Annotated in this window: 54 protein-coding genes and 1 riboswitch (2 of these 55 running past the window's edge); all 54 genes read left to right on the top strand. The window is 52.4% G+C overall.

Annotated features, from left to right (window positions below; genetic code table 11):
- Positions 1-755 carry the final stretch of a phytoene desaturase family protein gene (gene crtI / locus NYE24_RS17405; protein WP_076159429.1) on the top strand. Its footprint begins 802 nt before the window's first position, so the window shows 755 of its 1557 coding nt (coding positions 803-1557); its start codon lies beyond the left edge, outside the window; its stop codon occupies positions 753-755.
- A complete protein-coding gene (gene crtI, locus NYE24_RS17400) occupies positions 752-2272 on the top strand; it encodes a phytoene desaturase family protein (protein ID WP_036690375.1) in 1521 nt (506 codons plus the stop codon). The genes crtI (NYE24_RS17405) and crtI (NYE24_RS17400) overlap by 4 nt, the downstream gene beginning before the upstream one ends.
- Entirely contained in the window at positions 2265-3122 is an 858-nt protein-coding gene (locus NYE24_RS17395; protein ID WP_036690373.1) for a phytoene/squalene synthase family protein, read from the top strand. Before crtI (NYE24_RS17400) ends, NYE24_RS17395 begins: the two co-directional genes overlap by 8 nt.
- A 2-nt stretch (positions 3123-3124) precedes the next feature.
- Positions 3125-3910: a carotenoid biosynthesis protein gene (locus NYE24_RS17390; RefSeq protein WP_036690371.1), complete on the top strand. Its 786-nt coding sequence runs from the start codon at positions 3125-3127 to the stop codon at positions 3908-3910.
- A complete protein-coding gene (locus tag NYE24_RS17385) occupies positions 3879-4619 on the top strand; it encodes a lysophospholipid acyltransferase family protein (protein ID WP_342476282.1) in 741 nt (246 codons plus the stop codon). Before NYE24_RS17390 ends, NYE24_RS17385 begins: the two co-directional genes overlap by 32 nt.
- On the top strand, positions 4616-5773 hold the full coding sequence (locus NYE24_RS17380) for a glycosyltransferase family 2 protein (RefSeq protein WP_342476281.1): 1158 nt from the start codon (positions 4616-4618) through the stop codon (positions 5771-5773). Before NYE24_RS17385 ends, NYE24_RS17380 begins: the two co-directional genes overlap by 4 nt.
- Complete coding sequence (gene crtI, locus NYE24_RS17375) at positions 5770-7245, top strand: phytoene desaturase family protein (RefSeq protein WP_341027381.1); 1476 nt, start codon at positions 5770-5772, stop codon at positions 7243-7245. Before NYE24_RS17380 ends, crtI (NYE24_RS17375) begins: the two co-directional genes overlap by 4 nt.
- 303 nt (positions 7246-7548) lie before the next feature.
- Entirely contained in the window at positions 7549-8694 is a 1146-nt protein-coding gene (gene fni, locus NYE24_RS17370) for a type 2 isopentenyl-diphosphate Delta-isomerase (protein WP_342476280.1), read from the top strand.
- A 43-nt stretch (positions 8695-8737) separates the two neighbouring features.
- Entirely contained in the window at positions 8738-9211 is a 474-nt protein-coding gene (locus NYE24_RS17365) for a GNAT family N-acetyltransferase (RefSeq protein ID WP_256707119.1), read from the top strand.
- Positions 9212-9356: 145 nt separating this feature from the next.
- Positions 9357-10457 carry a redox-regulated ATPase YchF gene (gene ychF / locus NYE24_RS17360; protein ID WP_036690364.1) on the top strand — a complete coding sequence of 367 codons (1101 nt, stop codon included), beginning with the start codon at positions 9357-9359 and terminating at the stop codon, positions 10455-10457.
- A gap of 230 nt (positions 10458-10687) precedes the next feature.
- Positions 10688-11755: a peptide chain release factor 1 gene (prfA, locus tag NYE24_RS17355; RefSeq protein ID WP_036690363.1), complete on the top strand. Its 1068-nt coding sequence runs from the start codon at positions 10688-10690 to the stop codon at positions 11753-11755.
- 4 nt (positions 11756-11759) lie between these two features.
- Positions 11760-12773: a HemK/PrmC family methyltransferase gene (locus NYE24_RS17350; protein ID WP_076159443.1), complete on the top strand. Its 1014-nt coding sequence runs from the start codon at positions 11760-11762 to the stop codon at positions 12771-12773.
- Positions 12774-13114: 341 nt separating this feature from the next.
- Entirely contained in the window at positions 13115-14308 is a 1194-nt protein-coding gene (locus NYE24_RS17345) for an FtsW/RodA/SpoVE family cell cycle protein (protein ID WP_036699229.1), read from the top strand.
- Positions 14309-14597: 289 nt separating this feature from the next.
- Entirely contained in the window at positions 14598-15794 is a 1197-nt protein-coding gene (locus NYE24_RS17340) for an FtsW/RodA/SpoVE family cell cycle protein (RefSeq protein WP_036699228.1), read from the top strand.
- A 107-nt stretch (positions 15795-15901) separates the two neighbouring features.
- A complete protein-coding gene (gene spoIIR, locus NYE24_RS17335) occupies positions 15902-16693 on the top strand; it encodes a stage II sporulation protein R (protein WP_342476279.1) in 792 nt (263 codons plus the stop codon).
- 304 nt (positions 16694-16997) lie between these two features.
- Positions 16998-18017, top strand: coding sequence for an L-threonylcarbamoyladenylate synthase (locus NYE24_RS17330; RefSeq protein WP_342476278.1), 1020 nt, complete (start codon positions 16998-17000; stop codon positions 18015-18017).
- Between the two features lie 61 nt (positions 18018-18078).
- The gene (locus tag NYE24_RS17325; RefSeq protein WP_143804353.1) at positions 18079-18249 is read left to right on the top strand and encodes a V-type ATPase 116kDa subunit family protein; all 171 of its coding nucleotides are present in this window, start codon (positions 18079-18081) and stop codon (positions 18247-18249) included.
- A gap of 147 nt (positions 18250-18396) precedes the next feature.
- Positions 18397-18972 carry a manganese efflux pump MntP family protein gene (locus NYE24_RS17320; RefSeq protein WP_341027370.1) on the top strand — a complete coding sequence of 192 codons (576 nt, stop codon included), beginning with the start codon at positions 18397-18399 and terminating at the stop codon, positions 18970-18972.
- 71 nt (positions 18973-19043) lie between these two features.
- Positions 19044-19631, top strand: coding sequence for a low molecular weight protein arginine phosphatase (locus NYE24_RS17315; protein ID WP_036699224.1), 588 nt, complete (start codon positions 19044-19046; stop codon positions 19629-19631).
- 49 nt (positions 19632-19680) lie between these two features.
- Positions 19681-19764: riboswitch (ZMP/ZTP riboswitch) on the top strand.
- Between the two features lie 89 nt (positions 19765-19853).
- The gene (locus tag NYE24_RS17310; protein WP_342476277.1) at positions 19854-20507 is read left to right on the top strand and encodes a TIGR01440 family protein; all 654 of its coding nucleotides are present in this window, start codon (positions 19854-19856) and stop codon (positions 20505-20507) included.
- 59 nt (positions 20508-20566) lie between these two features.
- The gene (gene glyA, locus NYE24_RS17305; RefSeq protein WP_036699223.1) at positions 20567-21814 is read left to right on the top strand and encodes a serine hydroxymethyltransferase; all 1248 of its coding nucleotides are present in this window, start codon (positions 20567-20569) and stop codon (positions 21812-21814) included.
- 509 nt (positions 21815-22323) lie between these two features.
- Complete coding sequence (upp, locus tag NYE24_RS17300) at positions 22324-22953, top strand: uracil phosphoribosyltransferase (protein WP_036699222.1); 630 nt, start codon at positions 22324-22326, stop codon at positions 22951-22953.
- A gap of 64 nt (positions 22954-23017) precedes the next feature.
- Complete coding sequence (wecB, locus tag NYE24_RS17295; protein WP_036699220.1) at positions 23018-24193, top strand: UDP-N-acetylglucosamine 2-epimerase (non-hydrolyzing); 1176 nt, start codon at positions 23018-23020, stop codon at positions 24191-24193.
- 164 nt (positions 24194-24357) lie between these two features.
- Positions 24358-24591: an ATPase F0F1 gene (locus NYE24_RS17290; RefSeq protein WP_342476276.1), complete on the top strand. Its 234-nt coding sequence runs from the start codon at positions 24358-24360 to the stop codon at positions 24589-24591.
- Positions 24584-24961 carry an ATP synthase subunit I gene (locus tag NYE24_RS17285; protein ID WP_036699219.1) on the top strand — a complete coding sequence of 126 codons (378 nt, stop codon included), beginning with the start codon at positions 24584-24586 and terminating at the stop codon, positions 24959-24961. The genes NYE24_RS17290 and NYE24_RS17285 overlap by 8 nt, the downstream gene beginning before the upstream one ends.
- Before the next feature lie 29 nt (positions 24962-24990).
- Positions 24991-25758: a F0F1 ATP synthase subunit A gene (gene atpB / locus NYE24_RS17280; protein WP_036699217.1), complete on the top strand. Its 768-nt coding sequence runs from the start codon at positions 24991-24993 to the stop codon at positions 25756-25758.
- Between the two features lie 104 nt (positions 25759-25862).
- On the top strand, positions 25863-26075 hold the full coding sequence (gene atpE, locus NYE24_RS17275; RefSeq protein ID WP_036699216.1) for a F0F1 ATP synthase subunit C: 213 nt from the start codon (positions 25863-25865) through the stop codon (positions 26073-26075).
- A 97-nt stretch (positions 26076-26172) separates the two neighbouring features.
- Positions 26173-26661: a F0F1 ATP synthase subunit B gene (gene atpF / locus NYE24_RS17270; RefSeq protein WP_036699213.1), complete on the top strand. Its 489-nt coding sequence runs from the start codon at positions 26173-26175 to the stop codon at positions 26659-26661.
- Positions 26658-27209, top strand: coding sequence for a F0F1 ATP synthase subunit delta (locus tag NYE24_RS17265; RefSeq protein ID WP_036699212.1), 552 nt, complete (start codon positions 26658-26660; stop codon positions 27207-27209). Before atpF ends, NYE24_RS17265 begins: the two co-directional genes overlap by 4 nt.
- 11 nt (positions 27210-27220) lie before the next feature.
- Positions 27221-28732, top strand: coding sequence for a F0F1 ATP synthase subunit alpha (gene atpA / locus NYE24_RS17260; RefSeq protein ID WP_036699211.1), 1512 nt, complete (start codon positions 27221-27223; stop codon positions 28730-28732).
- 110 nt (positions 28733-28842) lie between these two features.
- Complete coding sequence (atpG, locus tag NYE24_RS17255) at positions 28843-29712, top strand: ATP synthase F1 subunit gamma (protein ID WP_342479179.1); 870 nt, start codon at positions 28843-28845, stop codon at positions 29710-29712.
- Positions 29713-29764: 52 nt separating this feature from the next.
- Positions 29765-31162, top strand: coding sequence for a F0F1 ATP synthase subunit beta (gene atpD, locus NYE24_RS17250; RefSeq protein WP_036699208.1), 1398 nt, complete (start codon positions 29765-29767; stop codon positions 31160-31162).
- Between the two features lie 63 nt (positions 31163-31225).
- Positions 31226-31642, top strand: coding sequence for a F0F1 ATP synthase subunit epsilon (locus tag NYE24_RS17245; RefSeq protein ID WP_036699230.1), 417 nt, complete (start codon positions 31226-31228; stop codon positions 31640-31642).
- 276 nt (positions 31643-31918) lie between these two features.
- A complete protein-coding gene (locus tag NYE24_RS17240; protein ID WP_036699207.1) occupies positions 31919-32176 on the top strand; it encodes a DUF1146 family protein in 258 nt (85 codons plus the stop codon).
- 197 nt (positions 32177-32373) lie between these two features.
- Positions 32374-33750, top strand: a complete 1377-nt coding sequence (murA, locus tag NYE24_RS17235; RefSeq protein ID WP_036699206.1) for a UDP-N-acetylglucosamine 1-carboxyvinyltransferase — start codon at positions 32374-32376, stop codon at positions 33748-33750.
- Between the two features lie 267 nt (positions 33751-34017).
- A complete protein-coding gene (gene spoIID / locus NYE24_RS17230) occupies positions 34018-35181 on the top strand; it encodes a stage II sporulation protein D (RefSeq protein WP_342479178.1) in 1164 nt (387 codons plus the stop codon).
- Positions 35182-35242: 61 nt separating this feature from the next.
- Positions 35243-35980 (top strand): M23 family metallopeptidase, encoded by a 738-nt coding sequence (locus NYE24_RS17225; protein ID WP_036699267.1) that lies wholly within the window; start codon positions 35243-35245, stop codon positions 35978-35980.
- A gap of 253 nt (positions 35981-36233) precedes the next feature.
- Complete coding sequence (gene spoIIID, locus NYE24_RS17220) at positions 36234-36521, top strand: sporulation transcriptional regulator SpoIIID (protein ID WP_019915029.1); 288 nt, start codon at positions 36234-36236, stop codon at positions 36519-36521.
- A 127-nt stretch (positions 36522-36648) separates the two neighbouring features.
- On the top strand, positions 36649-37647 hold the full coding sequence (mreB, locus tag NYE24_RS17215) for a rod shape-determining protein MreB (protein WP_036699265.1): 999 nt from the start codon (positions 36649-36651) through the stop codon (positions 37645-37647).
- 48 nt (positions 37648-37695) lie between these two features.
- Positions 37696-38574 (top strand): flagellar hook-basal body protein, encoded by an 879-nt coding sequence (locus NYE24_RS17210; RefSeq protein WP_076159463.1) that lies wholly within the window; start codon positions 37696-37698, stop codon positions 38572-38574.
- Positions 38575-38644: 70 nt separating this feature from the next.
- A complete protein-coding gene (locus tag NYE24_RS17205; RefSeq protein WP_036699261.1) occupies positions 38645-39466 on the top strand; it encodes a flagellar hook-basal body protein in 822 nt (273 codons plus the stop codon).
- 9 nt (positions 39467-39475) lie between these two features.
- Positions 39476-39715 (top strand): DNA-directed RNA polymerase subunit beta, encoded by a 240-nt coding sequence (locus tag NYE24_RS17200; protein ID WP_036699259.1) that lies wholly within the window; start codon positions 39476-39478, stop codon positions 39713-39715.
- 303 nt (positions 39716-40018) lie between these two features.
- Positions 40019-40441, top strand: a complete 423-nt coding sequence (gene fabZ, locus NYE24_RS17195; protein WP_036699258.1) for a 3-hydroxyacyl-ACP dehydratase FabZ — start codon at positions 40019-40021, stop codon at positions 40439-40441.
- Positions 40442-40488: 47 nt separating this feature from the next.
- Positions 40489-42207 carry a phospho-sugar mutase gene (locus tag NYE24_RS17190; RefSeq protein ID WP_036699256.1) on the top strand — a complete coding sequence of 573 codons (1719 nt, stop codon included), beginning with the start codon at positions 40489-40491 and terminating at the stop codon, positions 42205-42207.
- A 142-nt stretch (positions 42208-42349) separates the two neighbouring features.
- Entirely contained in the window at positions 42350-44389 is a 2040-nt protein-coding gene (locus NYE24_RS17185; RefSeq protein ID WP_342479177.1) for a DUF5693 family protein, read from the top strand.
- Positions 44362-45528, top strand: coding sequence for a polysaccharide pyruvyl transferase CsaB (gene csaB, locus NYE24_RS17180; protein WP_341027355.1), 1167 nt, complete (start codon positions 44362-44364; stop codon positions 45526-45528). The genes NYE24_RS17185 and csaB overlap by 28 nt, the downstream gene beginning before the upstream one ends.
- A 7-nt stretch (positions 45529-45535) precedes the next feature.
- Positions 45536-46294 carry a WecB/TagA/CpsF family glycosyltransferase gene (locus NYE24_RS17175; protein ID WP_036699251.1) on the top strand — a complete coding sequence of 253 codons (759 nt, stop codon included), beginning with the start codon at positions 45536-45538 and terminating at the stop codon, positions 46292-46294.
- A gap of 113 nt (positions 46295-46407) precedes the next feature.
- A complete protein-coding gene (locus tag NYE24_RS17170; protein ID WP_036699250.1) occupies positions 46408-47535 on the top strand; it encodes an MraY family glycosyltransferase in 1128 nt (375 codons plus the stop codon).
- Positions 47536-47770: 235 nt separating this feature from the next.
- A complete protein-coding gene (locus tag NYE24_RS17165; protein ID WP_342479176.1) occupies positions 47771-51685 on the top strand; it encodes an S-layer homology domain-containing protein in 3915 nt (1304 codons plus the stop codon).
- Between the two features lie 126 nt (positions 51686-51811).
- The gene (locus NYE24_RS17160) at positions 51812-52153 is read left to right on the top strand and encodes a hypothetical protein (RefSeq protein WP_036699246.1); all 342 of its coding nucleotides are present in this window, start codon (positions 51812-51814) and stop codon (positions 52151-52153) included.
- Between the two features lie 587 nt (positions 52154-52740).
- On the top strand, positions 52741-55629 hold the full coding sequence (locus tag NYE24_RS17155; RefSeq protein WP_342479175.1) for a DUF4469 domain-containing protein: 2889 nt from the start codon (positions 52741-52743) through the stop codon (positions 55627-55629).
- An 86-nt stretch (positions 55630-55715) separates the two neighbouring features.
- Positions 55716-56300, top strand: coding sequence for a hypothetical protein (locus NYE24_RS17150; RefSeq protein WP_342479174.1), 585 nt, complete (start codon positions 55716-55718; stop codon positions 56298-56300).
- A 188-nt stretch (positions 56301-56488) separates the two neighbouring features.
- On the top strand, positions 56489-56761 hold the full coding sequence (locus NYE24_RS17145; RefSeq protein ID WP_342479173.1) for an alpha/beta-type small acid-soluble spore protein: 273 nt from the start codon (positions 56489-56491) through the stop codon (positions 56759-56761).
- 203 nt (positions 56762-56964) lie between these two features.
- Positions 56965-57671: the 5' portion of a methionine adenosyltransferase gene (gene metK, locus NYE24_RS17140; RefSeq protein WP_036699242.1), read on the top strand. It continues 496 nt past the right edge of the window; the window shows 707 of its 1203 coding nt (coding positions 1-707); the start codon lies at positions 56965-56967; its stop codon lies off the right edge, out of view.

Genomic DNA, 57671 nt, shown 5'->3' with positions numbered 1-57671 from the left:
GGGAGAAGGTGGATGCGGACTATATTGTGATTGGTGCAGATTTTGGTTCTGCAATGACACAATTGTTCGAGCCCGGACTTCTGAAGAAATATGCCCCTGACAAGATTGCCCGCAAAAGATATTCCTGCTCCACCGCCATGCTCTACCTCGGTGTGGATGGAGAGGTGGACCTGGGGCATCATTCGGTTCATTTCGCGGACGACTACCGGCGTAATGTCAAAGAGATCACGGAACTGGGCGTTCTGTCGGAGGATGCCTCTATTTATATCCATAATCCGTCGGTCATTGATAAGACACTGGCGCCTCCCGGCAAATCCTCGCTCTACGTGCTGATGCCGGTGCCTAATCTGAGTGCCGATATTAACTGGGAGCAGGAGCATGCTGAGGTAGAGGACTGGATGATGCAGCGGCTGCAGCAGATTCCGCAGCTGGCCGGAATCGCCGGACGGGTGGAAGAGAGCCTGTTCTTCTCCCCGCTGGACTGGCAGAACCAGCAGAATGTATATAACGGGGCCACCTTCAATCTAGCCCATAATCTTGGGCAGATGATGCATCTGCGGCCGCATAATACCTTCGAGGAGGTACGCGGCATCTGGCTGGTCGGCGGGGGAACCCATCCGGGTAGCGGCCTGCCGACGATCTTCGAGTCGGCCAAGATCAGCGCGCGGCTGCTGCGGGAGCATGACCAGGCTGTGCGGGGGCGGTTCACCGTACAGGCAGGCGCGCCAGGCGCAGGTGCGGGGGTTCCGCTATGAGCCGCATTGCCATCGTAGGCAGCGGAATCGGCGGGCTGACGGCGGCGCTGCTGCTTACCCGTCAGGGGCATGAGGTAGTGATCTATGAACGGGCGGCCCAAGCGGGCGGGCGTGTGGCCTTTGAAGAGCAGGACGGCTACCGGATTGACCGCGGGCCTACGATCGTGCTGCTGCCGGAGATGCTTCTGGGTATTCTGGAAGAAGGAGGCCTTCCGCGATCCAGCCTGGAGCTGCTGCACTGTGACCCGCTCTACCGGGTTCACTTCAGAAGCGGGCGGGTACTGACCAAATTCGCGGATGCATCGGCGCAGGCGGAGGAGATTGACCGGCTCTATCCCGGAGAGGGCAAGGGCTTCACCCGGTTCATGAAGGACATGTCGGTGCTGTATCCGCAGGGGCGGACCTCGTTTCTGGAGCGGGGGTATGCAAGCGGGCGGGAATTTTTCAGTCTGGCTAACCTGTCGCTGATGGTCCGCCTGCACGCTTACCGGAACCTGCGATCTGCTATCGGCCAGTATTTCAGGAATGAAGAGCTTAAGGATGCGTTCTCCCTGCAGAGCCTCTATATTGGAGGAGCGCCCTTCCGCACACCGGGCATCTACACCATGCTTCCTTACGCTGAGCATGCCTTCGGCATCTGGATGCTGAAGGGCGGATACGGGACGCTGCCGCAGATCATGGCCCGGGAGCTGGAAGACCGCGGGGTACAGATTCATACGGGCACCGAGGTGGAGTCCTTGCTTGTTGAAGGGAGCCGCTGCTGCGGAGTGGTTGTTCATGGGCAGTCGATTGCTTATGATGCCGTTCTGTACAATGGAGATTTCCCGAATGTAGAGAAGCTGCTGCCGCCTGGTGTGTTCAAGCAGGAACAGGCGCTGGGTGTAACGGAGAATAAGGGCAGACCCGTATCGGCCAAGGGCATAAAACGCGGCACCTGGAAGCCCTCCTCGGGCTGTTTGCTGATCTATGCAGCCACGGATAAGCGCTGGCCGGATTCGCTGGTGCACCAGTTCTTCCTGCCGGACAGTCTGAATAGCAGCCTTCACGAGCTGTTTGACCGGGGACAAATTCCCCAGGATTCATCTTATTATATATTTAATCCGGTAGCACTGGACGATAGTGCAGCTCCTCCCGGACAGAGCGTGCTGTATTTCCTTGTTCCCGTCCCGGCGGCGCCGGATAAGAACTGGGAGGAAATAGCCGGAGCACTAGCCGATACAGTCATGGCGGATGCTGAGAAGCGGGGCTTCCCCGGGCTTGCCGCGAGTGTGATCTGGCGCAGACTGAGAACGCCTGCCGATGCGGAACAGGAAGGCATGTACGGCGGGGGCAGCTTCGGTATTGCACCGCTGCTGAGCCAGTCGGGGGTATTCCGGCCCCAGCCGAAGCCTTATCCTCTTAAGGGGTTGTATGCCGCTGGTGCTTCCGTCCATCCGGGCGGCGGTGTGCCGATTGTGATGCAGGGAGCGAAGCTTGCCGTTCAGGAAATGATAAAGGAGATGAGCGTACATGGATGAAAGGATACTGCAGCAATGTGAGGAACTGATGAAGAAAGGGTCCACTTCGTTCCATAAGGCGTTTGATGTTCTGCCAAGTCCCAGGCGTGAAGCGGTGCATGTTATTTATGCCTTCTGCCGGATTATAGACGATAGTGTGGATGAGCCGGAAGGCGCGCCGTACAGCATCCATGAGCTGCGGGAGCGTTTCATGAATCTGGAGCAGGCGGATGGGCATTTCATCTGGCCGGCGCTGCGCTGGCTGTTCAGCAGCTTCCCGCAGCTTCAGCGTGAGCCGTTTCTTTTGCAGATGGAGGGACAGCTTAGAGATCTTACCTTCACAGCCTATGACACGATGGAGCAGCTTAAGGATTATTGTTATCTTGTAGCGGGAACGGTAGGGGAGATGCTGCTGCCTGTTCTGCGGGATGATCAGAGTGAAGCGGCACGGACCTCGGGAATTGCGCTGGGGATAGGAATGCAGCTGGTGAATATCATCCGCGATGTGGGTGAGGATCTCCGGAGAGGACGCAGATACGTGCCGCTTGAGGTGATGGACAGACATGGCTACAGCCAGCGGGAGCTTGAGGGCGGAGAGGTCAATCACCGTTTCACCGCTGTTATTCAGGAGCTGCGGACAGAAGCGCTTGACTGGTTCCGGCAAGGACTTATGCATGTGCATACGTATCCTTTGGAGAGCGGTCTTGCCATTGAGCTTGCCGCATCCTTCTATGCTGCTATTCTGGATGCAGTGGAGGCGGACGGATATGATGTTTTCCGCAAAAGATCCTATGTCAGCGATGAAGCCAAGCTTCAGCTGTTCCAGCGTACAGTCGTGCGTTATGCCGGTGTAAGAACTGCGGTGGTCTAACGATGGTCCGAACGCTTTTTTGGATCTGGTATACCATCGGTGCGCTGCTCTTAATCGTGTTCGGAATTCCGGATAGTCTGAAGTTCTCTAACGGATTGTTTCTCGTATTCTATGGTGCCTACGGTTTGGACTTAGCAATCAAGGGGCAATGCAAACCCTTCATGTCTGACTGGTCAGTCAATTCTTCGGGAGGCCGGATGACCAAGCGGTTCTGGTATGCTGCAGCTCTTATCTGGTTAGGTGGAATGGCCGTCGAATGGGTAGGCGTGCATTCCGGCCGGTTGTTTGGGGATTATAATTATTCTACTATTCTTGGGCCTTTATTATTTGGTGTGCCGGTTACCCTGGGCTTCGCCTGGATTGCTGTGGTATGCAATGCTGTGCTGATCAGCCATGATTTCGGACAGCGCGGCCTCCGGCTCCTGCTGCTGCGGGCCATGCAGGTTGGCTTCTGGACAGTCCTGATGGATCTGGTGCTCGATCCTGTTGCCCATGCCAGGAACTTCTGGCACTGGGAGGGCGGCGGGGGCTTCTATCAGGTGCCCTGGAGCAATTTCGGCGGCTGGCTGATTGCAGGCGCTGCCTTGTCCATGCTGCTCCCGGCCGTGCCGTTCACCCGCCTGGCTGCCCGCCGGGGCACCCGCCTGTATCAGGCAATCCTGATCCTGTTCGGCCTGATCAGCCTGACAGAGGGACTGCCTGCCTGCACGGTGATCGCTGTGGCAGGCGCCGCACTGGCTGAAGGGAGTCTACGCTATGCTGGAAGCCGTTCCATCGGGAAGGTTTGACTGGTTATTCTACCGCTATAATTCCATGTATCTGCTGCGCAGACATTTCCACTTCATCGGAATCAGCGGAGAGCTTCAGCCCGCTGCCGCTGCCGGGCGGGGGATTCTCTACCTCATGAATCACAGCTCGTGGTGGGACGGCCTGCTGGCCTATCACGCCGTGGGGAAGCTGCCGGGGAAGCGTCATTATTTCATGATGGAAGAGGAGCAGCTACGTAAGTATGCCTTCTTCAGAAAGCTTGGCGCGTACTCCATTAACCCCGGAAGTCCAGCGGATGCGCGGGCTTCCCTGCGCTATACAGCCGGGCTGCTGGAGGCGGGGGAGAGTGTCTGGATGTACCCTGAAGGAGAAATCCGGCCGCTGGAGCACCGGCCGCTGAGTCTGAAGGAAGGGGCTTCCTTGGCGCTGCGGCTCAGTCCGCAGACGGTGGTAGTCCCAGTGACGCTATACCACGGCCTGTTCCGGCATACCAAGCCGGAAGCTACGCTGCTGGCCGGTGCGCCGCTGCTGCTCCCTTGGGCGGAGATGGACCGTTCAGCGATAGCCTGGCGGCTGGAGACTGTTCTTGGCGGACAACTGGAGTCACACCGCTGCAAAGTTCTTAACCATCAAGGCCATATGCCGGACGAATTCCAGCCGCTCCTCCGCCGGGGGAGATCAACCAATGAATGGCTTGATCTGCTGCGGCCGGGCGGAGGGAGAGGATGAATGTGTTCTTTCAGGCTGTAACCGGTATTCTGTTGCTCCAGCTTTTGTTCGCAATGTGGAATGCAGCGCAGCTCCCTAAGCTGGGGGCAGCGCCAGGAGCAAGAGCGGCGCAGGTGCTTCGAGCACCGGCTTCCTCCCGGTCCTTGCGTTTGTCGGTGCTGATCCCCGCCCGGAATGAAGCGGATAATATTGGGGATTGCCTCTCCTCCGTACTGGCCTCAAGCACCGGCGGGATAGGGGCGGAGATTATTGTGCTGGATGATTCATCGACTGACGGAACGGGGCGGATTGCCGAAGCAACGGGCGGCGGCAGAATACGCGTTCTGAAGGGAAGGCGGCTGCCGGAGGGTTGGCTGGGCAAGTCCCATGCCTGCGCTCAGCTTGCAGAAGCGGCAAGCGGGGAGTGGCTGCTGTTCCTGGACGCAGATGTCCGTCTTCAGCAGGGGGCGCTTCAAGAGGTGCTCTCTGCTGCTGAAGCAGCGGGCGGCGGCATGATTACCGGCTTCCCCCGGCAGATGACTGGAACTTGGCTGGAGCGGCTGGTGGTTCCCCTGATGGTCTTCACCATCATCTGCCACCTGCCCATTCCGCTGGTCCGCGGCTCCAGAGATCCGCGCTTTGTTGCGGCGCATGGGGGCTTCATCCTGATTCACCGGGACAGTTACAATAGCTGCGGCGGGCATGAGGCCATCCGCAGCGAGCTGGTGGATGACATGGCGCTGGCCCGCGCTGTGAAGCGTTCGGGCGGGACAGTGACGCTTATGGATGTTACGGAGCAGGTGTTCATGCGGATGTACCACAATGCACGGCAAGTATGGAACGGCTACCGGAAGAATATCTATGCCGGTATCGGCCGTAGCCCGGTGCTGCTGCTGGGTGTGCTTATTGCATATCTGTCGCTGTATGCGGTGCCCGCCGCCGCCGTTCTGTACTATGGCCTAAGCGGACAGCCAGGCGCGGCGCTCTGGCCTGCTGCTGCACTGCTTGCGGGTCTGGCCGTGAAACGGACCAGTGATGCTGCCGGACGGCAGCCGTTCTGGTTCTGTCTCCTACTCCCGGCGGGTATACTCTGCCTGTTGCTGATTGCTGTGGCATCCTGGCGCGGAAGCCGCACGCGCGCAGGCTATGAATGGAAAGGAAGGCGTTATGGATGAAACCGAAGGCAGTAATCATAGGCGCCGGATTTGGGGGGCTGTCCTGTGCGGTCACGCTTGCCGCACAGGGCTGGGAAGTGACTGTGCTGGAACGCCAGCAGCAGCCCGGCGGCAAGCTGCAGCGTATTCAGGCGGGGGGCTACACCTTCGACCGCGGCCCAAGTACGATTACGATGCCCCATGTCTTCCGCTCGCTCTATGAGCTTGCGGGAGCCCGCATGGAGGATTATGTCCGGCTCTATGAGCTGGAGCCGCGCACCCGCAATGTATTCGCAGACGGCAAGGTGGTTGATTTCTCAAGGGATACGGGGCGAATGCGTGAGCAAATGGCCTCCTACAGCCCGGCAGATGCTGCGAAATTCCCGGAGTTTCTGGAGGAAGCTTCGCGGCTGTATCAGCTTAGCGAGAAGCAGTTCCTTAACAGGCTGCTGCTATCCTGGAGGGATAAGCTCTCCCCTTCACTTGTACGGGATCTGGTGCGGGTCCGGCCTTTTCTCTGCCTGCATGACCTGCTGCTCCGCTACTTCAGCCATCCGAATACGCTGGCTATGCTGGGCCGCTATGCCACCTATGTCGGATCTTCACCGTATCGTTCCCCCTCCATCTTCGCCATGCTTGGTCATCTGGAGATTCAGGAAGGCGTATACGGGGTGAAGGGCGGCACCTATGAATTAATTAGCGGTCTGTCTACACTCGCCCGGAATCTGGGCGTGCAGCTGATTACAGGCATGGAGGTAACAGGGATTTCCGTAGTCTCCGGTGCGGTAGAAGGTGTGGATACGGCGCAGGGCTTCTACCCGGCCAAGACTGTGATAGCCGGTGGAGATGTCCTCAGCATCAACAAGATGCTGCTGCCTGAAGCGGTTCGTCCGGGAATGACAGACCGCAGGATTGAAGCGTACGAACCCTCTCTGTCCGGGCTGGTAACGCTAGCGGGCGTGCCGCGTACGTATGATGCGCTGCTGCATCATACGGTGTTTTTCCCGGAGGACTATGAGCAGGAATTCAAGGATATCTTCGAGCATAAACGTCCGCCGCAGCAGCCGACAGTGTATGTATGTCACTCCGGTTATTCCGAGCCTGAGATGGCGCCTGAGGGCGGCAGCAACCTGTTCATTCTGGCTAATGCGCCTTATCTAAGCCCGGCCTGCGATTGGAGTGAGGAGAGGGATGCGTACGGGGAGCGGGTGATGTCTGTACTGGAGAGCCACGGGGTGAGCGGGCTGTCGTCCGCAGATGTGCTGGAGCGGTATACCCCGCAGGATATCGCCCGCGATACGCTGGCGCATCAGGGGGCCATTTACGGGATATCCTCCAATACGGTGAAGCAGACCTTCTCCCGCCCGGGCAACCGATCCAGTGATGTTAAGGGACTGTGGTATGTAGGCGGAACCACGCATCCTGGCGGGGGAACACCTGTAGTTTCCTTGTCCGGCAGGCTGGTGGGCGAATATATTGCAAGCCATGTATGAAGTGTGAGCACCCCGCCAGCGTTCAACGGCCGAGCGGGGTTGTGCTATAGTTGTGCTATAATGGAAGGTAATTGTGGAGCGGGATATATGGCAAGTGGAGACAGTTGGGCCGCCCTTAGGGCGGCAATGGTTCTTGAATAACTCATAGAGTGACGTTGTTGCTGAATGTATGCTAAAAACAGCATACATAGTGCTCGCAGGCAGGCGTAAGGCCGAATGTATGTGGAAAACAGCATACATAGTACTCACAGGCAGGCGTTGTTATAGTTTGAGAATAGTGCAGCAGAAACGGAGGAAGACAGCATGAATGATATGCCGCGAAATGGTGTGCCGCAGAGTGCTGGGGAGCAGCCAGGAACAGGGCCCCAGCCACGGCAGGAGGCAGCAGGCTCAGGCCTTGCCGGACATAAATCTCTGCTGCCCGACTCCAGAACCGGAGAACGGAAGATTGAGCATGTACGGCTCTGCCTGAATGAAGATGTGGCCGGCAACGGAATTACAACCGGGTTCGAGCAGTACCGGTTCCGCCATAACGCGCTGCCAGAGCTGGATTACGATACCATCTCACTGGGCACTGAATTCTTAGGCCGTACGCTGCGTACCCCGCTGCTGATCAGCTCCATGACCGGGGGGAGTGCGGCTACAGGGAAGATTAATGAGCGGCTGGCCGAAGCGGCGGAGCGCAGGGGCTGGGCGCTGGGAGTCGGCTCGGTGCGCGCGGCTGTAGAACGCGCGGAGCTGGCGGCTACCTTCCATGTCCGGGCCAACGCACCCACGATTCCGGTCATTGCCAATGTCGGAGCGGTCCAGCTCGCCTACGGCTTCGGGGTAGAAGAATGCCGCAGGGCAGTTGAGATTGCCGGAGCGGACTGGCTGGTTCTCCATCTGAACGGGCTGCAGGAGGTATTCCAGCCCGAGGGTGACACTGGCTTCGGTTCCCTGTTGAAGAGGATAGAGGCATTATGCCGGACCCTTGAGATTCCAGTGGGGATCAAGGAGGTCGGGTGGGGGATTGACGGCGATACGGCCGCCCGGCTGTATCAGGCTGGCGCTGCCTTCATTGATGTCGCCGGAGCAGGCGGCACTTCCTGGAGCCAGGTGGAGAAGTTCCGCAGCATCGACCCGGTACGGCGTGCGGCAGCAGAGACCTTCGCCGACTGGGGCATTCCCACGGCGGAGTGCATTGCCGAGGTCCGCGCGGTCTCCCCGCGCGGGGCATTGATTGGCAGCGGCGGACTGAAGCACGGCGTCGATGCCGCTAAGGCGCTGGCCCTTGGCGCTGATCTGGCGGGCTTCGGACGGGGGCTGCTGGGTCCGGCCGTCAGCTCCGAGGAGGCGCTGGATCAGGCGCTGGCCCAGGTAGAGCTGGAGCTGCGGACGGTGATGTTCGGCATCGGTGCGCCGGATCTTGCCGCGCTGCGCGGAACGCCGCGTATGGTCCGGCGTTGACGCCAGGCTTGCTTTTATAATCAGACCGAAGGAAGGTATCCAAATGACGATTACATTGGTCCCGATGGACGAATCAGCGTTTCAGTCGTTCTTGAAGCAATCTACCCAAGATTATGCAGAAGAGAAAATACAAGCCGGAGCCTGGGATGCAGATACGGCGTTGACGCAGGCCCAAGAAGCAATGAATCGCTACCTGCCGCAAGGCCTCAATACGGCGGGAGCTTATTTCTATTCGGTAGTAGAGGACGCTTCGGGGACTCAAGCCGGTTATATCTGGTTCAACGTGACCGAGAACCGCGGGGTGCGGGAGGCGTTCATTTATGACATTTATATCTTTGAGCCGTTCCAGGGCCGGGGCTATGGTAAACAGACACTGCTGCTGCTGGATGAAGAAGCTAAGAAGCTGAAGGCGGCCAAGATCGGCCTGCATGTCTTCGGGCATAACGAACGCGCCTTCGGGCTATATAAGAAAATGGGCTTCCAGGTTACAGACATCACAATGTCCAAAACACTATAGGTAAGGCAGACCCCTTTGCGGGGTATTTTGCTGTCCGCTTGACTTCTGCTGTTGCTGGAGAATTTGTTCTAATATATAATGGTTTGAGATCAGTTCGGTATTCATGCGGTGATCAAACCAACCGAAAATAGGAGTTGTCATATAAATGGCTTTGAAAGCAGGTATCGTTGGACTTCCCAACGTAGGCAAATCGACATTATTCAATGCAATCACACAAGCGGGCGCAGAATCCGCCAACTATCCGTTCTGCACCATCGACCCGAACGTCGGGGTTGTAGAAGTACCGGACGAACGTCTGGATAAGCTGGTGGAGCTGGTACAGCCGAACAAGACGGTTCCGACCGCTTTTGAATTCGTCGATATTGCCGGACTGGTGCGCGGCGCGAGCAAGGGCGAAGGCCTGGGCAACAAGTTCCTGGCCCATATCCGCGAGGTGGATGCCATTGTTCATGTGGTGCGCTGCTTCGTCGATGAGAACGTGACCCACGTAGACGGCAAGGTAAATCCGATCAGCGACATCCAGACGATTAACCTGGAGCTGATTCTGGCTGACCTGGAGAGCGTGGAGAAGCGGATTGAGCGTTCCCGCAAAAATATTAAGGGCGGCGACAAGAAATACGCCCAGGAAGTAGAAGTACTGGAGCGTGTGAAGGAAGCTTTGTATCTGGACCAGCCTGCCCGCAGTCTGGAGCTGTCCGACGATGAGCGCTCGATCGTGCGTGATCTTCACCTGCTCACCCTGAAGCCGGTGCTGTATGCGGCGAATGTGGGCGAGGACGAGGTGGCGACTGCCGAGGAGAATCCTTATGTGCAGCAGGTCCGTGAATTCGCAGCAGCCGAGAATGCTGAAGTCGTGCCGATCAGCGCGAAGGTGGAAGCGGAGATTGCAGAGCTGGAAGGTGAAGACAAGGAGATGTTCCTGGAGGAGCTGGGTCTGCAGGAATCCGGGCTTAACCGTCTGATCAAAGCGGCATACAAGCTGCTGGGCTTGTACACTTATTTCACTGCGGGCGTTCAAGAGGTTCGTGCCTGGACCATCCGCAAGGGCACCAAGGCCCCTGGAGCAGCAGGCGTCATTCATACGGACTTCGAGCGCGGTTTTATCCGGGCGGAGGTTGTAGCTTACACCGATCTGGTGGCGGCAGGTTCAATGAACGGTGCCAAGGAACGCGGGCAGCTGCGTCTGGAAGGTAAGGAATATCTGGTGCAGGACGGCGACGTTATGCATTTCCGGTTCAACGTATAGATACTTTTCGCTTGTTATAGAGAGGCCATTCAGGAGTAGAGGTTTGCTTGCTGGATGGTCTCTTTGCGTCATCTGAATCTTTTTCAAAAGATTTCCCCATCCCCCCCGCTTGTAGTGTAGCCAATTGAGGCTTGTGGTGGTATAATATAAAGTCGTATATCTACTTCAGTTGTAGCAACAATTTAAAGTAATATTGAACGAAGAATTTGAATCAGGAGAGGTGAATTCCCTTGTTGGACCGATTGCAATCCCTGGCGGACCGCTATGAGAAACTCAGTGAACTGCTATGTGACCCGGATGTTGCAAGCGACAGTAAGAAACTGAGGGACTATTCCAAAGAACAATCCGACTTGCAGCCCGCCTTCGAGGCGTATAGCGAATATAAGAACGTAATGGAAGAGCTCGAAGCTGCGAAGATGATGCAGGCCGAGAAGCTTGATGATGAAATGAAAGAAATGGTCAAGATGGAGATCGAGGAGCTGTCCGAGCGTCAGACCGTTCTTGAGGAGAAGATTCGTCTGCTCCTGCTGCCTAAGGACCCTAATGACGACAAGAACGTAATCGTGGAAATCCGCGGCGCAGCCGGCGGGGATGAAGCGGCCTTGTTCGCCTCTGACCTCTACCGGATGTATACCCGTTATGCCGATACCCAGGGATGGCGCGTAGAGCTGATGGATGTGAACACGAATGATCTCGGCGGCTTCAAGGAAGTGATCTTCCAAATTACCGGGCGCGGCGCTTACAGCAAAATGAAATTCGAAAGCGGCGCACACCGTGTGCAGCGCATCCCTACCACAGAATCCGGCGGACGTATCCATACCTCTACCTCTACGGTTGCTGTAATGCCGGAAGCGGAAGATTTCGAAATCGAAATTCATGACAAGGATATCCGTGTCGATACCTTCTGTTCGAGCGGCGCGGGCGGACAGTCCGTTAACACGACCAAATCAGCAGTACGTGTAACCCATGTACCTACGGGGATCGTGGCTACCTGTCAGGACGGCAAGTCCCAGAACTCCAACAAGGATAAGGCGCTGAAGGTGCTGCGTACCCGGATCTCGGATCTGAAGCGTCAGGAAGAGGAAGCGAAGTATTCCGGAGAACGTAAAAGCAAGGTGGGAACCGGTGACCGCAGTGAGCGTATCCGTACCTACAACTTCCCGCAGAGCCGTGTGACGGATCACCGGATCGGCTTAACCCTCCACCGTCTGGACCAGGTGATGAACGGGGATATTACCGAGATTATCTCGGCATTGTCGATTGCGGAACAAGCAGAATTGATGGAAAAAGGAGAATAATGCTTTGAAACACGACCCTTACGTCATGTCGGAAGTGCAAAGCATCCGGGAAGCCTTTGCGGAGGCTTCTTCTTTTTTGGCCGGGCACGGCCTAACGGAGCCGCAGCGCAGCAGCCAGCTCCTGCTGGAGCATGTGCTGGGCTTGTCCGGGGCGGCTTATTATATGGCGCTGGCTGATCCGTTCCCGCCGGCATGCAAGGCCGAATGGGAAGCAATGGTGACCCGCCGGGCGGCGGGAGAACCGGTGCAATACATCATCGGCGAGCAGGAATTCTACGGCCGGGCCTTCGAGGTCACGCCCGATGTGCTGATCCCCCGCCCGGAGACGGAGCTGCTCGTCGAGGCGATTCTGAAGTACGGCGCGGAGCTGTGGCCGGACGGGCTGGCGGGGGTGCGGGGCGAAGCCGCACCGGAAGCTATGGCGGCTGCGGATGAAGCAGCCGCCCACAGCGGGGCGGGCCGCAGCCCAGCCCGCCGGGAGAGCGGCGCGGGCGCAGCCGGCGCCGCACGGCCGCTGACCGCCGTCGATATCGGCGCCGGCAGCGGAGCCATCTCCGTCACGCTGGCGGCAGAAGCGCCGGTGTGGCGGGTCTGCGCCGGCGATATCTCGCCCGGCGCACTGGCCGTGGCCCGGCGCAATGCGCAGCGGCACGGCACGGCGGTGGACCTGCGGCTCGGCGATCTGCTCGAGCCGTTCGCGGGGCTGGAGACGGATATCCTCGTCTCCAACCCGCCGTACATCCCCGGCGGCGACATCGCCGGGCTGCAGCGCGAGGTGCGCGATCATGAGCCGCGCACGGCACTGGACGGCGGCGGGGACGGGCTGGACCCGTACCGCCGCATGATGGAGCAGCTGCCGCTGCTCCCGGCTCCGCCGCGCCTGGTCGGCTTTGAGCTCGGCCAGGGGCAGGCCGAGCAGGTGGCCGGACTGCTGCGGGCAGCCGGACATTGGGACGAGATCATCACCATCGATGATCTCGCCGGGATTCCCCGGCATGTGCTCGGGATAGCTCGGTGAGGACGGGGAACGGACTGAGAAGACGCTATTTGCTCAAATAACGCGAAAAGATCAACACTTGTGGACTGAGAAGACCTTATTGCCTGTAAACAGGCCTGTGTGAGCAACCAACTGAACGAATAGCGTCCTCTCTGTCCGCATTACTTCCGGGAAGGTGCTTTTGCAGCGAATAAGGTCCGCTCAGTCCGCTGCATTGGAGGTGGCCCGGCTGTTCACCTAACAGAGTACCCCCAAACGATGGAAATTGTATTTAGGCGGCCCCTTCCTTTACAATAGACAAGACGGAACTTCTGCCTGCAGACATGAACGGGAAGAACCAGTACTGAGTAAGGAGACAGAATATGCTTCAGAAGATTAAAAAGATTGACGGTGTCATCCTGGTGATTCTTGTGCTGCTGATGGTGGTCAGCATTTTCTCCATATATAGTGTGACCCACGGGCGTGAGAGGCTGGACGGGTCGCATATTAAGATGATCAAATTCTATATCGTGGGCTTCGTTGCCTTTATCGGGCTGACGTTTGTGGATTATCGCCTGTTTGTAAAATACGCGTTGTATGTGTACATCACGGGCATTGGCATTCTGGTCCTGGTCAGCTTCGTCGGTACAGAGCAGAACGGCGCACAAGGCTGGATCAAGTTCGGTACAAGCTTCAGTCTTCAGCCAGCGGAGCTGTTCAAGCTGATTCTTATTCTGTTCCTGGCGGCTGTGCTGGTCCGCAAGAATAAGAATAAGCTGCTGTTCTGGCGCGATGTAGTCCCGCTGGGATTATTCAGTTTCGTGCCGTTTGTCATCGTAATCAGCCAGAATGACCTGGGGAATGCGCTCTCGTACATCGTTATTCTGATCGGTCTCCTGTGGATCGGCAATATTAAATTCACCCATGCGCTGATCGGGCTGCTGGTTATAGGCGGCTCGGCGGCTGCCGGAATTATGAGTTATATTCATTATCACGATGAAATTAAGGATTTTCTGGTAGATATCAAACGCTCGCACTGGATCGAGCGCTTCGACCCGTGGCTGGTGCCGGATAAGGCGACGGCCAAAGCGATTTATCATACGAAGAACGCCAAAATGGCCATCGCTTCCGGCGGCATGAGCGGTGAAGGCTATATGACGGGCAGCTCGGTGCAGACCGACCGTGTACCGTACACCTACTCGGACTCCATTTTTGTACAAATTGCGGAGGAATACGGCTTTGTCGGGTCGGCATTGGTGCTGCTGCTGTACTTTATCCTCATTCACCGGATGATTCTAATAGCACTGGAGTGCAAGGATAGGGGCGGGCCATTCCTGATCGTCGGGGTGGTGGCGATGCTGCTGTACCAGATTTTTGAGAATATCGGGGCCTTCCTGGGCCTAATGCCGCTGACAGGGATTACGCTGCCGTTCATCAGCTTCGGGGGAACCTCACTGCTGATCAATATGGCGAGCATAGGACTTGTCATGAGCGTACGTCTGCATGGGCAAGAGGTGGAAGAGGATCTGCCGAGTCCTGCGCTGTATTCTTCCCCGGCTCCCGCCAAGAGAAGCTAACTCATTAAGAATAGTAAAGCCCGCGCATATGGGGAAGCTGGATGCTTCATCTATACCGGAATTCTTCGTATACGAAGGGTTCCGGTATTTTAGTTTTGAAATGTAAGAATTCATGTGTCTGGGCGTCTACGGTAACTAAGGCCGTTCGGATGAAGTGGATCAGCTATGCAGAAATAGAAAAATTGAATAGATGCTCCCAATTGAATTACAATGGAAATTAGTGGGTTGAAGCCTGGGCTGGGTGTAACGGGCGGATTCCTAATCCGGAGAGGTTGAGGGGTATATCCTTATGTTGCAGAGAATCAAAAGAATAGACGGCAGCATTGTGCTTATTTTGATTGTGCTGATGGGGATCTGTATCTTCTCCATTTATAGCGTGACTCACGGAAGAGACGATCTGGACGGAATGCATATCAGGATGCTTAAGTATTATGCTGTGGGCTTTGTCGCTTTTATCCTGATCACCCTGTTCGATTACCGCCTGCTGGTACGGTATGGGCTCTATATTTATATTGCCGGGATTGGGATTCTGCTGTCGGTCAGCTTTTTCGGCAAGGTGAAGAACGGTGCCCAAGGCTGGATCGGTATTGGAGATTTAAGCATTCAGCCGGCGGAACTGTTCAAGCTGATTCTAATTATTTTTCTGACGACCATGCTTGTCCGCAAAAATAAAACCCGGCTCCAGTTCTGGCGCGATGTCGTGCCGCTGGGTCTGATTGCATTCATGCCGTGCGCGCTGGTCATCATCCAGAATGATCTGGGCAATGCGCTCAGCTATATCGTAATCCTGCTTGGCCTGCTATGGATCGGGCGTATCAAATTCTCCCATGCGCTGATCGGGCTGATTATCGCGGGCGGGGCAATTCTGGGCTTCATCCTGTGCTATATCAACTATCACGAGCAGACGGTTAATTTCATTGAAAAAACGCTGGGCCGGGATCATTTCGTCAGCCGGTTTGACCCTTGGCTCGTGCCTGATCTAGCCAGCAGCAAAGCGAGCTATCAGACGAAAAATGCCCAGACGGCGATTGGCTCCGGGGGCCTCAAGGGAGAAGGCTATTTGCAAGGCAGCTCCGTACAGAGCAACCGTGTGCCGTATCTGTATTCGGAATCGATTTTTGTGCAGATTGGGGAGGAATTCGGCTTCCTGGGCGCAGCGGCGCTGCTGATGCTCTTTTTTATCCTGATCCACAGATTAATACTGATTGCCTTGGAATGCAGGGACCGCGGCGGGCCGCTGCTGATTGTCGGGATCGTGGCGATGCTGCTGTATCAGATTCTGGAGAATATTGGGGCGATGACCGGACTGATGCCGCTGACCGGCATTACCCTGCCTTTCATCAGCTACGGCGGGACCTCGCTGCTGATTAATATGGCCTGCATGGGGATAGCGATGAGCGTAAGGCTCTACGGACAGGATGTGGAGGACGATCTCCCGCTGCCGCAGCCGGACGCGAAGGGCAAATCCCTTTTGTCCAAAAACTAGGCAACTGCCGTCTCTACTTCATAAATAATAGATTACTAGGTTTGCAGTCTCTCATTCCTGGACATACTGGGAACATAAGAGGTTCAGAGGGAGAGGGGCTGCGGAAGATGGAGGATGTTAAGCTGGAGCGAGGGGATTCCCTGCGGATTACCTTTAAGTATACTGCCATTTTAATTTGTTTTTTTATGATTCTGATGATGGCCTGGGAAGGGCAAAAAAGTGATGCTGCTGTTGCAGAGGTATCCATCCCGCAGGAGTCAATCCGCTTGCGTATTCTGGCGAATTCGGACGGCACCGGGGATCAGCTGGTGAAGCGCCAGATTCGTGACCGGATCGTGGAGCAGATTAATCAGTGGGTGGCCGGACTGGAAGATCCGCAGAGTCTGGAGCAGGCCCGTGCCCTGATCCGTAATCACCTGCCGGAGCTGAATGAGCTGGTGGGCAGAGAGCTGGCGCTGCGCGGGATTGAATACGGCTATCAGGTGGAGCTGGGCACGGTTCCTTTTCCGACCAAAATGTATGGCGGCCGGGTCTACCCTGCCGGAGAATACGAGGCTGTCCGGGTTACGCTTGGAGCAGGTAAGGGACAGAACTGGTGGTGCGTGCTGTTTCCGCCGCTTTGCTTCATCGATGCGGGAACCGGGGATGCTGCGGCTGCGGAACCGGCTGCTGCGAAGGCTGGAGCTAAGGATGTTACTAAGGTCTCAGCCAAGGCTTCGGGAGACGGCGCGAAGGTGAAGGGTGCGGATGGAACAGCGCAAGGGGCAGTATCCAGTCTCTCGGATTCTGCTAACAAGGAAGGAATCTCGGGTGATGCTGCTGAGACACCGAAGGTGAAGTTCTTCGTGTGGGAGCTGCTGAAGAATATCTGGAGCTGGATCTGCGGGCTGTTCGCCTGAATGTCCTGAGAAGGATGGTGTAGACGCATATTGGATTCTACAGTTTTTGCGCCGGATATGGTACGATGATTGCAGCACTTGAGCAGAAGCGGCTCCGCCTGAGGGGGCCGTTTTTGGCGTAATAATTCAATTAGAAAGCTAGTGATGATAGATGACAGAAGATAAGCATTCACCGTTCGCGGCCCAGCGCCGCAGCGGTCATATAGAGTCTACTCTGTACTGGAGCCTTGCTTCCGGTAAGGAGGGAACAGATGGCGGATTGGGGAGTTCTGCCAGTTGGAAGCCGGGCGGGAGTGACCTGGGCATGATCTCAGAAGCGGCAACGCTGCTGCGGAACGGGGAGACGGTGGCCTTTCCGACGGAGACGGTGTACGGACTGGGTGCAGATGCGCGGAATACAGCAGCGGTTGAAGCGGTATTCGCAGCCAAAGGTCGTCCCTCGGACAACCCGCTGATCGTGCATATTGCCCGGCGGGAGGATCTTGAACGTCTGGTGACGGAGGTGCATCCGGTGGCCTCGGCGCTGATCGATGCCTTCTGGCCCGGCCCGCTGACGCTGGTACTGCCGGTGCGGCCCGGCGTCCTTTCGCCGCTGGTGACGGCAGGCCTGGATACGGTTGGCGTGCGCATGCCGGATCATCCGGTGGCGCTTGCGCTGCTGCGCGCGGCGGATTGTCCGGTTGCTGCGCCCAGCGCCAACCGCTCCGGGCGGCCAAGTCCTACGCTGGCCGCCCATGTGCTGGAAGACCTCGCCGGATATATCGGCGGGGTTCTGGACGGTGGCGCGGCCGGGGTCGGCCTGGAGTCGACCGTAGTGCAGGTGCAGCCCGACGGGACGGTAGCCGTGCTCCGTCCCGGGGGCATCACCGCCGAGCAGCTCGCGGCGGTGACCGGCACTGAAGCGGCCGCCGCGAAGCCGGCCGCCGGCAGCAGCCCGGCGCCGCGCGCGCCGGGCATGAAGTACACGCACTATGCCCCGCGCGGCGCGCTTGGCATCGTACGCGGCTCCTCCGCGCAGCGCGTGGCGGAGACCACCGCAGGGCTGCTGCAGGCGGCGCAGCGGGCGGGCGAGATCACGGGCCTGCTCCTCTTCGAGGAGCATAGGGCCCTGTATCCCGCCGACCCGGCTGCCTGCACGGTGTCTCTCGGCTCGCTGTCCTCGCCGGAGGAGGCGGCCCGCTTCCTGTATGCCGCCTTGCGGCGTTTTGATGAAGCGGGGGCCACGTACATTCTGGCCGAGGCCTGCCCGGTCACGGGCCTCGGCGCAGCCATCATGAACCGGCTGATGAAAGCCGCCGGTGATACGGTAATCGACGCCGGTTAGCAGGCTGCTCTGTTAGCATGAACCGTGTCCGCCTGTTAAGCCGCTGGAAGGAGGTGCTTCTATGAGTGGAAAGGATCAGGAAGCCGATCAGGACAAAGTCAGAGAGCTTGAACGTCAACTGAAGGAACACGGTCAGCAGTTGGCGGAGATGGAGGGGCAGTTGGCCGAGATGGAGGAGGAGCTGGACATCCTCAAAAAGTCAAAGGAATATTTCGATAAACCCGAAAAATGAATTTTCAGATAAGCTGATACACCTGATTTCACGCAGGCTCTGGCTCCCTCCAGCCCCACCTGCCATCCACCTCACAGTCATGAATACCATCTTGTCCGCATATCGTTGTTGTACAAGAACTTACGGACTCAGGGTGGAGGGTTATTCATGGGCTGGGACGGAATATATGGGGGCTGGGGCCAGTTAGTAACAATAGCTATTATGGCAGTTGCGCTGGGGATGGATGCGTTCTCGCTGGGCGTAGGCATCGGGATGAGGGGCATCCGTCTGCTGCATGTGCTGCAGCTTAGCCTGCTGATTGCTTTTTTTCATGTACTGATGCCGCTGCTGGGCCTGTTCACGGGCAGCTATGTCGGCCATTTGCTGGGACAGGTTACCACGTATGCCGCCGGAGCCCTGCTGGTTCTGCTGGGCGGACATATGGTGTTCAATTCCTTCCGCCAGGACGACGGCGGCAGCAGCCGGCAGATGGATCACCGGACGATCTGGGGGATGCTGCTGATCTCGCTCAGTGTAAGTGTGGATTCTTTCTCGGTCGGGGTTTCACTCGGGATGTTTGTGAATAGTATTATACTAACCGTGCTGGCCTTCGGTGCCTGCGGCGGTGTCATGTCGATTACGGGGCTGCTGCTGGGCCGTCGGGTAAGCCGCGGACTCGGAGAATACGGGGAAGCGCTGGGCGGAGCCATCCTGCTGGCGTTTGGTTTGATGTTCATCTTCTGATACAATAACGGCAATACCCACGATTTTTTAGCTTTATACCGAAATTATAATGTTTACCGGAGGTGGAAAGGTTGCTGCATATTTTATTTGTCTGCACAGGTAATACCTGCCGTAGTCCCATGGCCGAAGGGCTTCTGCGGAAGCTTGCGAAGGAGCGGGGCATTCATGTGGAGGTGCGGTCTGCCGGAGTTTCTGCTGTCCCGGGTACTTCCATATCCAGACATGCTGGCGGCATTCTGCAGGATGAAGGGATTCAGGACCGCATCGTATCCTCACAGCTGGACGGGGAGGCGGTGGCCTGGGCTGATCTGATCCTTACCCTGACAGGAGCACATAAACGGCACTTGCTGCAGTATTTTCCTGACGCCGTTACCAAGACCCATACCCTTAAGGAGTATGTCCAGACGCAGGAATCCGTGAATGCCGATATCCGGGAGCTGGACAGCCTGTATGCGGAGGCAGAGCTGAATCTGGCCCTGGGCACCGAGCCGGATGCTGCGGCTATGCAGCGGATGATTGAGATCCGCCAGCGTATCCCCAGCTTCGATATCAGTGATCCGTTCGGCGGCTCGCGTGAAGATTACGAGCTGGCGGCGGCTGAGATCCGTACGGCGTTGTACGGTCTGCTCGATAAGCTTGAATCGCTAAGACGGCTTTGAAGTGGTTGATTTTTTGCTGACTATCCCTTAAGATGTAATAAATATGATCCGGTTCCGGTGTAACTGGCGACAAGTGTGGATGAAACCACGATGGAGCACCTGGAATAAACGGCCGGTCGCCTGGGCAAAAGAGCACATCCGCAGTTCAACCTGCGGACTGCTCTTTTTTGTTTAAAAGTTGCATCTCCATGGAAATCAGAAACGGTTGAAGGGGGCGGTAAGATGGAGAAAGTCCTGAAGCAGAATTCAGGGGATGACCGCTTATCCGGTAAGGCGGCTGCAGAGCAGCAGCTAACGGGCGGCGGGGAACTTTCTTTGGCCGCAGCCACTGCTGCGGTAACGCGTGAACTTGCAGTAGCGGGCAAGCTCGGTCCGGGGAAGATCCTGGTCGTCGGAGCCAGCACAAGCGAAGTGGCAGGGAAGCGGATTGGGACAGGCGGAGCGCTGGAGGTTGCACGTCAGCTGCTGGAGGGGATTACGCAGATTGCGGATGAATTTGGTTTTCACCCGGTCTACCAGTGCTGCGAGCATTTGAACCGTTCGCTGGTGATGGAACGCGCCCTGCTGGAAGCCCTTGGCCTTAGAGAGGTGTCGGCTGTACCCATTCCGGGAGCCGGAGGCTCCATGGCTGCTGCGGCCTACAAGTCCATGACAGACCCGGTACTGGCAGAGACCATTGAAGCTCATGCCGGTATAGATATCGGGGAGACCCTGATTGGCATGCATCTGCGTAGGATTGCCGTACCTTACCGGCCAAGCCTGCGGGTTATCGGGGCTGCCCGGGTAAATGCCGCGTGGAGCAGACCGCCGCTGATCGGCGGGGAACGGGCTGTGTACCGCACGCCTGAGACTAGCGGTTCCGCGAATTGTGACTGAAGTGAGAGGGTTTAACTAACACCACATAAAATCAGAGTTACAGGGAGGAAATTAGAAACATGGAACAATTGCGTAAAAGTGACCCGGCAGTACTGGAAGCGATGGGCCTCGAACTGAGCCGCCAGCGTGCGAACATTGAACTTATTGCCTCAGAGAATATTGTAAGTGAAGCCGTCATGGAGGCCATGGGCTCCGTGCTTACGAACAAATACGCCGAAGGTTATCCCGGCAAGCGTTACTATGGCGGCTGTGAAGATGTCGATATCGTAGAGAACCTGGCCCGCGACCGTGCCAAGGAGCTGTTCGGTGCCGAGCATGCCAACGTGCAGCCGCATTCCGGCGCACAGGCCAATATGGCTGTATACCTGGCTGCGCTTAAGCCGGGCGATACCGTTCTCGGTATGAATCTGGCGCATGGCGGCCATTTAACTCACGGCAGCCCGGTGAATGCTTCCGGAATTCTGTATAACTTCGTGGCTTATGGCGTACAGGAGGATTCCTTCCTGATCGATTATGATGAAGTGCGCAAAGCCGCCTTCAAGCACCGTCCCAAAATGATCGTTGCCGGTGCGAGCGCATATCCGCGTACGATTGATTTTGCCGCACTTGGTTCGATTGCGAATGATGTAGGTGCCCTGTTCATGGTCGATATGGCCCATATTGCCGGTCTGGTGGCTGCCGGTCTTCACCCGAGCCCGGTTCCTCATGCCCACTTCGTCACTACAACTACGCACAAAACCTTGCGCGGTCCGCGCGGCGGGATGATTCTGTGCAGACAGCCATGGGCTGCTGCGATTGATAAAGCAGTCTTCCCTGGTTCTCAGGGCGGACCTCTGATGCATGTGATTGCGTCCAAGGCTGTCTCGTTCGGTGAGGCGCTGCAGCCTTCATTCAAGACTTACGCCGAGAACGTAGTTAAGAACGCTAAGGTGCTGGCGGAGACCCTGGTCGGCGAAGGCATTAATATTGTATCCGGCGGAACCGATAACCATCTGATCCTGCTCGATACCCGCAACCTGAACATTACCGGCAAGGACGCCGAGAAGGTGCTGGATTCCATCGGAATTACAGTCAACAAGAACGCGATTCCGTTTGACCCGACCAGCCCGTTTGTCACCAGCGGTATCCGCATCGGCACACCGGCTGTTACGTCGCGCGGAATGGATGAGCAGGCTATGGTAACGATCGGTCAGATTATTGCACAGGTCCTGAAGAATCCGCAGGATGAAGCTAACTTGACCCAGGCAGCAAGCGGGGTAGCGAAGCTGACTGAACAATATCCGATTTACCCTGGATTGCAGTACTAATCCCCATCCCTTTAACATCGCCTTTGCGTGTCCGGTTCCGCCGGATTTACGCAAGGGCTTTTTTAAATATATTGTATATATTTCACACTATAAATTATCCTTCTATTTCTCGCTGAAACGGTACCGTCCTTTAAAAGGACAGCAAAGTGTTTCCACTTGTTTGCTGTTACATAATGTTCACAAATAGCTGCTGAGAAAACGCCATGAATTATGTTGAAAACGTTATGAAAGTTCATGGAATTTTCATAAAAACTAGTGAAAGAAATGTGAATAGTATTAAAAGCGCTTAATCGTACAAACTAAGCTTTGTTTTATATCCAGAGAGGTGGCTATATTGCCTTAAGCTTCCATGGGCTGGTAATCCCCAGTAAGCGGGGGGACCTGCAGATTTGTCTATCTGTAGGTGAAAAGCAGTCAGGGTGATGATATAATAGATAGGATTTAGCCACCTGAGAAGCAGAACGCTTACTTTGGCTATAAATAAGACTTACAATTACCGGAGGGACAACATGGGAAAATTGGTGATTTGCGATCATCCATTGATTCAGCACAAATTGACATTCATTCGCGATGTGCGGACCAACACAAAAGAATTCAGGGAGCATGTCGACGAAGTAGCAACACTTATGGCTTATGAGATTACACGTGACATTCCGCTGGAGACCATTACGGTGCAGACGCCGGTGGCTGAAACACAAAGCAAGGTAATTTCGGGGAGAATGCTGGGATTGATCCCGATTCTGCGCGCCGGTCTGGGGATGCTCGAAGGTGTGCTTAAGCTGCTTCCTGCAGCCAAGGTAGGCCATGTGGGCCTGTTCCGTGATCCGGACACCCTGCAGCCGGTAGAATACTACATCAAGCTTCCTACGGATGTCCAAGAACGTGAGTTAATCGTAATTGATCCTATGCTGGCTACAGGCGGCTCTGCCATTGCAGCGATTACCTCGCTCAAGAACCGCGGCTGCACCCAGATCAAGATGATGAACCTGATTGCTGCCCCGGAAGGCGTTGCGGCTGTACAAGCTGCTCATCCGGATGTGGATATCTATGTTGCAGCACTTGACGATCATTTGAATGATCATGGCTATATCGTTCCAGGCCTCGGAGATGCCGGGGACAGACTGTACGGTACCAAGTAAGAAGCACAGATAATAATAGTATCAACCCAATAGACCACGGTTTTCAGAAGAGAGGGAAGGGCTTATGTCCAAAATTAAAGTAATGACGATTTTCGGAGTGCGCCCCGAAGCGATCAAGATGGCGCCTCTGGTTCTGGAGCTGAACAGACATCCTGAGCAGATTGAGTCCATTGTCTGTGTAACTGCGCAGCACAGAGAGCTGCTGGATCAGGTACTCGAGGTATTCAAGATTACCCCGGATTATGATCTGGACGTAATGAAGGACCGCCAGACGCTTAACGAGATCACGATTCGGGTGCTCGAAGGCCTGGAGCCCGTGCTCCGCGAAGTGAAGCCGGACCTCGTGCTTGTGCATGGCGATACCCTGACCACCTTCCTGGCCAGCTATGCGTCTTTCCTGCAGCAGATTCAGGTTGGGCATGTGGAAGCAGGTCTTCGGACATGGAACAAGCTTTCGCCTTATCCGGAAGAAATGAACCGTCAGCTGACAGGCGTGCTTGCTGATCTGCATTTTGCTCCGACTCACTGGTCAGCGGGCAACCTGAGACACGAGAACAAAAAAGAATCAAGTATTTATATCACAGGCAATACCGTAACTGATGTGTTTCAATATACCGTACAGCCGGACTACCGGCATCCGGTCCTTGATTTTGCTTCAGGAAAAAGACTTATTTTGATGACGGCGCACCGCAGAGAATCCCAAGGCGAACCGCACCGTCATATTTTCCGTGCAGTCAAAAGAATCGCTGATGAATTTGAAGATGTAGCCATTGTGTATCCCGTGCACCCGAGTCCGGCAGTGAAGGAACCGGCGCATGAGATCCTCGGCGGACACCCTAGAATCAAGCTGATTGATCCGCTGGATGTCGTTGATCTGCATAACTTTTATCCGCATACCCACCTGATATTGACCGATTCCGGCGGCCTGCAGGAGGAAGCTCCCTCCTTTGGAGTTCCTGTGCTTGTGCTGCGTGATACAACCGAGCGCCCGGAAGGGATCGAGGCCGGAACACTGGAGCTTGTGGGGACGGACGAGGAGAAGGTGTATCAACGGACACATGCTCTTTTGACCGATCAGAACCTGTATCAGTCGATGAGCCGGGCCGCCAACCCGTATGGAGACGGCAAAGCCTCCGAAAGAATTGTCAATGCGATTTTGCACCATTTCGGAGCTGTTCCAGAGCGCCCGGAAGAATTTCACACAATGTTCACAAATGATAAAACAGGGCAAGACAACTAATATACTAACGTTAATAAAAGCAGCATACAGTTAAACTGTACGGTTTATATGGTTTTGGTGTTTTTTGCTGTGATTATTTTCATATTTTCATGCGATTTTGGGCAATTTTCTGTGAATTGACAAAGAGTCTGGATATTCAGTAAAATTAGTTGGGATTGTAGCCTATGAAGGAACCAAAGGATGAGCCTGGACTGGGGCGAACTGCTCTAGTACTCGGGGGTGCGGGCAGCTTGCTCGCCGCTTACATTGTAATAGGCTTTTTTGTGGCAAAGTGGCTGCGCAATCTGATGGACGGACCTGCCTTTTGGCTGGCTATCGGAACGATTGCCGGGTTGATTCTCGGCGTTGTGAATGTTGCTTTGCTAATCAAAAAATTTTTGGGGGAGCAAAATGGATAATATGACTCCCGTAATCAATATCGTCACCAGGGTGACAGTAATCATTATGGCAGGATTGGTAATGGGGTGGGCTCTCCATCATGAGACCCGTGCAGTTACTCTGGGAATGACACTCGGCTTGCTGGCAGGACTGGTTAATTTCCGTTATCTAGCCCTCAAGGTCAGAAGAGTGACAGCAGCGGTGGCGAAGCAAGGGAAGAGCTCCTTCAGCCTTGGTTTTGCTACAAGAATCAGTTTTGGAATTCTGGTTACCATGTTTTCAGTCAAATATGAGCATTTTTCGCTGGAGGCAACGATTATCGGCCTGTTCATCCCCCAGCTTCTGGCTATTCCCGTGGGGATATATCTAGGAATCAAGAATAAGCTGTAGCCATATTAACGAGAAAGGGGGATGATACTATGCACGAAATGCCTTTAATCTATGTTGGCGGAATACCAATCGACCTGTCTGCTGTGCTGATGCTGGTAATCAGCTCGGTGATTGTATTCGTACTGGTCATGCTGTCCGTCCGCAACCTGTCGGTTGAGAATCCATCCAAGCTCCAGAATTTCATGGAATGGGTGGTCGAATTTGTACAGGGGCTGATCAGCAGCGCCATGGATCTGAAGAAAGGAAAGCCTTACATATCACTGGGATTGACGCTGATACTGTTTATCTTCGTCTCCAATCTCCTTGGTCTGCCGTTTTCCGTTATTACAGAGGCCGATGGTCCAGTTACAGTCTTCGGACATGTTATCGAAGCAACCAAGAACCTGGCTGATGGCGCGCATGCTGAGATTCTGTGGTACAAATCGCCGACCGCAGACATCAACGTAACCGCAGGACTTGCGATCGTTGTGTTTGTACTCATGAACTACTTAGGGATCAAGCTGAACGGCAAGCATTATTTCAAACATTATATTGAGCCGTTTCCAATTTTCTTGCCGCTGAACATCATTGAGAACCTGGCGAAGCCAGTGGCGCTTGCCATTCGTCTATTCGCTAACATTTTCGCCGGCGAAGTTCTGATTACTGTCATTCTGAAGCTGGGACTGTTCAGTATTCCGTTCCTGGCCATCTGGCAAGGCTTCAGTATCTTTGTCGGGGCGCTTCAGGCCTTTATCTTTACGATTCTGACGATGGTCTACATCGCACAGATGACGATCCACGAGGAAGAAGCGCATTAATAAGCTGCCGTGAGGATAGCGGCAGGTGCCGGAAACCTTCGCGGGAGATTTTATATTATTAAGACATTACACAAAGAACCGAAATTAAAGGAGGATATTTACAAATGGAATTTTTAGCAGCAGCAATCGCGGTTGGTTTGGGCGCACTTGGCGCAGGTCTGGGTAACGGTATGATCGTCAGCAAGACGGTGGAATCTATCGCCCGTCAGCCGGAAGCACGTAACGCACTGCAGACAACAATGTTTATCGGTGTAGGTATCGTGGAAGTTATTCCTTTGGCCGCTACAGTTATCGCGTTCCTGATCATGTTTACTTAATAAACCGTTTTTACGGTTTGGCGGGGAGGGCAAGTGCCATCCGCGCCTTACTTTTGTATATGTCCGCAAGCCGCGGTAACGGAAGGGAGTGACCTCAGTGAATATCGTTTGGACCAATATAGTATTTTCCATTGTTGCATTTGGAGTTCTGTACTTCCTGCTCAGCAAATTTGCCTTCAGCAAGCTGTTCGGAATTATGGAGAAGCGCCGCGAAATGGTGCTGCAGCAAATGGATGAAGCAGCCAAGACCCGAGAGCAGGCGGTCGCTTATGTAGAAGAGCAGAAGCAGGCCCTGCAGCAGGCGCGCCAAGAGGCACAGGCTATCATTCAGCAGTCCCAGGCTACCAGCAACAACCAGGTTGACAAGATTCTCGAGCAGGCTCATGTGGAAGCAAGCCGTCTGAAAGATGAAGCGGTACGTGACATTGCGAACGAGAAGAATAAAGCGGTCGAAGCGCTGCGCAGCGAGCTGGGTACAGCCTCGGTCCGCATTGCCTCGAAGCTGCTTGAGAAGGAAGTTGCAGCTGACGGCGAGCAGGAACAGCTTGTTGATCAATACCTCAAAGAGGTAGGAGGCCGATCATGAGCCGCGATACGGTAGTTGCCGGGCGCTATGCCAAAGCCTTGTACAGTGCAGCAGTCGATGAAGGCATTACACTTCAAGTGGAGGAACAGCTCAAATTAGTCGTCGAAGTGCTTTATAACGATGCAGAGGTGAAACGGTTTATCCTGGCGCCCCGCATCTCGCAATCCGACAAACTGAATGTGCTGCGCGGGACACTTCAAGGTAAAGTCTCAGAAGCGGTCATGAACACGGTACAATTATTGGTAGAGCGGGGCAGAACCGATATTTTCGAAGAGTTGCTTGCCAAGTATATCAAGATTGAAGGGGATGCTCTTGGCATTGGCTACGCTACTGTCTATTCCGCTTATTCCCTGAATCAAGCTGAACAGGATAGTGTTGCGGCTGAATTCAGCCAGCTTACTGGCCGTAAGATTCGTGTAACCAATGTAGTGGATAGAAGCCTTCTGGGCGGACTGAAGGTCCTAATCGGCGATACGCTATATGATGGAAGTCTGGCTGGTAAGCTTACGCGTCTTGAGAAATCCTTTAATGATAAGCAAAGAAGATAGGGGTGAGGATATTGGGCATCAGACCTGAAGAGATCAGCACTTTGATCAAAAGTCAAATTGAGCAATATAAAGCCGATATCGAAGTGGCCGAAATTGGCACCGTCATTCAAGTCGGCGACGGTATCGCCCGTGTCTACGGTCTGGAAAACGCAATGGCAGGGGAACTGCTGGAGTTCTCCAACGGTGTAGTGGGCATGGCGCTTAACCTGGAAGAAAGCAACGTCGGTGTTGTTATTCTAGGTGAATACAAAGAGATCCGCGAAGGCGATCAGGTCAAACGTACCGGCCAGATCATGCAGGTTCCGGTCGGCGAAGCCATGCTGGGCCGCGTAGTCAATGCACTGGGTCAGCCGCTTGACGGCAAGGGTCCAATCGCTACTACGGAATTCCGTCCGGTTGAACATAACGCGCCGGGGGTTATCGACCGTAAGTCGGTACACGAACCAATGCAGACGGGTCTAAAGGCAATCGATGCCATGGTTCCAATCGGCCGTGGACAACGCGAGCTGATCATTGGTGACCGTCAGACAGGTAAGACAGCAATCGCAATTGATGCGATTATCAACCAGAAGGGCAACGGCATGAAGTGTATCTATGTTGCTATCGGACAAAAACAATCTACTGTAGCACAGGTAGTAGAAACCCTCCGCCGCCATGGCGCGCTGGATTACACTATCGTTGTAACCGCGTCGGCTTCCGAGCCTTCTCCGCTACTCTATATTGCTCCGTACGCAGGCTGTGCTATGGGCGAATACTTCATGTATAAGGGCGAGCATGTGCTTGTCATTTATGATGACCTTTCCAAGCAAGCTTCGGCTTACCGCGAATTGTCCTTGCTGCTCCGCCGTCCACCGGGCCGGGAAGCTTTCCCTGGTGACGTATTCTACCTGCACTCCCGTCTGCTGGAACGTGCGGCCAAGCTTAGCGATGCGCTTGGTGGAGGTTCATTAACCGCCCTGCCATTCATCGAAACACAGGCTTCTGACGTATCGGCTTACATTCCAACGAACGTAATTTCGATCACAGACGGCCAAATCTTCCTTGAATCTGATCTGTTCAACTCCGGGCAGCGTCCGGCGATCAACGTTGGTATCTCCGTTTCCCGTGTAGGGGGTTCCGCACAGATCAAAGCCATGAAGAAGGTCGCCGGTTCCCTGCGTCTGGATCTGGCTCAATACCGTGAGCTTCAGGCTTTCTCCCAGTTCGGCTCTGATCTGGACAAATCAACACAGGCCCGTCTGAACCGCGGTGCGCGTATGATGGAGATTCTGAAGCAGGGCGTGAATCAGCCGCTTGGCGTTGAGCATCAAGTGGTTAGTCTGTACACCGCTGTCAAAGGACATTTGGATGATATTCCTGTCAAGGACGTTAAGCGTTTCGAGAAGGAATTCCTGGCCTTTATCGACAGCAGCGGAGCCGCCATCCTCAAATCCATCACGGATACCAAGGATCTGACAGCAGACAACGAAGCTGCTCTTAAGGAAGCCATCGACAAATTCAAAAGAGGCTTTGCTACAAGCTAATATATAGAGATTACCGTTTATACTTATGAAGTTAGCTTTGGTACGTCAAAGCTCAGCTTATGCTTACGAAGTTAGCTTTGGCTACGCCAAAGCTCAGAGGTGGTGAAATCATGGCAAGAAGCATGCGCGATATTAAACGTCAAATTAAGAGCGTTCAGAACACCAGACAGATCACCAAAGCGATGGAAATGGTCGCTGCGTCCAAGCTGCGCAAGGCACAGGAGAAGGCAGAAGCAGCCCGTCCGTATTCAGAGAAGCTGAAGGAGGTTGTCTCGAGTATTGCTGCCGGTACGCAGGATCTCCAGCACCCGATGCTGGTCAGCCGGCCTGTCAAAAAAACAGGTTATTTGATCATCACCTCGGACAGAGGTCTTGCCGGCGGCTACAATGCGAACATTCTGCGTAAAGTAACGATACTGATCGCAGAACGCCATAAGTCCAAGGATGAGTATGCGCTGTTTGTGATCGGGCGCAAAGGCCGTGACTTTTTGCGGCGCCGTGAATATCCCATTGTAGAAGAAATCACCGAGCTGTCCGATACCCCGAAATTTGCCGACATCAAGTCGATTGCTTATTCGGCGGTTAACCAGTTCGAGACAGGTGTCTATGATGAGATCTACATTTGCTACAACCAGTTTGTCAATGCGATCAGCCAGATTCCGACTGTAGACAGACTTCTGCCTATGGAAGGTGTTGGGGAAGGCGGGCATCACGGAGCAGCTGCAGCTTATGAGTACGAGCCTTCACCTGAAGGCGTACTGGAGGTTCTGCTACCTAAATACGCCGAAACTTTAATCTATGCTGCTCTTCTGAACGGCAAGGCCAGTGAGCTGGGAGCCAAAATGACAGCCATGGGCAGTGCAACGAAGAACGCGTCAAAAATGATCGGAGAACTTAGACTTACGTATAACCGTGCCCGTCAGGCGGCTATCACGCAAGAAATTACCGAGATCGTGGCTGGTGCAAACGCGCAGTCTTAATAGGAGTGGGCTTAAGGTCCATATGTAACAGCTTTCGAGGAGGGAAATGAAGATGAACAAAGGACGCGTTGTGAGCATTATGGGTCCGGTTGTCGATATTGAATTTGAACGCGGCCAGTTGCCCCAGATATTCAACGCCATCAAAATTGTTGCGAGCCTCAGCGATGGCCGCAACATGGATCTGACTCTTGAAGTTTCCAATCATCTTGGAGATAACTTGGTGCGCTGTATCGCCATGTCGTCTACAGATGGACTGGTACGCGGTATTGATGCGATTGACCAGGGAGCGCCGATCTCGGTTCCTGTTGGTGAAGCAACACTTGGCCGCGTATTTAACGTACTTGGTAATCCAATTGATAACGGTGCTGAAGTGGTAGCTGCAAGAAACCCGATTCACCGTTTGGCTCCTACCTTTGATGAGTTGTCTACTCAGGCAGAGGTACTGGAGACCGGAATCAAGGTAATCGACTTGCTGGCCCCGTATGCCAAGGGCGGTAAAATCGGCCTGTTCGGCGGTGCCGGCGTTGGTAAAACAGTAACTATTCAGGAATTGATCAACAACATTGCACAGGAACACGGCGGGATTTCCGTATTCGCAGGCGTTGGCGAGCGGACACGTGAAGGGAACGACCTCTATCACGAAATGACCGATTCCGGCGTTATCAAGAAAACAGCGATGGTCTTCGGACAAATGAATGAGCCTCCGGGCGCGCGTCTGCGCGTAGCACTGACTGGTCTGACCATGGCGGAATATTTCCGTGATGTGGAAGGCCGCGACACGCTGCTCTTTATCGATAACATCTTCCGGTTCACCCAGGCGGGTTCCGAAGTATCAGCCCTGCTCGGCCGGATGCCTTCTGCGGTAGGTTACCAGCCTACACTGGCTACAGAAATGGGCCAATTGCAGGAGCGGATTACGTCCACGAAGAAAGGCTCCGTTACTTCCATTCAGGCGATCTACGTACCTGCGGATGACTATACTGACCCTGCACCGGCTACGGCGTTTGCCCACTTGGATGCAACGACCAACCTGGAGCGTAAAATTTCCGAAAAAGGGATCTTCCCTGCGGTTGACCCGCTCGCTTCCAGCTCGCGGATGCTGGCACCGGAAATCGTCGGCGAAGAGCACTATAACGTGGCACAAGGCGTTAAGCAGCTGCTGCAGCGTTATACCGAGCTTCAGGATATCATTGCCATCCTGGGTATGGATGAGCTGAGTGAAGAGGATAAGGTGATTGTATCCCGCGCCCGTAAGGTTGAGCGCTTCCTGTCCCAGCCGTTCCACGTAGCAGAGCAGTTCACTGGCTTCAAAGGTAAATACGTGCCGATCAAAGAAACCGTACGCAGCTTCAAGGAGATCCTCGAAGGCAAGCATGATGATCTTCCGGAAGTAGCGTTCCTGTTCGTAGGCACAATTGAAGAAGCAGTGGAAAAAGCGAAAACGTTGTAACCCTAAGCATGCTTATGCTGGGGGATCGGGCTTTATTCTGTAAAGCTTTGAGGAGGAATGGAAGTGAATACCTTTTTGCTCGAAATAGTTACTCCGGAGCATTTGGTCTACTCCAAGCAAGTGAACAGTCTGACGGTACGCGGCGTGAATGGTGAGCTGGGGATTCTCCCGGGGCATATTCCGCTCGTCACCCCGCTTCAGGTTGCTCCGCTTAGCGTTAAGGCGGACGGTGTTACAGTCTCCATCGCTGTGCATGGCGGTTTCGTTGAAGTGCACAAAGATAAGGTAACGGTGCTGGCTGAAAGTGCTGAGCTGCCCCGGGATATTGATGTGGAGCGCGCTGAAGCGGCTAAGGAGCGGGCTGAGCGCCGCCTTAAGCTGCAAAGCAAGCAGGATGAGATCGATCACCGCCGTGCGGAGCTGGCATTGCAGCGTGCTGTAACGCGGATCAAAGTTTCGACCGGTAAAGGACAACAGTAGCAGATAAGCGGTCAAGCCCTGGGCTTGACTGCTTTTTTTGAAAGAATTTATATGTTTTGGGGCCCCCCGCAAAGTACCTGAGTCATCTTCGAAGCTAAAGTCCACTTTGTGGGGGAATTTTGCTGTGCGCGAATCTAGCAGATTATGAACATATCGTCATCAGATCTGCATATAAAGACCCAATTGTTTAAAATTTCGTAAAAGTACTGGATTCTTTTCCCCTGCACAAGTATGATATAAGAGTCGATTTCCGAGTACCTAACACAGGGGGCTAATATGAACACACGCTTATCCGCTGAGTTGTCGGGTGCGATCGGCACCAGCAATATGATATCGATGGTTATCTCTTTGATCTGCGTTGCATTATCCTGGTGGTCACTTCAGAACCTTAAGCTGGATTTGGTCATAAGATATCCCAAGAGCCCTCAGGGCAGACTGCTGCACCTGTTGTTGGCGATTGTTCTGGGTCACTTCGTGGCCGGGTTCCTGCTTGATTATCTGGGCTGGAGCGGACTTATAGGACGGATGTTTTAACAGAAGCAGCTTTGGTTATATCTGTATAGGCTGATGCAGTGAAAAAAGTGTCGAATAATAAGGTTTTATTATGTGAACACTGAAGTTAAGCAAGGAATCTGCACCTAAGACGCAATGACGGAATATTCAATATCTTAACAGACGAATTTTAACCTCAAAATTAATTTCAGAAATAATGGACGCGGAGGGAAACCGAAATGAGCAAATTTATCGTCCGCGGTGGCAACAGATTGACCGGGAGCGTGAAAGTTAGCGGCGCAAAAAATTCCGTACTACCGATCATAGCCGCCTCTCTATTGGCAGAAGAAGGAGTTAGCGTCATTGTGGACGCACCTCCGTTAGACGATGTAATGACGATTAACAAGGTATTGGAATCTCTGGGTGCAGGTATTACATACCAGAACGATGTGATTGAAGTAGATGCTACTAATATTACTTCCTGTGAAGCACCATATGAATGGGTACGCAAAATGAGGGCTTCTTTCCTGGTTATGGGCCCACTCCTGTCCCGTATGGGGCATACTCGTATTTCTCTGCCTGGCGGTTGTGCCATTGGAACTAGGCCAATTGACCAGCACTTAAAGGGTTTTGAAGCGCTTGGAGCCGAGATCAGTCTGGGCCAGGGCTACATCGATGCGAAAAGTAACGGAAGACTGCGCGGAGCGAAGATCTATCTGGATGTTGCCAGCGTAGGTGCGACCGAAAATATAATGATGGCTGCCGCGCTTGCCGAAGGCACCACAGTGATTGAGAATGCGGCTAAAGAGCCGGAGATTGTCGACCTTGCCAATTACCTGAACGGGATGGGCGGCATTGTACGCGGAGCCGGTACCGGAGTAATCCGGATTGAAGGCGTCGAGCGTATGCACGGCGTAAGACATCATGTCATTCCTGACAGGATCGAAGCTGGAACCTATATGGCGGCAGCGGCGATTACAGGCGGTGATGTGTATGTTGAGGGAGCTATTGCCGACCATCTGGGTCCGGTGATTGCCAAGATGGAGGAAATGGGCGTTACGATTATCCCGGATGAGAACGGAGTCCGTGTCATCAGCGACAAGCCGCTGAAGGCTGTCGATCTCAAGACTTTACCTTACCCGGGATTCCCGACAGATATGCAGTCACAGATGATGGCGCTGCTGCTCCGCTCGGAAGGAACGAGCGTAGTGACAGAGACCGTCTTCGAGAACCGGTTCATGCATGTGGATGAATTCCACAACATGAACGCGGAGATCAAGATTGAGGGCCGTTCTGCGATCGTGACCGGCAATGCCAGTCTGGTCGGCGCTAAGGTATGTGCTACGGACCTGCGTGCAGGGGCTGCGCTAATTTTGGCAGGACTTGTGGCGGAAGGCACTACAGAGGTTAGCGGAACGCATCACATTGACCGCGGGTATGTGCACCTGGCTGAGAAGCTGTCAGGACTTGGTGCGGACATATGGCGTATTTCCATGGAAGAGTCGGCTGTTCCTGCTGCGAAGGAAGAAGCGCTTAAGCCTGAACCGGCAAGAAGCGAATCCTCCAAAGCCGAAGAGATCAGACCACGTTTCCAGATTCAGCCTTCTTGGGTATAATAGTTATTCTTAAAAATATTAGGACCAGCCGCTTAGCGGCTGGTCCTTTTTTTATAGAAAGATAAGAATTTATATGTTTTGGGGTCCCCGCAAAGTACCTGAGTCATCATCGAAGCTAAAGCCCCACTTTGTGGGGTTATTTTGAGAGTATAACTTATATATTCCGGGGGGATTCCGCAACTCTCTTTCTCTCAAAATCCCGTTCTAGCAGGTGCCGCAAATTCATATCTATAAGAATCACCGGTGCTTACGGAAGGAGCCATAGAGATGAAAGAGTTAATCAACCTGCGGCGCATCCTGAAGCGTCCGCGCAGCGTAGCGCGCGCGCGGCGCGGCGCACACCCGCTGCGGCGGCTGGCCCCCGCCGCCTGGCTGGCAGCGCCCCTGCTGGCGGCGCTGCTGCTGCCGCTGGCTGTTGTCCCGCAGCGCGGGGGACAACAGCCGCCGGCGCCCCCGGCCGTGCCGCAGGCCACGGCCTCTCCGGCGCCGCCGGCACCGGCTGCCGCAGAGGCGCCGCAGCCGGAGGTCTCCGTCTATTTGTCGCGGAGCGGACAAATCGAGACCTTGCCGCTGGAGGAATACGTCAGCGGCGTACTGGCGGCCGAGATGCCGGCCGAATTTGAGCTCGAAGCGCTCAAGGCGCAGGCCGTAGCGGCCCGCACGTTCATTGCCCGCCGTCTGGCCGCCGGCGACCATAGCGGGGTACCCGTTCCCGAAGCAGATGTGAGCGATACGGTAAGCCATCAGGCTTACGTATCGAAGGCCGTGCTGGAACGGGACTGGGCGTCCGGCAGCAAGCGCGCCGGACTGGCGAAGATCCGCCGCGCGGCCCTGGAGACGCGCGGGACGATCATGACCTATCAGGGGCAGCCGATCACGGCTTCCTTCTTCGCCTCCAGCGGAGGGTATACCGAGAACTCCGAGGAGTACTGGAACGCTGCGGTCCCCTACCTGCGCAGTGTAGCCAGCCCGTGGGAGCTGCGGATCACCCCGAACCTGGCGGTAACCTACACCTTCAGTAATTCGGAGCTGCGCAGCAAGCTGGGCCTTGGGACCAAGGACCTTTCGGTGTCTGCCAGTCTGGGAGCTTCGGGCAAGGCAATGCCGGTCTCCTCTCAATCCTCCACCAGCTTGCCAGCGGAGGTACTGTCGCTTACAGCCGGCCACCGGATCAAACAGATCTCTATCGGAGGAAAGGTGTTTACCGGGCGGGAAGTGAGAGAGAAGCTGGGGCTGCGCTCGAGCCAGTTCACTTGGAAGCGCCAAGCGGGGAAGGTACTGATCACCACGTATGGTAACGGGCATGGTGTCGGCATGAGCCAGTGGGGGGCGAACGGAATGGCGAAGCAGGGAAAGACGGCCACACAGATTCTCAAACACTACTACAGCGGGGTCTCTTTTACCGGAATCTCAACTCTCCTGAAAAAATAATCTGCAAGATACGTATAAAAGCGAAGCGCCCGGTAACACTGGTTACTGAGGTGATAACCATATGAATGAACAAGACAAAATCAAATCAACCCATGATGAATCTCTCAAAAACAAGCAGGGAGATTCAGGCGCCAAGCCTTCTTCATGGAGCAGACTGTTATCCAAACGGTGGGTATTCCCGGCAGTCTACACGGCGGCAGCGGCACTTATACTAACCTTGGTGTGGGTCTATCAGGATGCCGGCCAGAAGCCGCTGAATCCTGACAACGCCGCGGTAGTATCCCAAGGTGAGGCCGGCAGCAAGACAGGAGCTGCCAGCGGTGATCCCGAAGCTCTGGAAGTTGTCGCATCCGCCGAAAGTCTGGTCTGGCCGGTAGCCAGCCCGAGTGAAGTGGAAGTGGTCAAACCGTACTACGATGAGAACGGCACGGAAGAGAATCATATTGCGGCGATGGTGCAGTACAACAATACCTTTGTCACCAATACCGGAATTGATATTGCCCGTGAGGACAACAAGACGTTTGATGTGAAGGCGGCGCTCAGCGGTGAAGTTACCAGAGTGGAAGATGTTGCTGTGCTGGGCAAGGTAATCGAGATTACCTCTCCCGGCGAGCTGAAGACGGTCTATCAGAGTCTGGGTGAAACCAAAGTGAAGCAGGGCGACGAAGTGAAGCAGGGCGATATGCTGGGGGCAGCGGGGCGCAATGAGATGGAGAAGGGTCTTGGCAACCATGTGCATTTTGAAGTGCATGAGGACGGCAAGATTGTGAATCCTTCGGATCTGCTTCCGCAGCGCTAAGCCGAATGATCAGCAGGGGGCGGAAGCCTCCTGTTTTTTTATGAATTTGTAAGGACGGGCTAACTGGTATTCTTGACCTGAAATGGACAGTCCGGCAGGTTCTATTCTGGAAATGGGGCAGTGAAATGCAGTGAATTGGGTTGTCCGACAAATAAAATGAGCCTTCCTGAGCTTGTCATGTCCTGAAAGCGCGAATATATAGGCCCGCCCCTCATATAATGTACCAAACTATTCACAGTTGGGAGGCGGGAGCGTGCACGATTACATCAAGGAACGTACCATTAAAATCGGACGCTGCATCGTGGAAACCAGGCACACGGTCCGGACCATAGCCAAGGAATTTGGCGTTTCAAAAAGCACGGTGCATAAAGATCTAACCGAACGGCTGCCGGAAATCAATCCGGATCTGGCTGATCAGGTGAAGCACATTCTCGAATATCACAAGTCCATCCGTCATCTTCGGGGGGGAGAAGCCACAAAAATTAAATATAAGAAAACCACAGGTAAGAAGCGTGAGGTTGCCGTAGCCTCAAAGCCATAAGATTTTCGGATTTTCGCGCCATAATTCAGGTTTAGTCCATTGTACTCACCCCCTAAAGTATGGTATTTTTAAATTTGGTACAATCTTCTTTTCTCATTTAAAATAACACTTTGGGGGCTCTTTCATTATGCTTAGCAAGGATATCGGAATCGATCTCGGCACAGCCAACGTGCTCATTCATGTCAAGGGAAGGGGAGTCGTTCTGGATGAACCTTCCGTGGTCACACTTGAAAGTGATACGAAGCGGGTCCTTGCGGTTGGTGAACAGGCACGCCGGATGGTCGGGCGGACACCTGGAAATATAACGACGATTCGTCCGCTCCGTGACGGTGTAATCGCCGACTTTGCCATTACGGAAATGATGCTCAAATACTTTATTGACAGCGTTGGCGGCCGGACCTGGTATTCGCGGCCCCGTATTTTGATTTGTGCTCCCACCAATATTACTTCTGTGGAAACGAAGTCCATCCGTGAGGCGGCAGAGCGCAGCGGGGCCAAAGAGGTTTTCATGGAGGAAGAGCCCAAAGCTGCAGCCATTGGCGCAGGTATGGACATTTATCAGCCTAGCGGAAATATGGTCGTCGATATTGGCGGCGGAACGACGGATGTAGCCGTATTGTCCATGGGCGACGTCGTTACCGCCTCTTCCATCAAAATCGCGGGGGACAAGTTCGACGATGCCATTTTAAGATATATTAAACAGAAATATAAGCTCCTGATCGGTGAACGCACAGCGGAGGATATCAAAGTGACTATCGGCTCGGTACGTCCGGGCGGGATGAAGGCAGAGATGGATATCCGCGGGCGTGATATGGTGAGCGGACTTCCCCAGACCCTTACTATTTCATCCGGCGAGGTGAAGGAAGCGCTGTGGGACCCGGTCTCTTCGATTGTGGCTGCGGCCAAGTCAGTGCTGGAGCGTACGCCTCCTGAGCTGTCGGCAGATATCATTGACCGTGGAGTTGTATTGACCGGCGGAGGTGCCCTGCTTAACGGACTGGACGAGCTGCTCTCCGAACAGCTGCATGTTCCGGTCTGGGTGGCTGAGGACCCGATGCACTGCGTTGTCAAGGGTACGGGAATCATGCTGGATCATTTGGACAAGGTGGTTAAGAAAAAGTTCTAGCCTGCCGATAATAAGGAGAACAGCAGATTCAAGGAAGGGACTGACCTCATGCTCAGAGGATTATATACAGCCGCAGCAGGAATGGTAACGCAGCAGCGCAGACATGATACGGCGACGCAGAACTTGGTCAATTTGAATACAACGGGGTACAAGCAGGTCGACAGTGTCAGCCACGCTTTTCCTGAGGTGCTGGTCACCGCGATGAACGGGGGCGCTGCCAAGCCTGTCGGACGGATCAATACCGGTGTTTTTGCCGAGCAGTCTGTCTCCCAATACCTGCAGGGCGACCTCATTGAGAGCGGCAAAAGCGTAGATTTTGCGCTGTCTACCGATCTGCAGGTCCCAGACCCGGAGAATCCGGGCGTAAATCTTGCTTTTGACGGCTCGGGTAAATATATCAGTCCGGATGGCGAGGTTACTTACCGGCCGCAGGCGTTCTTTACGGTTCAAGATAATGAAGGCAATAATTTATATACACGTAACGGAAGCTTTACAGTCGCACCTACAGGGGAAGTGCTTAGCTCGGGCGGGTTCAGAGTGCTCGATAATAACGGCAATCCGCTACGATTGACAGGGCCTCAGGATAACCTTAAAGTGGACGGGCAGGGAAATCTGATTAACAATGCTACGGGACAGCCTTCAGGCACCCGGATCGGAATCAGTGTCATCACAAGACCGCAGGAGCTGGTGCGTGATGGTAATGGTGTCTTCCACGCTGATGATGCCGAGGCTGCAGATATCCGTTTTTCTAATGGAACTGATAATCTGCAGGTCCGTCAGGGCTACCTTGAGAACTCTAATGTGGATGCCACTCAGGTCACTGTGGATATGAACGCCGCTTACCGGGCTTATGAAGCGAATCAGAAAGTGATCCAGTTCTATGACAGCAGCCTGCAGAAGGCCGTGAATGAAGTCGGCAGAGTATAGCGGAGCTGCACGGACCATTGTTCTGACAGTGTAAGCCAGTTTCTTATCAAGCTTGTGGGAGGTTAGACCCGTGAACAACTCGACAATCGGTGCATCTGTCTCTATGGCCAGTCTGCAGCAGCGGCTGGATATTATAGCGGATAACATTGCCAATATGAATACCAATGGTTATAAGAGCAAAGAAGGCTCATTCGAGGATGTGCTTACCCGTGTGCAGCAGCAATCCAAGGATTATGACCAGACTGGCCGCAGCATGCCGCTGGGCTTCAATATCGGCTTCGGCGTGCGTGTGCCTACAGTGTCAAGTAATTGGGAGGAAGGCACGCTCCAGGAGACAGGGAAGCCTACGGACTTGGCGCTTCAAGGCAACGGATTGTTCGGCGTTCAGGTGAATGGTGAAACGGCATATACCCGCCAGGGGAATTTCCACTTCACCCCGGATACCGCTAATAAGGACAAGATGATTCTTGTGGACAATACCGGGAATCCTGTATTGGGGGCTAACGGCACCCCGCTTACCGTAGGGGCTAATGTAAGTGCTGCTATTGATGAGCGCGGGCAGGTGTGGACCAAGACGGATGAGAAACAGCCGCCTGTCTTGGCCGGGTCTCTCATGATTGTAGAGCCGCTCAGCAAGAGTGCTTTGCAGGCAGTGGATGGTAACTTTTATGTATTGGCTGAGGGCGTGACCGCGCAGCAGGCTTTCATGCCAAGAGCAGCGGGCGAAGCGAAGGATGTAGGCGTTCGCTCAGGCTATCTGGAATCCTCTAACGTGGATCTGAGCCGGGAAATGACGGAGATGATGCAGATTCAGCGTACGTATCAGCTTGCTGCCCGGGCGCTGTCCTCCAGTGACCAGATGCTGGGCCTGGCTAATAACATGCGCGCGTGAGGTGAAGGAATGAGTCGTGAGAAGGTTAAGACTGCACAGAAAGCAGAAGAAGAGCAGCAGCAGCCGGTCAAGCGGCGCAGGATTAGGGCCTGGACCATTATCCAGTGGTTCCTAATTCCATTGCTGCTGGTTGCCGCACTTGGAGGCGGGCTGGTCGTAGGGTATGTGATCCTCGGCAAAAAGGAACTAAGTGATGTGCTCCTGTGGAGTACCTGGAAGCATGTATATGATCTGGTGTTCGCACCTTGAAACGCTATGGAATACCGATATCGGAGGCTCCCTTGTTGTGCAGGGGAGTTTTCTTTTTTATACTGAAAAATGTATAATGATGGCGTGCCCTAAGAGCGCCAAAAAGGGCTCTCTCCGCCATGCTGCCGCGTGCGGTGGAGAAAGCCCCTTATCTTAACCTCCACTGCTGCAGGTGGTGAAGGATAATTATAGTTTTTGCCGAAGCTGTCCATATTTATGCAGGGCAGCGGAGAATAAAACAAAAGTGCTGCTGTAGGCGGAGGTTCATAGACGCGGTTACAACCGAAGGGAGCTTTAATAATTATGATGGATACCAATCAAATTCAAGAAATAATCCCCCACCGGCCCCCATTTCTGCTGGTGGACAAAATTACAGAAATAGAAATGGGCAAACGGGCAGTCGGCATCAAAAATGTAACGGTAAATGAGCCATTTTTTGCCGGGCACTTCCCTGGCTTCCCGGTGATGCCGGGTGTGCTGATTACGGAAGCCTTGGCTCAGGTAGGTGCTGTGGCTATCCTTGGAGTAGAAGCTAACCGGGGCAAAATCGGTTTTCTGGCCGGGCTTGACGGCTTCCGCTTCCGTGGACAGGTTGTCCCTGGCGATACCCTTGTACTTGAGGTAGAGATTACCCGGCTTAAAGGCAGCATCGGCAAAGGACAAGCCACTGCCAAGGTGGACGGCAAGACGGTAGCGTCCGGCGAGATTATGTTCGCACTCAGCTAGTTGCTGTTATAAACTTATACATTATAGATGGAGAAGGAGAGATTGACATGACTGGATTAAGCCCGAAGGCGCAGGAGACCCTGGCACGCTGGCTGCAGGACCCTTCTGTCGATGAGAACACCAAAGAAGAGCTGAAGGCTCTCGCCGGTGAACCGAAGGAACTGGAAGAACGATTCTATAGAGATCTTGAATTCGGTACAGGCGGCTTGCGCGGAGTCATCGGAGCAGGCAGTAACCGGATGAACCGTTATACAGTCGGCCGGGCTACTCAGGGCTTCGCTGATTACATTCTGGGACAGCATACGGGAGAAGGCAGACCCTCGGTGGTTATTGCCCACGATTCCCGGCGCTTCTCGCCGGAATTCACGCTGGAGGCTGCGCTTGTACTCGCCGGCAACGGAATTGAGACCCACTTGTTCCCTTCCCTGCGCTCCACGCCGCAGCTGTCCTTTACCGTCCGTCATTTGAAGGCATCTGGAGGCATTGTAATCACTGCCAGCCACAATCCGCCTGAATACAACGGATACAAGGTATACAATGCCCAGGGCGGACAGCTGGTGCCGCATGAAGCAGAGAAGGTTATTGCTAACATTTTGAATGTGGACTCCTTCAATGGGGTAAAACGCATGTCTCAGGAGGCTGCAGAGAGCGCAGGCCTGCTCCATTGGCTGGAGGCCGAAGAGGACGAGGCGTTTACGGATACGGTTGCTGCGGTAAGTGTCAGCGGTGAAGAGATTGCTTCTTCGCTGGGCCGGGATTTCTCCATTGTCTATACGCCGCTGCACGGGACAGGCAATCTTCCGGTCCGCCGTGTACTGGAGAAGATCGGCTTCACTCAGGTGCATGTAGTTCCTGAGCAGGAACAGCCGGATTCCGAATTCTCTACCGTGAAATCTCCGAATCCGGAGGAACGTGAAGCCTTCACCCTGGCGATGAAGCTGGGCGAGGAATTGAATGCGGATCTGCTGATCGGTACAGACCCGGATGCTGACCGTATGGGCGCCGTGGTTCGTGACAACGAAGGCAAATTTGTAGTGCTGTCCGGGAATCAGTCCGGCGCGCTCATGATTCATTATTACCTGAGCCGTTTACAGGAACAAGGGAAGCTGCCGGCTAACGGCGCTGTAGTCAAGACCATTGTAACCAGTGAGATGGGCGCTGCTGTAGCCAGCCATTATGGCGCTACGGTGTTCAACACCCTGACCGGATTCAAATATATCGGGGAGAAGATGAATCAGTTCGAGCAGTCCGGCGAGTATACGTATCTGTTCGGATATGAAGAAAGCTACGGATACCTCGCCGGCAACTATGCCCGTGACAAGGATGCAGTCCTTGCGGCGATGCTGATCGCTGAAGCGGGTGCCTATTACAAGGCCCAGGGCAAGACCCTGTACGATGTGCTGCAAGAGCTGTATGCACAGTTCGGATACTTCCTGGAGAGCCTGGAGTCCCGTACGCTGAAGGGCAAGGATGGAGTGGCCCAGATTCAGGGGATTATGAATGACTGGCGGACCAGCCCGCCGCACGAAATCGCAGGTGCTTCCGTGACGCAGGTGCTGGACTATTCCCTGGGGCTTGACGGTCTGCCTAAAGAGAACGTGCTGAAATATCTGCTGTCGGACGGCTCATGGTTCTGTCTGCGTCCTTCCGGCACGGAACCGAAGATCAAAGTGTATTTTGCCGTGGTAGGTGAATCCCTGGACAACGCTAAGCACAAGGTTGCTGAATTGACCAGTCAGGTTATGGCGCGGGTAGACGGGAAATAATAAGCAATATATAACTTCCCTGCGGAAACGGAGCTGCTCCAGATGGACAGACCTCCGTTTCCGCTTAAATTTGCCGCTGGCAAGAGGGTCGGCAACTGTGACGTACGGCAATCAGCTTTAAAGTGAAAGAGGAGGTACTTTGGTGCAGCAGAAATGGCAACGCTGGAATATAGCATCACGCAAGTGGTTATGGATCATTATGGTGATAGGGCTGATCAGTGCACTTCCGGTCGTATACGACCGTCTACAGACAGAGAAGTCTTCCAAAACGGTTGAGTTTGTCTTTGATTACCGCGATCTCGTGGAGGTTGCGAGCTACCGGGAGAATCCGCAGGATTATATCAACGAGCAGCTGGACCGGCTGAAGGCTGCCGGTGTTCAGAGTATGGCTATCTATGAAAATACATTGGAGGATTTCCGCAAGGCGCGCCGCCTGATGATTTGGGGAGCGTCTGATATCGCCAATCTTACCGATACTGTGATTCCGGAGAATGAGAACTATACATATGTCCTCTTTACCAGTGCGAAGAACAGTGAAATGCTCTCACCGGTTATCCGCGATGCCTTCAGTAGTCTGGACATCCGGACGGAAGAGTGGAACTACCGCGGACAGCAGGGGCTGATCATCGAGACTCCGCTGGAGAATGCAACGCTCAAGCCGCTGCAGCCGGACCCGATTACGCTGGAAATGCTGCACGGGAAGGGCTTCAGCATTGTGCCCCGGCTTGTAGACTCTCTGGCGTACAATCAGGATGCTGTGAAGAAGCTGCTGGACCGTTACGCCGAGCTTGGCGTCAAACGGATTCTTTTTGAAGGCGAGTCGGTTAAGGGTTACTCCGATGATGCGGATACGGCCAGTCTGACAGCCTTCGCTAATCTCCTGAAGCAACACGGGATGGGGATTGCAGCTATCGAGAATATTAAAGTTCAACAGAAGGGCTTCTCCAAGCTGGCCTATATGCTGGACTACAACGTGACTCGCCTGTATTCACTCAGTGAGGCGGATTCCAGCCTGAAGACTGAAGTGATTGCAGACCGGTTCGCACTGGGTACGAAAGACCGCAATATCCGCATGATCTATCTGAACACGATCCCCTCTAGAGACACCAAGAAGGCTGCCATTACAGATACGCTGGATAATCTGATCGAGAGTCTCAGCGGACCTGAGGGTGCGGTGGCCAAGATTGAGTCTAATGGCTTCAAGCTTGGACAAGCTACAGCGTTTGATGTGGCCGACTCCTCCTTCCAGCGTTATTTCAAGCTGATTGCAGTGATCGGAGCCGTGGCTATGGTTGCCCTGCTGTTCTCCTACTTCATTCCTTGGCTTACTCTGCCTGTATGGGTGCTTGGACTGGTTGGAAGTGCAGGACTGCTGATTCTGAAGCCGACATTATTTGAACAGGCGCTGGCGCTTGCCGTAGCAATAAGTGCGCCTACCCTGGCTATAGTGCTGGCTATCCGCAAAATTAATGAGATGGGCCCGCCTTTACGCGCCAATCCGTTAACCTTTGCCGTAATGAGCCCGCGCCGCCGTCTGACACATAGTCTCGTTCTGTATGTCAAAACTGCGTTAATCACATTCAGTGCGGTGCCTTTCGTCATTGCTCTGCTGAATAATATTACCTACGCCCTGGTGCTGGATCAGTTCCGCGGTGTAAGTCTGCTGCACTTGGCCCCGATCGGGCTTACTGCACTGTATGTCCTTCTGTACCGTGGCGAATTTGCCTTTAACAAGACCGGTAAGCTGCTGCGGACGCCGATTACACTCGCTATGGTCATTGCGGCCGGAGTAATCGGTATCGTGGGGATGTATTATTTGAGCCGGACCGGGAATGCCGGAAGTGTAAGTGCACCGGAGAAAATCCTTCGTGTCTTCCTGGAGAATACTGTCGGGGTCAGACCCCGTAACAAGGAATTCCTGCTGGCACATCCACTCTTTATCCTCGGCGCATTCTTGGCCTATAAATACCGGAGTGCAGCCTTCATCATGATTATTGCAGTCATTGGCCAGTTGTCTATGGTGGATACCTTTGCCCATATTCATTCGCCGGTACTAATCTCGCTGGTCCGCGGACTCCTGGGTCTTGGACTCGGCCTGATCATTGGTATTATCGCTGTAGGGATATGGAAGATTGTGGAAGGATGTTGGAAACGATGGTCACCTCTGCTCAAAAAATTGTAATCTCCGGCTTTTACGGCTTCCACAACAGTGGAGACGAAGCCGTTCTGCAGTCGATTCTGAATGCTCTGCGCAAGCATTCCCAGGCCGCCGGAGTAACACTTGTGCCTGTGGTCTTATCCATTGATCCGGAGTGGACGGCTGCCACGTACGGGGTGGAATCCGTACACCGGATGAAACTGGGAGAGGTGCGGAGAGCTATATCAGACAGTGCGGGTCTGATCAGCGGCGGCGGCAGCCTGCTTCAGGATGTGACAAGCAGCAAGACCATCCCGTATTACCTGGGCATCATCAAGCTGGCCCAGTGGATGGGGAAGCCGACATTTATCTATTCCCAGGGAATCGGCCCGGTGAACCGCAAGCTGTTTCATCCGCTGATCAAATCGATTTTCCGGAAATGTGCTTATATCTCCGTGCGGGATGAACAGTCCCGCCTGCTGCTTCAGTCTATGGGGCTTAGCATTGATGATATAGACGTTGTACCCGACCCGGTTATGGGGCTGGAGTTGCCTAAGGATATGCAGTCAGAACAACATGCAGAAGCAGATCCTGTAGCTGGAACACTCAACTCCGGCCTGCAAGGTTCGCCCGCTACTATAGGTGTCTCCGTGCGCTTCTGGGAGGAGTCCCGCCAAGAACTTGATACCTTGGCTGAGGGTTTAGTGAAGGCTTCTGCGGTCCAGCCGCTCCATGTACACTTTCTGCCCTTCCATCATCCTGCGGACAATGAGGCTTCCCGCTATGTAATGCAGAAGATAGGCCGGGCTATAGAAGATAATGGGGGATCAGTAACGATCCGTGAGGATGTGCTTCATCCGCTGAAGATGCTGTGGGAGGTAAGCCAGTGCCAAACGCTTATAGGTATGCGGCTGCACAGCCTTATCTATGCTGCGGGACAGCGTGTTCCGATGATGGGCGTCTCTTATGATCCGAAGATTGATCATTTTCTTGAGCGGGTGGATTGTCAGCCGGTGGGTAAGACAGATACACTGGAGGCAGACAAGGTGGCTGCCGTTCTTCTGGAGCTGCTGAGCTCAGGGGAGCGCTGGAAGCAGGAGCGGGAGCCGCTGATTGCCGCGCTGACCCAAGAGGCTGAGGCGCCTGCCCGGCGAATTGCCCAATATTTCGGCCGTAAAGGATGAGTGACAAGTGAAAGCAGATAGCGCATTACCGACAGTACCCATTTTTGGCATACGAGTATCCAAGGCGGATATGAAGACCACGGTTTCCTATTTGACGGAGGCGGTTCATAAGCGTGAGCCGCATCAGGTAATTACTGCTAATCCGATCATGGTTATGGCGGCGCTGGAGAATCCGTCTTATATGGAGATTATGAAATCAGCAGAGCTGGTTGTCCCCGACGGGACTGGAGTGGTATGGGCAGCGGAATATTGCCATGAGCCTGTAGCTGAGCGTGTAGCCGGTTTTGATCTTTTACATGAATTATTGCACCAAGGCGAAAGCTATAACTGGAGAGTATATTTGCTCGGTTCAACTCCTGAGGTGATTCGCGAGACGGCTTCCCGGTTACAAACAAGATATCCCGGTATTGTCATCGCAGGATATCATGACGGGTATTTTGGTCCGGCAGAGGACGAACAGATTGTGGGCGGCATCCTTGAAGCGAAGCCTGACTTGCTCTTTGTTGCCAGAGGGGCGGACAGTCAGGAACCATGGATTGCCCAGTACAAATCCCGGCTGCAGATTCCGGTGATGATGGGTGTTGGCGGGAGCTTTGATGTGATCTCAGGCAAGAGCCGCCGTGCTCCTGTTGCCTTCCAGAAATTAAGGGCAGAATGGTTATACCGGCTGCTTAAGGAACCTACACGTTACAAAAGAATGCTTGCGCTGCCGAAATTCGCAGTAAAAGTGGTACGAGAGAAAGATAAAGTAACAAAAGACCAGTAAAATGAGGAAATTTACTGAAAAAATCCGTGGTATCGCCTAAAAACAGTATTGGAATTTGTTTTTGGTTCAGCGTATAATTCAATGCGGTAGAGAAATGGAGGTCGACTTTTCAAATGTTAATCATATACATCGCCGGATTCATTGTGTGCATGGGGCTTGCACTGCTTTTGACGCCGTTCGTGAAGAAATTCGCTATTAAGATCGGTGCGACAGATGTGCCAAATGCCCGGAAAGTGCATACGAAGATCATGCCCCGCCTCGGCGGACTCGGCATATTTCTGGCGTTTGTGTTAGGCCTGCTTGCCGTATTGCCGTTTATTCCGTACGACTTCACTCCCCGGGAGACTAATTTCATTAAGGCGCTGCTATGCGGCGGAGGTCTGATTGTATTGATCGGCGGTTTGGATGACCGCTTTGAGCTGTCAGCCAAAGTGAAGCTGCTGGGCCAAATTGCTGCTGCCTGTATCGTAGTTTTCGGGTTTGGCATCACGGTTGATTTCGTAAATATTCCTTTTCATAATAGCTATTCTTCCCTAGAGAGCTGGATTGCCATCCCTCTGACGATCTTCTGGATTGTCGGTGTCACGAACGCTGTGAATCTGATCGACGGGCTGGACGGGCTTGCAGCAGGCGTATCTGGTATCGCAATTGCTACGATTGCCGTCATGGCCTTCCTGATGGGTAACACCATGGTTGCCTTGCTCTGTCTGCTGCTTCTAGGCAGCATTCTGGGATTCCTGTTCTTCAATTTCCATCCTGCCAAAATCTTCATGGGCGATACGGGCTCGCTGTTCCTGGGCTTCTGCCTGGCGCTGCTCGCACTGCTCGGCTTCAAACAGATTGCGGTGGTTTCATTCATTACACCACTCCTTATCATCGGAGTTCCGTTATCGGATACGTTCTTCGCCATCGTCCGGCGCAAGCTGCAGAAGAAGCCGATCTTCGCTCCGGACAAGGGCCATCTCCATCACTGTCTGCGTGAGCTTGGCTTCAGCCATCGCCAGACAGTACTGATCATCTACGGCATTGCCGCATTCTTCGGCATCCTGGCAGTCATCCAGACCTCTGCTTCGCTCTACGAAGCCAACTGGGTTACTTTCGTAGTCATCTGCGTCATGCTCTTCTTCCTGCAGATCGGCGCAGAGATTACCGGCGTCATCAGCAAGACCAAGCGTCCGGTGATTGACTTGTTCTTGAGAATGCGGATGAAGGTTGGGCAGGAGCGGGGAAGCAAGCTATAAATTCTTCGGCATCCTGGCGTAACTTCAATTAGTTTCATTAAATACTAGTGCGTATCCTTTCATAAGGGTACGCTTTTTTTGTTTTATTCTCATAGCCGGGCAAGCTGGGGCCTTTGCTATTGCAGATCTGGATGCCGCTTACAGAAAAGTTGGGCGTAGTCCTTCAAATTATGGGCTGCTGGACCGATAAAATAATTATCATCAACAAAAGGGAGAGGTTAATGACATGCAGCGCATGAGAAAAACATTTATCTGGACACTTCTGTTCGCTTTATTGGTATCCTTAGTCCCACCAGGACTTATGAATATTGCGGCGGCTGCAGATAAGCCGACCAGTTATTTTACACCGGATAATCAAAAGCTGCGGAATACGGTTGATCTGACCCTGCTGCCGCCAGCTTCATCATCGTCATCTGCGCAAATTGCCAGAGACAATGTATTGCAGGTGACAGATGCGAGTCTCACAGTAACAGGAACCTTCACCAAGGTAACCAGTTCTACACTTGGAGCCAATGTACAGTTATTGACGTGGGATCAGAAGAACGGCAAGTGGCTGGAAGATCCTACACATGTTACGCCTGGAGTTGTTCAGCTGGATGTTGATAGTCCTGACAACCGCTTCAGTGCCAATTTGACCTTGTATCCTGGTATGAACCGGATTACATTGACCGGATCACAGGGCAGTAATGACCGCTCCGAAGCATTTTACGTTCTATTTGATCAGGTACCCTATGTAGAGAAGCTTCAGGTTCTAGGGGGATCTGAGAAGCTGAATCTGAATGAAGGCGCACAACTGGTCGTAGCCAACAAGGAAATCACACTTGAAGGCAAGGCCCAGAATGTTACCAAGGTTACAGTTGCTCTTAATGAGGGTACGGCTTCAAGCACATCATTATTGCAGGACGGCACCTTCTTTTCCCAGCGTATGGAGCTTAAGCCTGGGGTAAATAGCCTTAAGCTGGTTGTCCAGAATGGTTCTGACACACTCAGCTTTCAATATTCAATTTTCTACTATGATGAGAAGAACCCCATAGTCGCCATGTATTTAGTGGATAATCAAAAACAGGGGCAGGACCTTTTGTACGGAGACCAGCCAGTGATGACAGAAGACAGCGATACCGCTAATCTGTTTGTCCAGATGATGGTTCCAGACAATGCCGGAGTTCCCTTTAGCGGATCAGCGGTTGTGAAGCTGGATAGTTTAGTACCCGCTATTGTATATGGGGAAGGATTAGTATTTGGAAGCAGTGGTTCTGTGGAGTTGAAATTAGGCTCTGAAATTTTAGTGCCATCTCCGATTAAGGACGCACCTGCTTATCGGCTGGTAACTTTTAAGCTCCCTTTGACACTGACAAAGGATAATGCAACACCTGCCAACCGCTTAGAAAAGCAGACGCACAATCTTTCAGTAGCCTATGGAACCAAGACCGTTAACCGGTCCATTGATTTTCAGTATATGAAGAATAATATTGTAATTACAGATATGAAGTATTTGCCGGGATATAACGAAACAACAGGGACAGTACCTGCCGGAGTAGCGCTGAATGGGGCTAAGGTGGATTCTGGAGAATTCTATATCTTGGTCAAAACCAATACGGCTGTGACAACCACTCCTGTGAAGCTGCTGGCAAACTATTTGCCTTTGTCCACCAGAGTTTTAGCGCCGCAATGGATTAAGGCGGTATCGCCAACAGAACATATCTTCAAAATTACGGATTTCCAGAATGGGAATCAGACTGTCCGATTCAAGATTGATGGCTCGTCATCAAACAAGGATGTGAATATTTCATTTGCCTCCAAGAGCTACATTTATGTATCCAACCTTACGGATGGCCAGACTTATGTAATAAACTCCAAAGAAAGTACAGTATTGAACGTAAAGGGACAATATATTGATTTTAATCTGGGCAGCAGCTACTTCCTCGCTGAAATGTATGTGAATGGAACGAAGATGAAGCCCACGGGAACTGAGAAATGGCCTAACCCAAGTGATGGTACTTTTTCGGTGGATTTAACAATTAATGCAACTTCAGGACCCATCGTATTCGGGGAGAACAAAATTGTTCTTACAGGAACAGGGGTAGATGAAAAAGGACAGGTTCGTGAGGTTCGCAAGGAACTGCGCGTCTATATTCTTGATGAGAACGTATCAACCATCAGCAAGTTCCAGCCAGCCTTAGGCACAGGGAGACCTACATTCCCGGACACTAATTTCGGACCAACGGATGTACTGCTCACGAAATTGTTTAATTTGACACCTGATTTTATTTATAATGAAACAAAGTATACAACCAGTCTAAAAACCTACGATTTGGTGCTGCGGGGCAGCGGGGCTGTGAAGCTGAACCTGAACCTGGGTACCAAAAATATTTTGTCGCTTGATATTCCGGCAAATGCCAGTACTTCAAATACAGCAAGCCCGGTGTTTGCTGATCAACGTTACACTACCAGCTTTGCCGGCAGTCAGAAGGACTTCGTAATGCGGATTCAGGATCTTACTAATGATACACCGGGAACTTACATCTATACGCTTGAACTGATTAACAGCACTGGTGCCAAGACCAGCCAGAAGCTGGAGCTGATCCGGGAGGTCAGTGCTTACCGCATTCTGTCTCCTCAACCCTCTGTAGGGACTCAGTATGTTGTGAATAAGAACTTTGTTCATTTTGATATTGAGGCTGAGGGTGCTACTAATGTAGTTATTGACAAAGAGCAGGCCGTTAAGCGGACGGATCTGGGACCGGGCAGATTCGTTCTGGATTACGTAGGCTTGAAGCCGGATAAGGCAAACAGTATCAAAATTCAAGTTGTCAGAGGAAGCAGTACAAGTACAGATACTATCTCGATATTCTATACGGGTACCGTGGCTGTTGATTCGCAGTATATGGCTCCTAAGGTAGCGGACAAATACAGTGTATTTAATAAGAAGCTGGAACTGAGCTTTCCGAAAGGGACTGTAATGCAAAGTACAGATACACGCAACCTGAAGAAGTTCTATCCGGATACCAAACTTCGCTTCGGTATTGCTGAACCGACAACAGGTGTGGTAGAACGCCGTAACGATTATGGCAATGTCATCGGCTTCCCGGTAACCTTTGAAGAGAGCGGAATTCCTAACTGGACCATTCCCGATGAGTTCTCACTTCGTTTCAGTTCTCCATATGAGAGCAGCAACTTCGTAACAATATCCGATGTGTACTGGATTAGCGGAGGCCTGGGAGAACTGGGTACGGTATCGACCGGAGGCTACATTCCTGCCACGAATGGCTTGGCTCCGTATTCTGTAGATGGTTTGTTCGGTGATCCGCAGACTCCGGCAGAACGCAAGATCACTCCATCCAAGCGTGGGAAACTAACGCTGGCCTTTGACTCCAATGTCGTTGATGACGCGGGGACTGTTGTAACTGTATTCCAATATAATTCCAACCGTGAATGGGTGAATATTGGCGGTACTGTGGATACCAACAAGCATACAATCAGTGTTCCGTTTGATGAGTTTGGTTATTACAAGGTTATGAAGATGAGCCGCGGTTATAACGACATTACGAATCATCAATGGGCCCGTAACATTCTCAATGCCCTGTATTCCAAAGGGATCATGAATAATCTTCGCTTTGAACAGTTTGGCACAGACGATCAGACTACAAGAGGAGAGTTCGCAACCCTGCTGGTAAAAGGCTTGAATCTGCCGCTTAACTACGATGGCAATAAGACTTACGCTGATTTGGTTCCAGGGGCCGGTTCAGTGACCTGGGATTATGAACATATTGAAACAGCCTCGAGAGCCGGAATTGTTACTGGACTTACCGATGGGGTATTCGGGCCAGATCAACCGATTACGCGCGAGCAAGCGGCAGTGATGATTGCCAGAGCACTCAAGCTGAAGCTGCCGGTTAATGATCAGAAATTAAAGGATGCAGTAGCCAAGTCATTCCTGGATTCCGGTAAAATAGAGTCCTATGCATTAGCCGCAGTTCAGGCCGTGTCAAAGGCGAAAATTATGAACGGGGCTGAAGTGACCACTACGGGCCAAAAGAAGGCTTCGTACAACTTTAATCCCAAAGCCAATATGACAAGAGCTGAGGCTGGTAAAATTGCTGTGGAGCTTTTGAAGAAAAGCACTACAATTTTCCCTAAAACCCTGAGTTAGGGATTGACAGTTCTATAGTAAAAACCTTATTCAGGTTAAATTACCATTCGGACATCTTTGTAATCTGCTCCCATTTGCGTTACAATGTCAAAGAAACCATTTTTACGTGAAAGGTGAAAGCTATCGATGAAACCGATTTTATCAAAAGCACAATTGGATTACACGAAAGCAAAGAATATGTTTGAGAATAGAGCAAAGGTTATGGAAAAGGAAATTGCAGCAAAGCGGGCTTTGCAGGAGATCACTCAGGAAGTAATGGAAGAGCTTGTTCAAGCAACTGGCTTCCATGATGCTTATAATGAACTGGTTATTGCTGAGAATGCTTTGATTGAATGGTCCCATAGCACAATCAAACATGAGAAGAGCTACCGCGAGAACCGTGCAGCTATTGATGCCATGTATGAGAATGTTAATGCAAGTCCTGAGAAGCGCCAGGAGTTAATACAGCTATCGTTGAAGATTCGATAGTCCTGGATATACTAATTTGAAGGAAAGGCTGCTGAGTTGATCTCAGTAGCCTTTCTTTATGTAAATCACTATCCGAAGTGTTAACCCTGTTGCAATGTGGTTATATACTTATTAACTTGAATGCTGGTCAACAAACACCCCCCTGTTAGTACGCAATATTTGTTTGTAAACTTAGAAAATATTGTTTAATGACGTTTGGAATATCTCTATGCTATACTGATTCCCGTAGCCACCCAACATTAACAATAGTTAGTAGAACATACATATTGTATCTTCTAGTGTATCGGGGCAGGGATACAGCAGGCAGGAAAAAGTTTTTTTTAACCAAAGCGCAACTTTTTCAAACCTATTGCGTTTAAGGTGTAGAGTCACTTGCACAAGGCAATTGTGGAATGCCCTGGAGGCACTGCTCATTGCTAAATGGAAAAATTAGCTTTACGTGACTAGAGGCACATTGTATAATACTTAGGTAGAATTAGGAATCTAGTATTACTATGCCTTGAAGCTGTTTACAAGTTTCTGTGATACCCGTCACAGACATTATTTATACTTAATCTGCTCAACTCGGGAAAGGGGGTGCTCGACAAATGAGTGATATGAGCTACACAACTAAAGAAAAATCCCAGTTTATGAACGTCCAAGGAGGAGAAAAAAAGGTTATGAAGAAAATTTTATCCGTAGCACTGTCTACAGCAATGGCATTCTCGATGTTTGCCTCTGTGGCATTTGGTGAAACAGCAAAAGTAACTCCACAACAAGCATTTGATGCTTTGGCAGCAAAAGGTATTCTTAATGGATACCCAGATGGTAAAGCTCACCTTGAAAAAGATCTGACTCGCGGTGAATTCGCTAAGATCGTTACTAAATTGTTCGGTCTTACTGAAGTAACTGGCAAGCTCACTTACAAAGACAAAGGTTACACAGCTACTAACTGGACTGTTCCTTACGTAGAAGCTGTTACAGCTGCAGGCTTGATGCAAGGTCAAGACACAGTTAAAGGCATCTTCAACTACAATGGTAAAGTAACAGTTGAAGAAGTTGCAGCAGTATTGTTCCGTGCTCTGAAGATGGAACAGCCTACTACAACTGACAACAATGCATCTGTATGGGCTAAAGGCTATGCACAAGCAGTTATCAATGCTGGTCTGATTGCTAAAGATGTAAACTTCAAATCTAATGCTGACCGTGCTCTGGTAGTACAAACAGCTTATGCGGCTGATCAAATCGGTAAAGTTCCTACATTGACTGTAGCTTCTGCTGAAGCAGTAAGCCCAACCAAAGTAGTTGTAACTTTCTCTGACAAGACTACTGCAAACGTTGAATTGACAACTGCTCTGGTAGCAGGCGTTGAACAAACAATCAACTTCAAACACCTTGAAAAGGACTACACTGCAAAAGTAACTCTGCAGGCTCCTAAGGTTGTTTCCGTAACAACTCCTAACTCTAAGCAAGTAGTTGTGAAGTTCAACCGCACAGTTGATACTGACACTGTTGCTGAATCCAGCAAATTGCTTGATGAAGTGATCAAGATCACTAAGGTTGGCACTAAGGAAAATGATGCAGTTAATGCTAATGTGACATTCAATGCCGATAACACTGAGGCTGTAATCACTTTGGCTAACGTTCCAACTATCAAGTTCCTTAAAGGTAACTACAACATTGAAGTAAGCGGGGATATTCGCACAACTTCTGCAGAATCCATCCCAGCTTTCCTTCAAACGGTGAATGTTGCTGACACAGTAGCTCCGACTATCGTATCTGCAACTGCTGCTGCAAAAACAAATACTAAAGATGTATATGTTAAATTCAGCGAGCCAGTTAAAACTACCGGTATCGTAGCTTACGTTAACGGCGCACCTGCTCAAGCTACTTCAACCAATGCTACTTATGATGAATTCAAATTGAGCGGCGTATCTTTGGATAGCGGCAAGACTTATGATGTGTCTCTGCAAAACGTATCTGACTATTCCGGGAACGCAATTACACCGAACCCAACTAAAACTACAGTTACAGTAACTTCCGATGTTGCAGCTCCTGTCATCAAGAGCGTAACTCCGGTAAGCGACAGATTTATCGAAGTTGAATTCGATAAAACTGTAGATCGTGCATCCCTGGTAGGTAACGTTCGCTTGTTGAACGCTTCTGGTGAAAGCCAAGGTACGTTCTCCGTTATTACTTCTGAGAATGGCAAGAAGTTCACATTGCAGTCCCCTAGAATTTCATTCCCATCCAGCAATACTTTCACCGGCTCAGTTGTTTTCGCTGCTTCGGTTAAGGACACACTGGGCAATATCCTGGGAACGGCTTCTAACCAAGCCATCACATTCACTAAGGACACAGTAGCTCCAACAGTGACTAATGTAACTTATTCAACAACTGCAACGAACAAAGGTATTGCCTTGAGATTCACTAAGGATGTTGAGTATGTTGGTAAGGGTACTGTATACCTGATCAGTGAATCTACTGGTGAATCCATCATTGTTCCAACTACCGGCTTCAAGAAAAACAACGAAAAAACTATCGTTATTCCAGTTCCAGCTACTGTAGCTGCTGGTAAGTACACTCTGCGTGTACCTGCTGGTCTAGTGAAAGATAAATCTTATGCTGGCAATGAAAATACTGCACAAGTATTGGATGTTACTTTGGGAGCTTCTTCCACTGATGACAAGGGACCAACATTGTTCATGCCAACTGCTAGCTACACACCAATTAAATTCAATGACAGTGTGAAAGTTAGCGGAGACAGCGTTACTAATACAGTATATGGCGAAGCAAGCATTACAGTTGATCTGATGGATCCAAGTGGTCTGAATAGCACAACTCTGATCGATGTAAACAGCTATACACTGGACGGTAAAGCACTTCCAGCTGGTTCATTCCCATCTGTAACAACTCTTGATATTAATGGTAATGTAACTACATCTACAAAGAATCCTGTATATGCTCGCGTAACTATCAAGATTCCTAGTGGTGCAATTGACAAAACTAAATCTGATTACGAGTTCATCGTAAGCGGAGTTACTGACACTGTTGGTAACGGCATTGATGGTACACAAGCTAAAGCTAAGGGTAAGCTGACTAGCAGAGTTAAGCCAACCTTTAACACTGCTGCAGTATCTGGAGGAAGCTCCACTGAACTGATCCTTGGATTCTCTAAAGACGTAGTTGGTCTTACTAAAGAGAACATCACAAGCAACCTGCAGTTCTTTATCAACAATGATGTTGTTGATAACCAAGCTGTTAAGGCATCACAAATCGTTTCGGTTACTGAAATCAAGTACGGTTCTGACAAGGGTAAATGGTCTGTTAAGTTCTCCAAACAAATCATTGATTCTAAAGCAGGCGCACTTGAAGAGCTTGACCTTAACGCTAACGAAGTTAACAGAATTATTGTTAAAGTCGTTAAAGGTGCAACGTTCACTGACGGTGACGGAAACGTTATTAAAGACGACACTACTGAAGTTTACGCTAAGTAATCTCCGATTACCGAAGCAAAGAATAGCCTCTTCGGAGGCTATTCTTTTTTTATAGCCATTTATTCCGATATGAGGAGGAAATACATTTGAAGACCGCTTGGAAAGTTACGATGTCAGCAGTGCTGCTGGCCGGTGGCCTATGGGCAGGCTCCATGCTTAACTTAACGGCTGAAGGTGCAGGCGTAGGATCGCAGCCAGGAACGGCAGAGGACCCTGTGGTTACCAAGAGCTATGTGGATCAGCAGATTCAGAAGGTTTTGGGCGGTAACATTAGTCCACCTACCCAAGCTCCGAGCGCTACGGCTACTAATGCACCGGCTGCAACTGCAGCACCGAGTGCAACCACAGCACCTACCAAAGCGCCAGCTCCCGGTACAGGGGATACCAGCATTACAGGAAATGCCGTTGAAATTGTTGATGTGAAGCCAGGCCAGACTCTCATCGCTGGAGCAGGTGCAGAATTCATTGTTCGTGCCGGCAAAGCGGTTATTTATTCCCAGGATGCTAATGGGGTGGCTGATTTGACGGATGGTGTCGATTTGGCGAATGGTGTAGCTGCGCCTACGAATCATCTGTTATCTTTCCCGCGGGATGGCCGTGGAATCGCTGTACAGGACGGTCAGACGATGAAAATCGTTGTTATGGTCCGTGGTGCATATACTCTGAAATAATCAACGACTCGAGTTAAAGTTTACTTCAATCGACATTTTTCTTTCTATATAAAGAATGCCCTATATTGGACTTCAATATACCCCGGAACTCATTCCCACAGCTGACAAACATTGAGCCGACTTAGGCCTTTGGAATTCGTACACAATACCACCTGTAATCTTAAAAAATTCGCAGGAGGTGCTGTAACATGGCACGTACAAATCGCACAGTGGTACCAGAGAGTCGGGCAATGCTGAAACAAATGCAATATGAAATTGCTTCTGAATTCGGATTATATGGAGCTTCGTACGGCGGTGGAATGGATACGGAGTTTGCTTCTGAGCTGGGGACGATTGGCGGAGCAAGCGCATCTGGAGGAACTCCATATCTGGGGCATCTAAGCTCCAGAGATAATGGATCTGTTGGCGGGGAAATCACAAAGAGGTTGATCAAACAGGCAGAGCAGTCTCTTTTCGTATAACTGGCTTCAATTGACAGCAACCGGTAAATAAGATAATATGACTTTTGAGGAAGGCCGTAGACCTTTTCCATTCGGAAAAGGTTCATTTTTTGAATTAAACAGGCATTGGCCATTATTCTACTACTACTTACATTTGGCCTGTTATCTACTAGGGAGCCCCCTTGAATACAGTGTCAGATCAACAATATGGGAGGTTGTTGTATATGTCGATCAAAGGGCGTCATCTGTTTACTTCTGAGTCCGTAACGGAGGGACACCCCGATAAAATCTGTGATCAGATATCCGACGCGGTACTAGATGCATTTCTTGCTAACGATCCTAATGCCCGTGTAGCTTGTGAGGTAGCTGTAGCAACAGGTCTCGTGCTTGTCATCGGGGAAATTAGCACTAAGTCTGAATATGTGGATATTCCGGCAATCGTACGTAATACTATTAAGGAAATTGGCTATACCCGCGCGAAGTTTGGCTTCGATTATAATACGTGTGCCGTCCTTAGCTCGTTGAATGAGCAATCTGCAGACATTGCCCAGGGTGTAAATGCTGCTCTTGAGCATCGTGATCCTGCGTCACTAGCTGAAGAGACTGCTAACATCGGTGCGGGTGACCAAGGTCTGATGTTCGGGTTTGCTACCAATGAGACGCCTGAGCTTATGCCGCTTCCGATTGCCCTGTCTCACCGAATTGCCCGCCGCTTGGCGGAAGTCCGTAAGGATGGAACTTTGAAATATCTGCGTCCGGATGGTAAAACCCAGGTTACGATTGAGTACCAGGGCGACAAGCCGGTGCGTGTGGACACGATCGTAGTATCTACCCAACATGCAGAAGAAATTACCCTTGAGCAAATTCAGGCAGACATCAAAGAGCATGTCATTCTTCCGGTTGTTCCAGCTGAACTATTGGATGAAGCCAC

It is taken from the genome of Paenibacillus sp. FSL H7-0350 (assembly GCF_038593195.1).
Lineage (GTDB): Bacteria > Bacillota > Bacilli > Paenibacillales > Paenibacillaceae > Paenibacillus_AQ.
The sequence above is the reverse complement of the archived record's forward strand: the minus strand, read 5'-3'. Positions and strand labels throughout refer to the sequence as shown.

Coding starts and splice junctions, on each gene's coding strand:
- NYE24_RS17320 (WP_341027370.1), top strand. CDS start 18,397: ATGGGCTGGGACGGAATATATGGGGGCTGGGGCCAGTTAGTAACAATA.
- csaB (WP_341027355.1), top strand. CDS start 44,362: ATGGTCACCTCTGCTCAAAAAATTGTAATCTCCGGCTTTTACGGCTTC.
- crtI (WP_036690375.1), top strand. CDS start 752: ATGAGCCGCATTGCCATCGTAGGCAGCGGAATCGGCGGGCTGACGGCG.
- NYE24_RS17165 (WP_342479176.1), top strand. CDS start 47,771: ATGAGAAAAACATTTATCTGGACACTTCTGTTCGCTTTATTGGTATCC.
- mreB (WP_036699265.1), top strand. CDS start 36,649: ATGCTTAGCAAGGATATCGGAATCGATCTCGGCACAGCCAACGTGCTC.
- NYE24_RS17265 (WP_036699212.1), top strand. CDS start 26,658: ATGAGCCGCGATACGGTAGTTGCCGGGCGCTATGCCAAAGCCTTGTAC.
- NYE24_RS17190 (WP_036699256.1), top strand. CDS start 40,489: ATGACTGGATTAAGCCCGAAGGCGCAGGAGACCCTGGCACGCTGGCTG.
- wecB (WP_036699220.1), top strand. CDS start 23,018: ATGTCCAAAATTAAAGTAATGACGATTTTCGGAGTGCGCCCCGAAGCG.
- NYE24_RS17145 (WP_342479173.1), top strand. CDS start 56,489: ATGGCACGTACAAATCGCACAGTGGTACCAGAGAGTCGGGCAATGCTG.
- NYE24_RS17155 (WP_342479175.1), top strand. CDS start 52,741: ATGAGTGATATGAGCTACACAACTAAAGAAAAATCCCAGTTTATGAAC.
- crtI (WP_341027381.1), top strand. CDS start 5,770: ATGAAACCGAAGGCAGTAATCATAGGCGCCGGATTTGGGGGGCTGTCC.
- upp (WP_036699222.1), top strand. CDS start 22,324: ATGGGAAAATTGGTGATTTGCGATCATCCATTGATTCAGCACAAATTG.
- NYE24_RS17225 (WP_036699267.1), top strand. CDS start 35,243: ATGAATGAACAAGACAAAATCAAATCAACCCATGATGAATCTCTCAAA.
- NYE24_RS17310 (WP_342476277.1), top strand. CDS start 19,854: ATGGAGAAAGTCCTGAAGCAGAATTCAGGGGATGACCGCTTATCCGGT.
- atpG (WP_342479179.1), top strand. CDS start 28,843: ATGGCAAGAAGCATGCGCGATATTAAACGTCAAATTAAGAGCGTTCAG.
- ychF (WP_036690364.1), top strand. CDS start 9,357: ATGGCTTTGAAAGCAGGTATCGTTGGACTTCCCAACGTAGGCAAATCG.
- NYE24_RS17200 (WP_036699259.1), top strand. CDS start 39,476: ATGAGTCGTGAGAAGGTTAAGACTGCACAGAAAGCAGAAGAAGAGCAG.
- NYE24_RS17240 (WP_036699207.1), top strand. CDS start 31,919: ATGAACACACGCTTATCCGCTGAGTTGTCGGGTGCGATCGGCACCAGC.
- NYE24_RS17170 (WP_036699250.1), top strand. CDS start 46,408: ATGTTAATCATATACATCGCCGGATTCATTGTGTGCATGGGGCTTGCA.
- NYE24_RS17390 (WP_036690371.1), top strand. CDS start 3,125: ATGGTCCGAACGCTTTTTTGGATCTGGTATACCATCGGTGCGCTGCTC.
- murA (WP_036699206.1), top strand. CDS start 32,374: ATGAGCAAATTTATCGTCCGCGGTGGCAACAGATTGACCGGGAGCGTG.
- spoIID (WP_342479178.1), top strand. CDS start 34,018: ATGAAAGAGTTAATCAACCTGCGGCGCATCCTGAAGCGTCCGCGCAGC.
- NYE24_RS17385 (WP_342476282.1), top strand. CDS start 3,879: ATGCTGGAAGCCGTTCCATCGGGAAGGTTTGACTGGTTATTCTACCGC.
- NYE24_RS17285 (WP_036699219.1), top strand. CDS start 24,584: ATGGATAATATGACTCCCGTAATCAATATCGTCACCAGGGTGACAGTA.
- NYE24_RS17340 (WP_036699228.1), top strand. CDS start 14,598: ATGTTGCAGAGAATCAAAAGAATAGACGGCAGCATTGTGCTTATTTTG.
- NYE24_RS17345 (WP_036699229.1), top strand. CDS start 13,115: ATGCTTCAGAAGATTAAAAAGATTGACGGTGTCATCCTGGTGATTCTT.
- fni (WP_342476280.1), top strand. CDS start 7,549: ATGAATGATATGCCGCGAAATGGTGTGCCGCAGAGTGCTGGGGAGCAG.
- NYE24_RS17380 (WP_342476281.1), top strand. CDS start 4,616: ATGAATGTGTTCTTTCAGGCTGTAACCGGTATTCTGTTGCTCCAGCTT.
- atpE (WP_036699216.1), top strand. CDS start 25,863: ATGGAATTTTTAGCAGCAGCAATCGCGGTTGGTTTGGGCGCACTTGGC.
- glyA (WP_036699223.1), top strand. CDS start 20,567: ATGGAACAATTGCGTAAAAGTGACCCGGCAGTACTGGAAGCGATGGGC.
- NYE24_RS17210 (WP_076159463.1), top strand. CDS start 37,696: ATGCTCAGAGGATTATATACAGCCGCAGCAGGAATGGTAACGCAGCAG.
- atpD (WP_036699208.1), top strand. CDS start 29,765: ATGAACAAAGGACGCGTTGTGAGCATTATGGGTCCGGTTGTCGATATT.
- NYE24_RS17330 (WP_342476278.1), top strand. CDS start 16,998: ATGATCTCAGAAGCGGCAACGCTGCTGCGGAACGGGGAGACGGTGGCC.
- NYE24_RS17365 (WP_256707119.1), top strand. CDS start 8,738: ATGACGATTACATTGGTCCCGATGGACGAATCAGCGTTTCAGTCGTTC.
- fabZ (WP_036699258.1), top strand. CDS start 40,019: ATGATGGATACCAATCAAATTCAAGAAATAATCCCCCACCGGCCCCCA.
- NYE24_RS17290 (WP_342476276.1), top strand. CDS start 24,358: ATGAAGGAACCAAAGGATGAGCCTGGACTGGGGCGAACTGCTCTAGTA.
- atpB (WP_036699217.1), top strand. CDS start 24,991: ATGCACGAAATGCCTTTAATCTATGTTGGCGGAATACCAATCGACCTG.
- NYE24_RS17395 (WP_036690373.1), top strand. CDS start 2,265: ATGGATGAAAGGATACTGCAGCAATGTGAGGAACTGATGAAGAAAGGG.
- NYE24_RS17325 (WP_143804353.1), top strand. CDS start 18,079: ATGAGTGGAAAGGATCAGGAAGCCGATCAGGACAAAGTCAGAGAGCTT.
- spoIIR (WP_342476279.1), top strand. CDS start 15,902: ATGGAGGATGTTAAGCTGGAGCGAGGGGATTCCCTGCGGATTACCTTT.
- NYE24_RS17160 (WP_036699246.1), top strand. CDS start 51,812: ATGAAACCGATTTTATCAAAAGCACAATTGGATTACACGAAAGCAAAG.